This window comes from Pseudomonadota bacterium (genome assembly GCA_039815145.1).
GTDB lineage: Bacteria > Pseudomonadota > Gammaproteobacteria > Steroidobacterales > JBCBZW01 > JBCBZW01.
The window spans coordinates 1-57,671 of sequence record JBCBZW010000015.1; the positions used below are offsets into that span (position 1 = coordinate 1).

The window sequence follows — 57,671 nt, forward strand, 5'->3', positions numbered from 1 at the left end:
AGACGGAACGCCCCTGCAGATCTACTCCGGCAACGACGTCTCCGTGCCCGTCGCACGCGGCTACAACAAGAATGGCTACGTGCGCCTACGCTTCGACGTGGATGCGCGGGGGATCCCCGAGGACGTCACCATCGTCGATCAACAACCGGCCTCGGGGCTCTACGGCAAGGCGTCCACCACGACGATCAGCAGCGCGCGCTACCTGGCCGCCTGTCAGGGCGGTGAGCCTTACGCGGTGAGTGGGTACGAGGAGCAGATGAACTGGGGGCTTGGTCGGGCAGGGCCGCCGCAGGTGTTGGTGTCGCCGTAGATGTAGGCGCCCTAGCCGGCGATGCGATCTGCCTCCAGCCGTAAGGCCCCGCCGATGCCCGGCTCCGAGTCGGAGTGACCATTGCCATCGACGAACCACAGGCGGCTCGAGACCCCTTGCGCCAACAGCGCCTTGTGCAGACGCCACGCAGCCGTCGGCAGACACACGTGGTCTGCTCGCCCGTGCACCATCGACACCTCGATGTCGCGCAGACTCGCCAGGTGCTCAGGGTCGAGCAGTTGCCCCTCCGACATGAAACCGCCTGCCAGCATGTAGGCCACCTCCAAGCTCGCGAAGGGAATCAGGGTGGCCGGCGTCGCAAGCGTACTGGTGATGCGCTCCTCATTGCGGATCGCCGACGATAGCGCCAGCTCGTAAGCGACAAACGCTGATGCGGCTGCATCACGAGTGTCCGGGTTGGCCAGTAGAAGGCGGTAGCCCTCGAGGAGGTCGTCGGGAGGTTCAGGCAGCTTCGGGTGCTTCAGGATGAAGTCGCGGTACGCCTCCCACACCTCCGGATAGTGCAAGGCCGTCGCGCCGTTGCGGAAGAGGTTATCCACCTCATCACGCAAGAAGGTGAAGATGCCGCGTAGGAGCAGGTGCTTCATCCGATCCGGGTGAGTCTGGGCGTAGGCCAGGGCAAGGGTGGAGCCCCAGGAGCCGCCGAGCACCAGGTGCCAGACGGACACGCCCAGGTGCTCGCGCAGCACCTCGAGATCGGCGACGAGATGGCCGGTCGTGTTGTCCGAGAGGGCGGCGTCGAAGTTCTCGGAGACGTTCGGGCGGCTCTTGCCGGCCCCGCGCTGGTCGAGGAGGACGATGCGGTAACGCGAGGGGTCGAAGAACTGGCGCACGCCGGGGCGGGTGCCGCCGCCTGGGCCGCCGTGGAGGAAGAGCGCGGGTAAGCCGTTCGGGTTACCTGAGACCTCGTAGTAGAGCTCGTGCTTGGCCGTGTCGCCGACGGTGAGGAAGCCCGTCTCGTGGGGATCGATCGGCGGGTGCAGGTCGGTGGTGGGGTGATCGGTTCGGGGGGCTTTCATCGTTTCTCCAGACGAAGTGCTCGCATCGCTTCGGATCATTGACGGCGCACAGTACCGCAAGCTGTTAGCTGCAGAAGCGCCTATTCCTTAAGTGGCGGCAGGCGATCCGCAAAGATCGAAGACTTCACGATCGACGTCGTCGTCTCGGCCCGATCGTGCATGGGCAACAGGATCTCGTCCAGCTCAGCGATATCTGCCACCACCAGTCGCGCCACGTAGCAGTCCTCGCCCGTGACCCGATCGCAAGACACGAACCTGCGCTCGCTGCTGATCATGCGTTCCACCGCCTGCAGTTGCCCACTACGTGGCTTTATCCTCACCAGGGCCTGCAGCGAATACCCGAGAGCCGCCAGGCTCACGCGCGCCGCATAGCCGTGCACCTGACCCGACTCGCGCATCCGGCGCAGCCGCTCGCCGACCGCAGGCCCCGTCAGCCCCACGGCCTTGCCGATGTCCGCCAGGCTGGCGCGCGCATCTCGCTCGAGAATCTCGATGATGGACCGGTCCATTCTGTCCAGCAGCTTCGCCATGAAAGCAAACTAGCATCGTCACCCACGATTCGAAAACCAGCCCGTGGATTTTCCATCGCATTGCATGGGACTTCGACAAGCGCGGCATCTAGGCTTTACGCCATACCCTGTATCGAGAGAGGAGAAACGCGATGGACGTGCAGAGAGTGGCCGCGTTCAGCCAAGGCACTGAGGGCGGCAATCCCGCCGGCGTGGTGCTCATGGAGCAGGCGGCAAGCGAGGCGGACATGGCGCGGGTGGCCGCAGACGTCGGCTACTCAGAGACCGCTTTCGCCTTCCCACTGGACGACGGCGGCAAGCGGTGGCGAGTGCGTTACTTCTCGCCGGAGTCGGAGGTGCCCTTCTGCGGGCATGCCACCATCGCCCTTGGCGCCGTGCTCGGCCGACGGGGAGGTGCCGGTGCGTACTCGCTGACGCTGAACAACGCGACGATCACCGTGGAGGCTGAGGGGTCGTCGGAGGAGATGTTCGCCACCCTGACCTCACCTCCTACCAGTAGCGGCGAAGCCACTTCGCAAGAGTTGCAGGCGGCACTAGGGCTGTTCTCGTTGACGACAGCCGATCTCGATCCACGCCTTGCGCCCGCGAGAATCCACGGCGGAGCGGATCACCTGCTACTGCCACTGAAGTCGCGCGATACCCTTGCGCGCATGCACTACGAGCTTGCTGAGGGTCGCGAGCTGATGCGCGCGCACGGGTGGGTGACGGTGATGCTCGTCTTCATCGAAGACGAGCGGTCGTTCGTGGCGCGCAACGCCTTTGCCTCGGGTGGTGTTCTTGAGGATCCCGCCACTGGGGCGGCGGCGGCCGCCTTCGCCGGCTATCTGCGGGACCAGGGCTGGCCCCACGGTGGGTCGTTCACGATTCGCCAGGGGGAGGACATGGGGAGCCCCTCGGTCATTCGAGTCACGCTAAGCGATGTGATAGGAAGCCCTGTAAGGGTCTCTGGTGGCGTGCGCAATATCGCCCGTCCCACCCGGTGATGCAGCGAGCAATCTTCTCAGAAGTCCGACCGCCGAGAGTATCGAGCGCAAGTAGGTAGGCATTGCGAGTTTCCCGCAAGCTGACCAGCGCGTCACTCGCAGGACCAGGAGAAAGTGGTGGGGCATCAGGGACTCGAACCCCGAACCTACTGATTAAGAGTCAGCAAGGCTCGTTCAATTTCCATCGCCCAATCAACAATTTGTATAGCAAGGCATGGGTGTGAGTTTACGAGATGCGGGAAAACGGAACAGCAACTTGCGGTTGTTGTGGGTGTGACTGCGGGGACCACCGCATGGGAGTCTCGCGCGCGCCGAGTCATTGCCGGGGCGGTCCGGAGGCAGAGTCGTCATAGGGCCGGCCGCGGGTGACCAGCTTTGCCAACTCGCATGCGAATGCTGCTGCGATGGAGCGCTTAGGAATCACTCATCACCCGCACCATCCCCCGACCGGAAACGGAAGGGTTTCGCGGGTTAGGCAGGCGACTGAGGCGCGCGTATCGTTCGCGAAGGCACTGTCACGCTGCTAGACGTTGCTCACGTCTGTGAGCGCCGCCCGATGAGAAGATTCGGTCGGTCGGGCGCGGTTCGAACTCACGACTCCCTCCCCCTCATTACGGATAAAATCCAGCCGTAATCCAATGATTTTACGGCATTATCCTTCTTGACATGTGAAAGAACCCGGTCACTCACCGCGACCACAGACCAATTACTTGCTGACTGGATATCGACCAGACTCGGGCCGGCGCACGTCGGTCAGCGGAGCGGCGTCAGGACGACTAGATTTACTACAGGGTGGTAATATCTAGTAACGGAGGGACAGCAATGCCGAAAACCACCAGTATCAATCTGGGCGATCACTTCACCGGGTTCGTTTCCGATCTGGTCGCCAAGGGCCGCTACGGCTCCGCCAGCGAGGTGGTCCGCGAAGGGCTGCGTCTCATCGAGGAGCAGGAACAGAAGCGCGAGGCGCTACGCCGCGCGCTCCTCGAAGGCGAGGAGAGCGGAACTAGCGAGCGTACGCCCAAGGAAGTCTTCCGCGGGGCACGCGAGCGGTTGAAAGCGGATGGCAAGATATAGGCTCAGTGCCCGGGCCGATGACGACCTAGATCGCCTCTACGTCTACGGCGCACTCAACTTCGGCGTAGACCAGGCTGGTCGCTACGCCGAGGGCATGATCGATGCGATCGCTCGTATCGCGGAACAGCCCTTGCTTTGGCCCGAAATCCGCGACCTTCCCGGCAACTACCGGCGCTCCGTCTTCCGAGCCCATGCGATCTACTACCGCATTGAGTCCAACGGCGACGTTCTGATCGTGCGCGTGCTAGGCAACGAGGACCTCGCCACCGCCTTTGATGAGTAGCGGCCCGGGTCACCGAAGACTGACAGGCGAAAGGCGTGCTGCTGCTAGGGCCACAGGTAGTGGTGCTCAATCGCTCCTCGGGATGTATCTCACTCCGCATCTTCGACAGATCCAGCTTTGGCGCCACTGTTCGTATTCGATACGGAAAGCCGTGCAGAGGTACCAGCCGTTCGCAATGAGGCGAACGACAACAACCAAAAGCAGGCCCCCGAGTAACCACAGCGCGATCCTAAAACGCAGGGCACGTAGAACGACCATCAGTTCCTCACCCTCGAGGATCGGCTGCGCAGCCGGATACAGCACGAAGAGCGAGACGAGCGCCAGAGCGAGCACCCACCAAGGGACAATTGGATTCGGCTCCGGCGGCGCGCACCGTCTCGACCATGCGCTGTAACTAACGCGATCTTCGATGACGCGCATGCCTTGCGCGTAGCCCACCGAGAGCTTCTGTGTGTCGTGCGACCCGCAGTTTGGACAGCTGCATGCAGTCACGGGCGTCGACCCTCAGGCAGTCGGTCGCAGGAGGTGGTTTCGAAGCTCTGGACGGCACGACGCGCATGACTCAACTCGGGCGAGCACAGAGTTCTTTGGAGCAACGCGTAGGCGACTACGTGGACGGGTACCGACTTCGGGTCCTCTGCTCGAGAGGTCGCAAGATAGTCATCAATCGTGGTGCGCAATGCGACTAGATCTAAGTCGACCGCCACATGAACCGGACCGTCGTAAACGAGGTAGGCGCAAATCTCGGCGCCACCGAAACGACTACGCCAGACCGTGCGGGCCACCGTAAGGGCTGTCAATTCGGCGACTAGGCGATCGAACTGCGCAACGTCGCGGGGATCGTCGCCAGTAGCGTTGACCTTGACGATCACACGGTTGCGGGATCGCCAAAGCAGTACTTCGTCGGGCCTTGCTCCCATGCGGCCGTAGTTGTAGACGCGGTTCGCACGACACAGCAGACGCGGATTGTCATCGATTCTGTGAGCCATCGTTGATCTCCAAGCTTGAGCACCTGGTCTCACGATGACACCGATCAGCGCCCCGACAAGTCGCTGACCTAAGCATAATCCTTGCTACTTCACCGACTCGGCCAAAATCAGCAAATGAGACCGCCTAAGTAAGTCATCGAGCGTACTTACACCGAGCGAGAACGCGTGCGAGCTTCGCCCAAGACCCGGGGTCGAGATCGATCTTGGCGAAGGGCGCATCGATGTCGCGGTTCCCGTTGCCGAGCCCGAGGTGAACTTCTCAGAGATCAACCGCGAGGAGGTTGAACAGATCACCGGTGGCTTGAGCTACGACTTGCGCTGGCAGGGAGTCGGTCAGCTCAACCTGGGGGTACAAGCCACCGACTACGAGCGCGTCCTGAACGACCCCGACGATGGTCCCGTCACCTCCGAAGCCGACCGGATGCTCTACAACGCCACCGGTGCCATCGAGCTACGCCCTTGGCTGGTGGCCTACGGAGGCGTGGTGACCGGCTTCGAGGAAAGCCCCACAGCGCCAGCGATCGCCCTCAAGCGCAACGAGGCACCGCCCGCGATCGAGACACGCCAGGCCGATGCGGGGCTGCGCGCCCGGATAGGTCCGCTTACCGCCGTGGCTGGCGTCTTCTCCACCGAAAAGCCGTTCTTCGGCCTGAGTACCGAGCGACTGTTCATCGAACGAGGCACCGTGACCAATCGAGGTGTGGAGCTGTCGCTCGCCGGTCTCGTGACGCCCGAACTGCAGATGGTCATCGGTACACTCCTGCTGGATGCCACGCTGACGGGCGATGCGGTGGACGAGGGGAAGCTCTCCTCCAACCCCATCGGCGTCGTGCGCCGCGTCACCACCGTTGATCTTGACTATCGACCCCGTTGGGCGACCGGATGGTCCTTCGACATGAACGTGTTCAGTCGCGGCCTCGAGGACGGCGACGAGCTAGACCAGCCGCGCATCCTCGAACGCACCTTCGTAAACCTTGGGTTTCGCCGGCAGTTCAACTTGGATGAACGCACGCTGGTGTTGCGCGGCCGCGTGAGTAACCTGTTCGATGTGTTCGGTTGGAGCGTCAGCGGGAACGGGGCGTTTGCCTTTGAGGGGCCGCGTGCTTTTTCACGCCTTCGCTGAGAGCAGACTTCTAGTAACCCACGCTTTCGTAAGCTCATCGGCGGCAGGACGGGGAAACGATGGGGCCGGGTAGGACCAACGCGGCTCTTGGCAAGTGCAGCGCATGCTGACCGCCAGAATACCGCGCGACTACCCAGTCCACGGCGAGCCTCTACAAGCCCGCCTGCGAGCAGCGCCGCGCCCGCCCCATCGCGTCTTGGGACGCCATCGGGCCCGCTCGGGTGCCGCGAAGTCCTCAGTCAGCCTTCGAGCGTGCGGCGGTAACGGGAATCGCAGGTTGGCTCGCCGACGGCGCCTGCGGTTCGCGCGCCTTGCTAGCGCGTCGCTCGCGCCGTTTAGGCCGTGTGCCAGGGAGCTTGATGGTGATTGCGAGAAAGAGCGCCCCGAGGAGTAAGAAGGTCAAGTCCGTAGCATCCGTCACCGCATGACCGCTGTTCAACACCCCCGTGATACCGCCAGCGGTCACCGCGTTGAGCAGCGGCAGGCCCATAAGCCCCGCAGCTCCGACACCCATCAGGTGGCGCGTGGAGGCGTAGGTGTTAGGGCGGGTAAACGCGTACCCGATCGCCAGGAACCAGACGGCGAAGTAGGTCCAGCCGGTCGCCGACAGTCGGGCCGCTTCTGACCCCGTGTAGAGTTTGTCGAGATAGAAGACAGACACCGTGGCGACGGTAAGTCCCATGGTCACGCCCACGGTCAGCTTGCTCAACACCCCGTAGTACGCCGCCGAGCGCTTACCCTCGCGCCCGTGCAGGCGCCGCTCGATCCACATGATGTTGCCGAGCGCCGTAATCACGCAGAGCGACAGCCCCATCGCCAGGTACAGGAACTTTAGCGAGATGCCACCGTAGGTGCCGTAGTGAAGGGGTGCCATCGCCGAGTAGGCGCGGAACGGGACGGAACGATCATCGGTCGCCACCGAGGGCACTCGCTCACCGGTCACCGCGCTCAGCAGCACGGGCTCGGTGATAAGCAGCTCCGTGTCCGCTGGGTATTGCAGCTGATAGGTGGCGTTGTCGTTGCCGTAATTCGCGACGATCACGGTTTCGGGACGCATCCCGTTCACCGGGTCGATGCGATCGAACATGTCATCTACCGGCAGCATCTCGGCCGCCACGCCGCTCGGTGGGGTTTGCCCGAGGCCCATCACCTCGATGAGCGTCTCCGTATCGCCCTTCACCACCATGAAGGCGATAATCGGCCCGACCAAGGTGACGATGCCGAGCATGGCGCCGGTAAAGGCTATGGTCGCGTAGAAGGGAAGCCCCCACAGGCCCGCTACTTTGTGCGTGTCCTGCCAGATCAATCGCACCTGACGCTGGAAGCGCATGGCGAAGAACTCTTGCAGGATCTTGCTGTGGGTGATGACGCCGCTCACGATCGACAGGAGCAGCATGATGCCCGCAAGCCCTACTAGAAAGCGGCCGATCTGTCGGCCACCGAGGGAGTCGGGCCACATCAAATCGCGGTGGAAGTCCAGCAGCCAGGTGGCCAAGCCCTCGCCCCGCTCGGGAAGTGCCTCGCCCGTCTCAGCATTCCAACGGCGTTCGACCTGCACCTGCTCCCCCTCGGCGTCCTGAGCCGTCAGGAAAGCGTGGTAGTAGGGCTCGTACTCGCTCGGATACCCGATGCTCGTGAATTGGACACGGCCCCCCTCCGGCGTGTTGGCCTCGAGGAACGCCTGGTACTGCTCACCGATGGCGATCGGGTCTGCCGGCACGTCCAGACGTTGGGCGGGGTCAGCCCAGGCGAGGATTTCATCTCGCGCGAAGAGGGCGACACAACCGGTGAACGACACAACGAACACGAATAGACCGAGCGTGATGCCGGTCCAGGAGTGTAGGTCAAAGACGCGAAGGTGACGGGCGCGATCCATGGAAGTCTCCGCAGGTCAGCTGGTTGAGGACTGGGCGCTCACGCAGGCGCGCCAGTGAGAACCACCACACCGGCGCTCACCACGCTCAAGCCGATCACGGCGAGCGTGGGACGCCAGCGGCTTCGATCCCAGTAGAGCCAGAACTGCAGGCCCACCCACAGCACAGGCATCGTTAAAGCGAAGGAAAAGACGCGGCCGCGGAACTCCCCAGGAAACACTTTCATTAGCGCAGCCGAGATCAGCATGGTGCCGACGAAGGTCCAGATCAACGCACTTGTCAGGCGAGGCGCTTTCCAGGTGGCGACGCCGAGCCCCAGGAGCACAGCCGCAAGGATGCCCAGTACTACTGGACTCATGAGGTGACTCCCGACGCGTCCAGCACCGACCAAGCCAGCAGGACGGCCACGATACCGGAGCTCGCAACGCCCGTGAGTATGTGTCGCCTGGGGGCCACGGCTGTCACGAGCAGACTGATGATGCCCGCGAGCGAAAGCAAGACTAGCCAGAGCGGGATCGCCCTCTCGAGCCCTGCGGTGGTGGACATCAGGGCGAGCGGGATGAGCAGCAACACTAAGCTCGCCCACCGCATCGCCTGCTGCAGCGGCACGTTGCTCTTCAGCGGTGCCAACTGGCTGCGCTTGGGATTGGCGTGGAAAAGTCCTACGCAGGCGAGGTAGAGCAGGCAGGCGCTCAGGGCAACAACCATCGTCGATCGTCTCAAGTTCTGGGGCCGGCACCTAGGCGACGGCAGGTGGAAATAGCGGGCTGAGCCTAGAGCAAACCCCTATGTGCAACAACATATCAACCGGGCCAGCTCGGACTGCCGATCTCTTCCTGGTGCGAAGACTTCGCTAGCGCGACACGGTACTTGCGCAACAGCCTGCCAGCGTCCAGAAACCCGCCCACGGCGCACCGCAATTGTGTCATGTCAGTGCTGCAATGCAAACACGAATGATTTACACTCGCGCGCCGCTAGGGGTGTTGGACGGCGTCTAGCTCCCCGCCCAACCGTCTATGTCTACACTTCAAGGAACACCAGATGCGGCACCCCGTTCTCCGCGCCCCCCTGGCCGCAACCCTACTGGCCTGTGCGACCTACAGCTACGGACAAAGCCCGGACCTCGAGGAGGTCATCGTCACGGGCACGAAATCGGATAAGACGCTGCAGGAGACGTCGATCTCCGTAGAGCTTTACGACGAAACCCGAATCGACCGCAACGTAGCATTCAGCCTCGAAGACCTCTACGCACGCACGCCGAACGTCTCCTCCTTCGCTGGCGGCAGCGCCGGGGACATTTCCATCCGCGGCGTCGGCCGCAACGGCGTTGGTGGCGCGGGCACGGGCGTCACCTCCAACATCTATGTCGACGGCTCGCCCCTCAGCTTCGTTGGCACGGCCGGCATCAACAGCCTCTGGGACATCGCGTCGGTGGAGATCCTGCGCGGCCCGCAATCCACGCTGCAGGGGCGCAACTCCCTCGCTGGCGCCGTCGTCGTGAACACCAAGGACCCGACCTACGACTGGGAGTACGCCGCCCGCCTGCGCTACGGCAACCTGAACGAGCGCCAGTTCTCCGGTGCCATCTCCGGCCCCCTGATCGACAACCAGCTGGCCTTCCGCCTGACCGCGGACTTCCAAGGCATCGACGGCGAGCCGGACAATTTCTTCACCGGCGAGCCGGCCCAGATTCGCGAGGGCCTAAGCTTGCGCGGCAAGCTGCTCATCGAGCCGAACGCGCTCTCCGGCCTGCGCGTCGAGCTGATCACCGACTACATCGAGACGGACAACGGCGACTTCGCCAACTTCGGCATCCCCTTCCCCGCCGACGATCCCCAGTTCGATGACTTCGACTTCGCGGACGAAGACAGCTTCACCGCCCCGGATGTCTCCACCCGGGAGGCCCTACGCTTCGTCGGTGACATCCGCTACGAGATCAACAACACCTTCGACATCGTGGCGATCACCACCTACGAGGACTCGACCAGCGAGGGGACCTTTGGCGATCCCGCGGCACCTGGTCAGTTCCCCAACGGCACCGATAGCTCGAACATGCAGTCCAACGAGATCTTCTCCCAGGAGCTGCGCCTGAACTTCAGCGCCGGCAAGTTCTCAGGTTGGGTCGGCGCCTACTACTACGACGATACGCTCGAGTCTGAAACGCTCTCGAGCCTGCTGGTCGCGAACGCAGCGTTCCCGGCTCCGGTCGATCCCCCGGATTCGATCGGCATTCTGACCCTGACCAACAACTCCGCGACAACCAACTTCGCCGCCTTTGCTCAGCTCGCCTACGACGCGAATGAGCGGTGGTCCTTCGAGGTCGGCGCGCGCTACGACGATGAGGACTTCGAGACCACGGGCTTCCTCGTGCGCGGCCGCGCCGAGCCCGAGACCTGCACCGTCTTCATCCCGGACCCGATTCCCTGCGTGGCCCTGCTGCCGCCGCCCAACCTCGATCCGCTCCAGGAGGCTAGCTTCAGCGCCTTCTTGCCGCGCGTGGGGGTGACGTACAACATCGACGATTTGCGCTCCCTGTCCTTTGGCGTGCAGCGCGGCTACCGCGCGGGCGGCGCCTTCCTGCGCGTCGCCCCTGACGAAACAGAGCTCGGCAGCTTCGACGCCGAGTTTCTCACCAACTACGAGCTCGCCCTGCGCGCCGAGTGGTTCAACCGGCGCCTGACCACCAACGTCAACCTGTTCTACGCCGACTGGGAAGACCAGCAGCTCACCATACCGGGCCCGTCTAACACCCCGCTGGACACGCTCACGGTGAACGCCGGGAGGTCTGAGATCTACGGCTTCGAGATCGCGGCCTTCGGCACGATCACCGACCGCATCGACGGGTTTGCCACCATCGGCTACCTGAACACCGAGTTCACAGACTTCCCCTTCGCCATCTCGCCCCCGGCCGCAGCGGGCAACCCCTTCGAGAACCTCGCCGGCAACGAATTCCCCCTCGCCCCGGACTGGCAGATCTCGGCAGGTTTGAGCGCGGACATCACCTCTCGCGTGTTCACGGACGTCAACGTCAACTACACCGCCGGCCAGTTCTCCGACCTCACCAATCTACCGCTCAACGAAGTGGACGGCACGGTGCTGATGAACGCGCGCCTCGGCTATCGGGCGGATCGCATCGAGGTGTTCGGCTACGTCGACAACCTGCTCGATCAGCGCCGCATCACCAGCAACAACAGCGCGAGCGTCGACACGGGCACGGGTAACGAGCAGCTGTTTTTCGTCGGCACATCGGTGGTGAACATCAATCGGCCGCGTCGCTTTGGCATCGCGGCCAGCTTCCGCTTCTAGCGCGGCTGGCATAGTTGGCGGGACCGTTGATGGTCCCGCCAGCACCGCGCAACTCACCACGATAGCGGAGCGTGCGCGCCCTGCGATAGGCTCGAAGTCCCCTTTCTCGAGGAACCATCATGACGTGCGCAAGCTTGCCTAAGGGATCGATAGTACTACTGGCCCTAGCCCTGGCACTCGGCGCATGCGTCGACGGAGGAGCCGGCGACGAGGCCTCGATCCCGCAGGTCGCCGCCAGCGACGTCACCCTCTCCACGCCCGACGTCGTCGTCCTCGACGTGCGCACGGCCGCCGAATTCGCCGAGGGCCACGTGCCCGGCGCCATCAACATCGACGTGCAGGGCAAGGGCTTCGACAGCCTGGTAGGCAAACTCGACCGCTCCAAGACCTACGTGGTGCACTGTGCCGCCAACGTCGAGAACGGCCGCAGCGCAAAGGCCCTCGCCACAATGGCCGACCTTGGCTTCGACCACCTGCAGAGTCTTCGGGGCGGGTTCGTTGCGTGGACCGAATCTGGGAGTCCTGTCAGCACCACACCCTAAGCCTGTGACTCAGCATGCCGGCGCGAGCCAACCGGCCGCAGGCGCTCCGGCGAATTCAGTTTCACGGCCTCATAACTGACCGTTGATGGTTACGAAGAGTGCTCTTGGCTGGGCGAACTGGAGCCCCCCGGAAGGTCCGGAAAACCCGAGGTCGGACAGATACCTCTCATCGCTCAAATTCAAGCCGTTCAAGGTGATCGACAGCTTGTTATTGAAGGGGTAGGAGACCGTCGCATCAAACAGCGTGTAGCTGTCGACGGGCACGGGGAAGCGCTCGTTGATCAACCGCTCCCCCTCGAAGCGGATCCCGCCGCCGATGGTCAGCCCTCGAGCTGGTCCCTCCTGAAACGCGTAGCTCGCGAAAAGGTAGGCATTGTGCCGCGGCACACGTCCGAGCCGCTGGCCGATTGGCAGTTCATTGTCTTCGGTCACCTCTGCGTCGACGTAGCCGTAATTGGCGGTTAGCGTGATCGCCGGCGTAGGCTTCGCCCGCGCACTGAGTTCGATGCCGCGGTTGCGCTGCTCGCCGACCGTCACCACGAAGAACTCGCCGGGGCCATTGTCAGGGTCCGCCGTAGCCACGTTTTGGCGGGTGATGCTGAACAGTGCAGCATCTATCGAGAGACGCCCACCGTAGAAGCTCGCCTTGGCCCCCACCTCGAAGTTCTCCGCCGTCTCCGGCGCCGCCGGGCCCTCACGGGTTTGGCTGAAGAGTTGCGGGATGAAGGACTGCGCATAGCTGAAGTACACGTTCGCGTCGTCGACGACCTCGTAGGAGACCCCACCGCGGAACGTTAGATCATCGTAATCCTGTTCGACCGCATTACCCTCCGCCAGCCCGTCCGCCGTGTCATACCGTAGACCTAAGGGTATCGTCAGTCTATCCGTCGGCCGCAAGATCGCCTCCGCGAACAGGGAGTAGATGTTGACGTCGAGATCATCCATCAGACTGAAGGTGATATCGCTAAGGTCAACTTCAGGATACTCGATTGCTTCGGGATCATTGATGTCGACCCGCACCGGGTAGGCGTAGTAGTCGTAAACGAAATCGTAAGCGGAAGTCTCATTGCGGAAGGCCGCGCCGATCACGAAATCGTGCTCACGCTGGAACAGGCGCATCGAGCCACTGAGCGTGGCCTCTGCACTGAGCACATCCTGGTCGACTTCGAGACCTATTGGGGCGTATACGTACGCGTATGGGTAAGCGAAGGGTATCCCGCCCGTGTATCCGAACTCGCTGTAGCCGCCGTAGTTGTAGCCGCCCGCGTAGCTGCGCTCCTCGGACTCGTTGCTGCCGAAACCACCGCGCATCGTGAGCGTCAGACCATCGAGGAACTCGTGCTGTAGCTGGGCATCCGCCTGCAGGATCCGATTCACGCCCTCCGCTTCAGACCCGAGGTAGGTGCTGGGAGTGAGGGAGTCGGGGAGCGTCCCATCTTCGAACAGGGGAAAACCGGCAAGTGGCACGCTGTCGGACTCGAGATAGCTCGCACTGGCGGTGATGTACGTGCGCCGACCGAGATCCGCTTCGATCACAGGACGCACCACAAAGAACGCTCGTTCGGCCTCGTCCTGCGGAGCGTTGGAGTTCTCGTACGCAAAGGTGAGACGTCCGCGCACGTCATCGTTGCCGAACAGTGCGCCCTCGTTCAGGTCCACTTCGCCGCGGAACGTATCGAAGCTGCCACCTCGAAGCTTGAAGGCTACGCGGTCCTCCGCCAGGGGCTGCTTCAACACCTGATTGATCACCCCGCCCGGCCGCACGGGGCCGAGTTCGATCGACGTCGCGCCCTTGAGCACTTCGATCCGCTCAATGACCGAGTCATCCACATAGATCCCCACGTCAGGATCCTGGGACGGCCGGTTGTTGATGAGCAGGGTCGCGGGAAACCCCCGGGTGAAGAAGTTGGCGACGAAGACGTTCGGACGCGAACGTGACTGGGTGACGTTGGCAAGGGTGGTCACCTGCTGAATCGGATCGATGAAGCCGGTTCGGCTCAGGTCTTCGCGATCGAGAACATCGAGGGTGAAGGGGTACTCCCGCGGATCGACGCGCAAGCGGCTGATCAACGACTGCTGAAAGCGCGTCCCCACCACGACGAGTTCCTCCACCTCGCGCGGCGGTGGAGATACGCGCGTCTGCTCGCGCAGAGTATCGGGAGAGTCGGGACGCGGCGGCGATGCTACGGTGCCTGCCTCAACAAGAATCGAGCCGTCGTTGAGCTCGCGGGCGCTCAGCCCGGTGTCCATGAGAAGCTGGCTCACCGCCTGCAGGGCGCTGAGCTGCGCCGTCACGGCCGGTGCCCGCAACCCCGCGACCAAGTCCTGTCGGGCCACCACGCTGATGTCGTAGACCTCCCCGATCTGCACCAGCGCCCGGTCGAGGGACTGCGCGGGTAGTGTCAGCGGCCTTTGCGCGCCATCCGCCATGGTCAAGTTGGCGGTCATGGCGATGGCTAGCGCCACGGCTGTGGCGATCGAATCGCGCCTGATGTTCGACGGTATCGTCACACTGGTACCCCATGCAGAGAAATCCATTCAGGGGTAGACGCGCGAGCGAGGAATACTGGAACCCTAAAGGGGCACTAATTCGATGTTCCCGGTCGGTCCGCGCCGGACCTCGAGGTCAAAGCTCTCGCTGAGCAGCTGCAGATTCTGCTCCATCTCAGCCAGTCTGAGCGACGCGGTGACCGGCCGATCGGCCTTGCTCGTATCCGCGAGCCGGATGCTTCGGCTGTCGTAGCGATCGAGGGCACGCACTACCTCGCGCAGGGGCGCGCCTTCGAAAGACAAGCGGCCCGAGCGCCACGGGGCAATGCGTTTGGAATCGATCGGCCTTGGCGCCCCTACGCCACCGGCGGTCGACACTCGCACCGCCTGCTGCGCGTCGACCACGCGAGCATCCGAACCTCCCGCGCGGCGCTTTGCGGCTCGTATCGCTACGGTGCCCGACGCCACCAGCACCGACGCACTCCCCTCACGTCGCTCGACCGCAAAGGCGGTGCCCAGCACTTCGATCTCTGCCGGCGCTGCGGCCACCACGAACGGCGTCTCGGGTATGTGGGCAACCTGGAAGAAGGCGTCCCCCTGCACCAAGAAGGCCTGCCGTCGACGCGCGGTCGCGGTGTACTTCAGCTGCGAGGCTCCCCCCAGGGTTACCTGTGATGTATCCGGCAAGGTCACGGTGCGTATCTCGCCAGGAGCAGTGGTGAAAGCAAAGGTTCGCTGAGGCGGCGCGAGGTCCTCGGGCGATCCGGTGAGGAAGATCACAAGGGTCAGCAGCACTGGGGCAGCAGCGGCTATGGCCAGCGAGACACGGCCCCATCGTCGTCCGAAGGGTGCGCCCTGGGCCGCCGCCGACTCGACCTCTTGCTCATCGGCGAGCAATCCCCAAACTGCCTCGGCCCGTTCGTAGGCACTGACGTGACGCGGGTCCTCGCCCAACCAAGCCTCGAACGCCGACCGCTCGCGCGAGGTCGGCGAGTCGTCCATCACCGCGCGCCACAGATGGGCCTGCGTGCGGATCTGCTCATCGTCGCGGTCTGGCTCCATAGCCCATCGTGACGCTCAAAGCGGGCAGTCGGCAAGCATCTTGTCGACCGCGGCAGTCGCTCGGGCCAGATGCTTGCGTACGGCAGCCCGGCTAATGCCCTCGCGGCGTGCGATCTCCGAAATGCTCAGATCCTCGAAGCGGCGCTGCCGGAAGATGCGTCGGGGCTTCGCCGGTAGCCCCTCTATCACCTGCATGGCTCGAGCGAGCAACTGACGACTGCTGACGAGCTGATCGGGTAGCGCCCCCGGTCGCTCGGGAGACTGCACCTGGTGCTGCTGACGTACTTGACCGGCGTGATGTGCCCGCACGCTGATCGCACGCAGCTCTGAGAGCGCCGCATTGGTCGCTGCTCGAAACAGGTAGGCCTTCGGGTCGCGGATCGAAGCGTAGTCGCCGCGCCTGATCAACTGGATGAACGCACGTTGCGCCATGTCCTCGGGCTCCGGCGGGCCGCTACCGAAGCGGGCACGCAGCTGCGCGATCAGCGTCTCCAGATAGCTGGCGTACAGGGCTTCGATACGCAGCGGAGCGAAGGCCGCGTGGCCACGTAGCGCCTCGCCGACGGGGTCATCTGTTCTACTCGCCACCGCGCACCCTAGCCTTCGGCCTGCCCTTCCGCCTCCCGTGCCGCAGCGATCAGCGGCGCTAAGTGCGCCTCGTAGTGCTGCCAGCGCGCCTTCGAGGAGGTGTAGATGGGCTGGCGCACCTGCCAGCGACTCGGCGTCTGCACGGCCCGCGAGCTCTCGTGGAAGGCGAGCACGCTCGGATCCCAAGGCAACCCCAAGAAGTCCAGCAGCTGGCGCGCCTGGCCCTCGGGGTCTTGCACCATCGTCTCGTAGGGCGCCTCGATGATCTGCAGCCGCGTAGCCGCCTCCCAATGCGCCATCAGTCGCCGATAGCCGCGCCAGTAGGTCGCGATATCCTCGAGATCCGTCGACCAGCGCTGGTGTACGTTGAAGTTCTGCGAGTAGATCGAAAAGCCGTTGTCGCGGATGTCCCGCGTGCAGTGGATGATCTTCGCGTGCGGCAAGGCGATCGCCACCAACCCGAGCTGCCAGAAGTTGAGGGGCTGCTTGTCGATGATGCGCACAGCGCCCGGCGGCGCCAAACGCGTCACCTGCGCGGCGTAGTCGTTGCCCAGGGCCCGGGCCTGCGCGTCGGAGAGGTTCGGCGCGTTCTCGGGCCAGGACGGCTCCGGGCGGCCGAGGCGATCTGGTGTGCCCGTCGCGAGGTCCGCAAGCACGCCCAGCTCGCCCGCGCCGAAGCAGGCGGGGTGAGCCCCCAGGATCTGCTCGGTGAGCGTGGTACCCGAGCGCGGCAGGCCGACGATGAACACGGGTGCGGTTGCCGCGTCGCCCCATCCCGCGCGCTCATGGAAGAAGTCGGCGGAGAAGATCTCCGTTAAGCGTTGTACGCGCGCCTCGAAGGCGTCCGGGACGAAGGGCCCCGCAAGGCTGCGGCGGGCCGCGTTCGCGGCGGCGAGAACGGTGAAGGCTTCGTCGTAGCGCTGCAGGCGGTCGAGCGCCTTGCCCAGCCCAAAACCGATAAGCGCTCGGTCGCGGTCCTCGGCAACCGCCATGCGCTGCTCAGCGAGGGCGATCTCATCACTGACATCTACGCTGCGCCCGAGGCCCAACAGATTCGCTAGCGCTTCTGCATGGTCCGGATAGCGTGACAAAACGTCGCGATAGGCGGCGGCGGCCGCCTCGGGATCCCCCTGATCTTCACACAGCTCCCCGAGTCCGAGCCGAGCCGACCGTGAGGAAGGATCGAGGGCCAGCGCCTGATCGTAAGCGCGTCGTGCATCCTCGACCATGCCGAGGCCCTGAAGCGCGCGCGCGAGCCTGGTAAGGGCCACAGCGCTCTGGGGTTCCGCGGCCACCCCCCGCTTGTAGCACTCGAGGCCATCGCGCGGCTGCTGGTTGGCGTCGAGCACTTCGCCGAGGCCGATCCAGGCCGCGGCGGCGTGGGGGTTGAGCTTCAGGGACTGACGAAACGCATCGAGCGCACCGGCGAGGTCACCCGCACGCTGCTTCTCCTTGCCCGCCTCGTACCACCCTCGGCCGGTGGTCGGTGCGGGCGCGGCGGACGCATCAGAATCGCTCAATAAGTCCACCGCACCTGCAACTGGGCGTTCAGGGGCTGGCCAAAGGTGAAGCCACCGCCAGCCCCGAAGCCAAAGCCAAACGCCTGCAGGTACTCGTTGTCCAGGGCGTTGAACACGTTCAGTTGTACATCCCAAGAATCGTTGAATCGGTAGCCTAGCATCAGATCGGCGATGGCATAGCCGTCGACGAAGCCGAGATCGCGGTCCGGATCGAACACCGTCGGCGAGCGCAGGGGCACATCGCCCGTGAAGCGCACGCCGATGGAGCCGCGAAAGCCTGTGCTGAGCGAGTTGTAGTTGATGTACGCGCTGCCGTTGTACTCGGGGATCAGCGACACCTGACCGATGTTGCCGAAGATCTCCTCGGTGATCTCCACGTCGTTGTAGCCGAAGTTCACGCTGAGCGAGATCGTGTCGGTCACGTTGCCGCTGGCGCTGACCTCAAAGCCCGTGCTCTGCTGCTCGCCGGCGGCGACGAAGAAGCCCTCGCCCGGCTCGTTGGTGGGATCGAAGACGGCCAGGTCCTCGCGCGTGATCTCGAACACGGAGGCATCGACAGACAGGCCGCGCGGGCCGCGGTACTTCACGCCTACCTCGTGCGCCCGACCGCGCTCGGGGTTGAGGAAACCCGTGCGCGAGAGTTGAGCCTGGGGCACGAAGGACTCAGCGTAGCTGTAGAAGACGCGCACGGAGTCGGTGATGCTGGCGTTGATGCCCGTTTTGATTGTGGTGTCGCTCTCCGTGCGTACCTCCGGTGTGGCGAGGCGAGAAGTGGCACGCGACTCCTCCACCTCATCCCAACGGAAGCCGAAGGGTACGGTGATGCGCTCGTGGGGCCTCAAGTACACCTCGGCGTAGACGGAGGTCAGCTCGTCCTGATTGTTGAACCCATCGGCGTCTTCGGGCAGCTCGAGGGTGATCGCCGGGCCGATGAAGGTGGAGGGGTCGGTGAGGTCGACGATGCCCAGATCTTCCGTGAGGAAGTTGGTGTTGAAGGATTCACGGTCCGAATAGGTGAAGCCGAGGAGCGCATCGTGCTTCTGGCCAAACAGATCGAAGGAGCCGGCAAGCTGCACGTCCAGGTACACCTGCTCCTCCTCGTTGGCGCGGACGAACCCGTAGCGATTGCCGGTGCGATCGTCGAAGGGGATGCCGTTGAACTGGTAGTCCGGGTTGTAATCGTCGTAGTAGCTATAGCGGTAGAAACCGTTGCCGTAGGCCTGATCGCCCTGGGTATCGAGGTAGCTACCGCGCACCGTGAGCTTGAGGTTGTCGAGGAAGTCGTGCACCACCTGCGCCTCGGCGTACACGTACTCGTTGTTGAGGGTGTTAGTCGCCGAGCCGATGAAGGTGCCGGTGGTGATCTCTTCGGGAACGGTAAGATCGACGTTGAGGGGGAAGTACGGCTCGAAGCCTCCCTCGAGGTCCCGGTAGTACACGGCGGCCTGAACGCTCGTGGCGCTGCCAATGTCCGCCTCGATCACCGGACGGATCGTCCAGGCCTCGCGGCTCACATCGCCGGAGGGGTGGTCCTCGTCCGAGTACGCCGCAGTCAAACGCCCGCGCAACCAGTCCTGGCCAAACAGCGCACCTTCGTTCAAGTCCAGCTCTACGCGGAAGGAGCCGAAGGTGTTGCCGATCATGTCGACCGAGTAGTCATCCTCCAGCTTCGGCGTCTTCAGGACCTGGTTGACGATACCCCCGGGCCCTACGGGGCCGAACACGATGGACGTGGGGCCCTTCAGGACCTCGATCGTCTCCACCGCCGAGCGGTCCAGGCCCGAGCCGCGGAAGATCTGCACCGGGCGGTTGTTGATCAGGTAGTCGGCGAAGAAGCCGCGCACGTTGATGAAGAAGTTGCCGCCGGCGAAGTTGGTGCCGTTGGTCACCACGTTCGGCAGGGTGAGGAAGGTCTCTTCCAAGCGCAGGAAGTTGAGATCCTCGAGGGTCTGCTCGTTCAGCTCATCGAGCGTGGACGCCAGCTCCTCCTCGGGCACGTCCAGGCGGGTGACGAGGGAGTTCTGGAAGCGGGTGCCGATCACCGTAAGCTCTTCGGTAGGTTCCTGTGGGGCCTGGGCGGTGGCCATTTGGGCGGCTAGGGCCGTGGCCACGGCCAGGGACAGGGCGGTTTTGCCCGCCGCTGGACTCGGCGCACTGCGCGGGCTATCAGAGCTGGGCATCGTTCGCCTCAATGCTAAACTCGAATCGAAGTCATTATCATTTACAACTTTTCGACTGGTTGCAAATTGGCGAATGGGAAGCGCCCCCAGCGCGGTGCCTGTGCTGAGCAGTCCCCACAAATGCGAGGGAATCCTCATGACGTCAGGGGGTTGGCTGCAGCTCCTAAGGGCAGGCCAAAGCGTATCTCCTGCGCAAACGCGAATCATTTGCGACCGAGGGCGATTGCCACCAAGATGACGGCAGTGCAGTGCGGTAATGCCGATGGCAAGTAGCGTGAACAGCGAAACGGACACAGAGCGAGAGGGACTTCGCGCCGCCGTGGCGATGGCCACCCGGGTGGTCCTGATCGTCGCGGGCGGCTATGCCCTGACCGGCGGCCTCTCAGCCCTCGGTGGGATCGCCATGCACGCCCTAGGCACGCCCCTGGACGATGCCATGCTGCTCGCATCCATGGTCGGCTTCCTCGTGTACGTCGGCATCGTGATCTGGGGCTTCAGCGCCCCACCGCACTGGCGCCCGTCCCTCGTCATCCTGACCCTCGCAGTGATCACCATGGTCGCTGCCTCAACGCTAGCCCCAAGCGAGGTACTCCCACCGTGAGCAAGCGCCAGCCCGGCTTTCGAGACTCCATGGAGTGGCTCCACACCTGGACCGGTGTGGTGGTCGGCGCCCTGCTGTTCACGATCTTCTGGATGGGCACGCTCTCCGTGTTCGACAAGGAAATCGACCGCTGGATGATGCCACAGATGCGCGGCTCAGCCGCGCCTGTGCCCGCGCCGAGCGCCATCGATGTGGACGGTGCCCTCGAGGCCCTGGCCGCCGTGCCCTCGGAGTTGCCGATCGAGGGCATTTACCTCGCCCTGCCCACAGCACGCACGCCAGTGATGACCGGATACGTCAGCTACGCTGCGGTTCAGGAGGGCGCGGCCGCACAGAGCGACGAGGAAAGCGAGGACGAGGAGCAGTACATCGCCCGCATCATCGAACCGAGCACCGGTGAGTTCCTCGGCGAGCCAGACTCCCACGCGGGCACCGGCTTCTTCTTCCCCTTCCACTTCCGCCTGCACATCCCCGGCAATCTGGGCTATTGGCTGGTCGGCTTCGCCGCCCTCAGCATGCTGACCATGCTGATCTCCGGCGTCATCATCCATCGCAAGATCTTCGTCGACTTCTTCACCTTCCGCCCGCGCAAGCACGTGCGTCGCTCAACGCTCGACCTGCACAACGTCACGGGCGTGCTCCTGCTGCCGTTCACCTTCATGTTCGCCCTCTCAGGACTGATCATCTTCGCCGGCTGGTACGCCTCCTTGCCGTGGCAGTTCGCACGTGACCTTGCCGGCGACGACACGGTCGCCCTGTACGATCACGCCGACCACTACGCCCACTACGAGCAGAAGGCGCTCGGCGAGCCGGGGGAGCTCACCGCGATTGCGCCGCTGATCGCCCAGGCCGAGGCGATTTGGACCGAGCGGTACGGGACATCCGCCCGCGCCGACGGCCTCAACATTCAACACGCGGGCGATGCCAACGCCCTAGTGGCCGTGCGTCGCACCTTCCCCGAAAGGCGTGTGGAGATGGGGCAGGACATCGTCTACTTTCAAGGCGTCACCGGCGAGCAGCTCGCCGACTTCACCCCATCACCTGTCTTCCACGCCAGGCAATGGCTCGAGGGTCTGCACTTCGTGCAATTCCGCCACGTCGCCCTGCGCTGGTTTTACTTCGCCGCCGGGCTCGGCGCCTGCGTGATGATCGGCACCGGCTTTCTGTTCTGGTCGGCATCGCGGCGGGCAACACGCGCCGGCAAGGCCGACCCGGTCAAGGTGCGCGTGGTAGATTCGCTGAGCGTGGGCACCGTAGCCGGGATCATCCTGGCGAGCGCTGCCTATCTGGTCTTCAACCGGCTGCTCGCGATCTTCGGGGGCCCCGAAGGCCACGCCCGCGCCGATTTGGAAGCCCTCGTCTTCTTCATCGTGTGGATAGGCACCTTCGTGCACGCCGCCGTTCGCGGCCGCCCCGCGTGGGGCGAGCAGGCGTGGGTGATCGGCGCCCTCGCCGTTGCTGCGCCCGTGCTGAACTGGCTGACCACCGCAGACAATCCGGTGTCCGCCGCGTTGACCGGCCACTGGGCGATCCTCGCCATGGATCTCGTGCTCATCGCCTTCGGGGCCACCGCCATCGCCACCGCGCGACGCCTCACGCGCCCAGCGGTCTCGACAGGCTCCTCGCGACAGGCACCCGACGCCATACCGGTGCCCGGGGACTCGCCCGGGCTCGCGGCCAAGTAGCGAGACACGCGGTGGAAACCTTGCTGCTAGCGTTAGCCAGCGGGAGCTGCCTGCTGTCGGCGTCCCTGCTCGCCCTCAGTCAGCAGCGCAACTGGCGTGCGGTGACCGCGGCGCCGTACCCGAGCGCGATTCGCTCCACCGCCCGGCCCCTGGCGTATGGGCTGATGGGGCTCGCCCTGATGCTGTGCGTGGCTCGCGACGGCGGCAGTTTCGCCGCCCTGCTGTGGCCCCTACTGCTCGGCGCTGCCGGCCTCGCCGTCACACTGGTCATCGCCTATCGTCCACGTTGGCTGCGTCCGCTGACGTGCCCTTTCGCGCAGCGCTGACATCCCGCGCACGACACCCGTGGCGCACTCACCGCGAGGGCGTATCACTCGCCTCGCGGCGCGGCGCCAGCTCCGCGCCCTCGTAGGCTGCCTCGAAACGGCGATACCTGATCCAGTCGCTCACTAACGGCAGGTATCCAGGCGCATACCCGATCGTTTGGCGCTCACCCTCCTCGTCCTCGGTGAACTCGACGATCCCGTGGTCCGTGTCAGGAAAGAAGGCGACGTCGATCGGGCGGCCCTCGCCCTGCAGCTCCGTGAGGATCACGCGCGTTTGCGCGGACGGTGCCGACCGGTCTTTCCCTGCCAACACCCAGAGCATGGGGGCATCAATCGAGCGCAGCGCGGGCACGGGCTCGTACTCCCAGCTCGTGTCCTTGCTGAGAAAGAAGTAGCCGATGCGAAACTGCCACAGAGGTCGGATCACCATATCCCATGAGACCCCACCCTCGATGTAGGCAAACCAGTCCTCGTCCTCGTAGGCGTTGCGCACGCGCACGAGATCCTCCTTGCCATCCTGGAAGTCCGAGGCCAGGAGGCGACCGGTGATGTCCGTCACCTCTCGCGCCTTCGCCAGCGCCTCTTCACCGTAACCCGCCTCACGCAGGCGAAGCTGCACTTCGTCTCGGTCCTCCGCCAGGGGTCCTTCCGCCATGCCGTAGCTGGCGATCACGAAATCCCCCTCACTCAGCGTGGCCGCCAGCGGCGCCACCCAACCGCCCTGGCTTCCACCGAAGTAGCCGCTCGACGCCACCCGATCACCTGCCATTTCAAGAGCCGTGCGGTGCGCGGCGGCGGCATCGCCGGCAAGGAGATAAAAGTCCTGGGTGTACTCACCGGTGGATCCCCCGGTGCCACGCTTGTCGTAGACGAACACACCGATGCCCTGGGCGGGCAGCATGCGCTGGTGGAAGTAGTAGTCGAGGGCACTGTAGTCCTCGGAGCCGTGCACCAGGACGACCACAGGTACGCGTCCATCACCTTTCGGAAGTACTAGGCGGCCGGCAAGCTCTTCGCCAGCGCCCTGGAAGCGGATGTCCACGGCGTCGACCGCCACTCGCTCACCCTGACCATCGATTCCGGAGATGCCCTCGACACGGATCAGCGCGTCGCTGCACTCACCGAGGTGGATGCGGGCCGGGTGAGGCTGCGTCGTCCATCCTGCCGTGCCCGTCCACACGCCCGCCTCGTCCGCCAAGGCAACGCGACCGACACGGCCGTCGAGGGTGCGCCAACGCAGGTGATCGGCGCTGGACAGACCGATATCGATGAGCGCACCGGACGCCATTCGATACGTGCCCAACTGACAGCGAAGATTCTCGCTGATCGGCTCAGGCTGATCAGCGCAGGCAGCGAGTAAGAGGAAGCTGAGTAGTACGGCGGGTGAGCGCACGGCGGGTCCTTTGCACAGTGTTGCGACTGGATTCTCTCACCCAGCGCTCGAACGTTCGACAACAAGCCTGCTCTGCGCCGCGCAGCACGCAAGGGCCGGTGGCGCCGTTTCTTCCCGCAACTCGGCAATCCACGCGTTACATAGCACTCCTCGGGGGTCGGGGTCACGCTCAACGTAACGGACGCGCCCGTCTGCAGCTCGATGCGGTCGGTGAGCACCTGGATGTTGACCACCAGACGTACGCGGGCCGAGCACGAATCCGCTGGGTAACCACTACGGTCGATCTTGCACGCCGCCCAACTCCCGTTGGAAGAACCGCACCATCGAGGCAATCGCGTAGGCGTAGCGGTCGCCGCGCCCCTCGTGCGCATGGTTGGTGCCCGGGAACAACACCAGATCGTAGGGCTTCCCCTGCTCGGCTAGCGCATCCAGCAATCGAAGCGTATTGCTGATCGGCACATTGACATCACTCGTACCGGCGATGAGCTGCAGTGACGACTGCCACCCGTCCATGCGCTCGCTGAGTTCCCCCCGCGCGTAGGCTTGCGGGTTCTCCGCTGGCGCTCCGAGCACAAACTCGATGAAGGCAGTGTGGTCCGTGAAGCTTGTCTGCGGCACGCTGGCCGAGACGGCGTGATAGGCGTTCGGCGCCTCGATGCCGGCGAGCAGCGCCGAGAAGCCACCCCAGGAGTTGCCAGCGATGCCGAGGCGTGACAGGTCCATCCACGGGCGCTCCACCGCCAGTGCTTGCAAGGTCGATAGGTGCTCCGGCACCTGCCCCTCGGGCCAGCGCCCGTAGGTGGCTTGGCGGATCGCCCTGCCTCGCCCAGGCGTGCCGGCGCCGTCGATGGTCACCACGACGAAGCCTGCGCGCACGAGCATGCCGATGACGCTCGTGTAGTCAGACCCACTCCCGTGTTCGCCGAATCCGTAGTAGCCGAGCGGCGTCGCCAGCAGGGAAGGCGCGCCGTAGACACGCTCGATCACCGGGTAGCGACGCTCGGGATCGAAGTCCGGGGGGCGGAAGATCATCCCGGTCACGCTGTGCGGCCCCAGTGAGCCGGCGATGGTGAACGGCTCCGGTGAGGGCCAAGTACTGCGTGCCGCGGGGACGGCCGCCTTGAAGGGAGTGCTCAGCACCGCCCCGTCCCGCAAGCGTCGTAGGCGCAGGGTGGGCGGTTCGTCGAAGGCAGAATGCAGATCGAGGAAGCGATCCTGGTCGATCTCCACTTTGATGGAATGCACGCCATGTCGGCTCGTGAGGAAGCGTTGCTCATGCGCCCCCTCGGCTCGCTGCGTCACTCGCAGCAGCTGTCGATCGAGGGGCCGTGCCGCCGTGCCGGCGGTGAAGTAGAAGCGATCCGTCGCTTCATCGTGGGCGATGAAATCACCCACGTCGAACGCTCCCGTCGTCAGCCGTGTGGGCGCTCCACCCTCGCGGTCGATCAGGTAGTAGTGGAAGTAACCCGTGTGATCAGAGCGCCAAAGCACCTCATCGCCGCCGTTGAGGTAGCGCGTCGTTCGCGGGCCACCGGGCCACTTCACGGCGCGCGCGCTGCGCTGTATGTGCAGGATGGACACGCCGCCGTCGGCCACCGTGATCTCACTGAGCACGTACTCGCGCAGATCGCGTGCCACATCGACGACGAGGAAGCGCTCGCCGTCGGCGGCCCACTCGATAAAAAAGCGGTAGCGATCGCCTGGCGGTGGCGGCACCGTGAGCGCTACATCGGCCTTGTCGGCGTCCACCACCACGAGCGTGGTGCGTGGCAGGGGTTGATCGACGCGCCCCCAGTAGCGGAACTCGGTGAGCTCGTGCGCGAAGGGATCCAGCGCGCGCATCGGGACTATCCCGGTGCTGTCGTGGCGACGGCCGACGAAGTAACGGCCCGTAGGCGAGAAGATGCTCGCGGAAGCCTCCCAGATGTCGCTGCCCAAGAAATAAGGGGCAGGCGAAGTGCCGTCGTCGGTGATAGCGGTAGCGTTGGCGTCCCCCACCTTGCGCAGGGCGAGGTCCGGGCCGAGCAGCGAGGCGAAGTAGCGACCGTTCGGCGCCAGTCGCTCTCGACGATCCCACCCCCACATGGGGAACATCTTGCGCACCGTCCTGGGCGACGCAGGCCGCGTCGACGCCAGCTCGACGAGGGTGCCGTCGCGCACTCGCCACTGACGCCCACCGGGCTTCGCGCCGTAGAACTCGCAGGGACGATCCCCCGCCACGAGGGCTTGCGGATCTGCGTGCGTCGATGGCGCGCCGTCCTCACTGCGAAAGACACGGAACCCGACGCACACGCGGGTGCCGTCTGCACTGAATCCCCAGCCTGGCGCGGGGACGGCGAGGCCCTCGTGGAGGGCCTCGATTTGCTCACGCACGTCGACGAGATCGTAGGCACGCTCGGCTGCCGCCGCCAATCCGTGCAGAGCGATCCCCGTGATCGCCGTGACGATCATTTTCGCTCGGTTACACAACATCGCACCCTGGGCACAGGAGCACCGCACCGCACCCGTGACCTGCGACCTTGCCTAGCGCCCGCCGAAGGTCATGTTGAGGGTACCGAGCACCACCAGCGGCTCGCCGAAGTTGAAGCCGCCGTTGGGCCGGCCGCTGTTGCCCACGGACTCGAGGTACGACTCGTCCAGCAGGTTGTTCACGTTCACCTGCAGCCGGTAACGCTCGTTGAAGCGATAGGAGGCGAAGAAGTCGACCAAGGTGTAGCCGTCGTAGGTCAGGCCGCTGCCGGTGGAGCCCGGGCGATCATCCAGGAAGCGCACGCCGCCGCCGATCTGCAGTCCGCTGAGGTTCGGCTGCTGGAACCGGTACGACGTATACGCGCTGAAGGTGTTGTCCGGCGCCACGCTGGGGCGAAGGCCCTCCAGCCCGTCGAGATTCTCGGTGAACTCCGCATCCAGGTAGCCGTAGCTCAGATCGATGTCCCAGCCGGGCGCGATCTGGCCATTCAGCGCGAGTTCGAAGCCCCGATGACGCTGCTCGCCCACGGCCACCACGAAGAAATCGCCGACGCCGTTGTTCGGATCGCTGTTGGCGACGTCCTGGCGCACGGTGTTGAAGGCGGCGGCGCGCAGGCGCAGACGCCCGTTCAGGAAGCTCGTCTTGGTGCCGACCTCGTAGCTGACGGCCGTCTCCGGCCCTACCGGGTTACCCGAGCGCAAGACCCCGCTCTGGGGGATGAAGGACTGGGCGAAGCTCGCGTAGACGTTGGCGTTCTCCGTCACCGAGTAGGTGGCGCCGATGCGGAACGAGACGTCGTCGTCTTCCTCGACCGTCTCTTGGACGAAGTCGTCCTCAGCCAGATCGTCGCCGCCGGACGTCGGGTCGCGCAGGGTGTTCTCGAGGTCGTCGAAGCGCACGCCTACAGGGATCGTCAGGCGTGGCGTGGGACGGAAGATCACTTCCGCGTACAAGGACGCCAGCTCCGTGGTGAAGTCGAAGAACGGCGTCGGCTCTACCGTGTTCACCGGCACGGGCACGGTGTCGAAGTCGGGGTCGGTGATGTCGACGACGGCGTTGAAGCCGTCAAAGCCGAAGGTGGAGAGTCCGTTGGTCTCCTGCAGCGTGCCGCCGAACACGAAGTCGATCTCGGCGCTGCCGATCGATGTGGACCAGGCGAGCTGTGCATCGAAGTAGGTGACTTCCTCATCGAAGGAGCCGGTCGAGGAGTAGAAGTTGCCAACCGGGTTGCTCGGGGCTATGCCGGGCAGCCCTTCGTCGAAGTTGTAGTTGTAGAGGCCCTGGGAGTTCTGATAATCGGGATTCGTGTCCTGGTAACTACCGCGCACGGTGAGCTTCAAGTTGTCCAGGAACTCGTGCTGCACCTCACCGTCGACCAGGATGTCTTCGCCCTGCCCGCCCACGTTGTCCGGCGGACCGAAGAACACGTCGTTCTCGAAGGCCTCGGGTATCGAGCCGTCCTGGAAGATGGGGAAGTCCAGATCCGGCACCGTGTCCAGATCGCGGTAGGCCACGCTGAAGTTGGAGCGCGTGCGCGGCGAGAAGTCGATCTCCACCACCGGGCGCACGGCGAAGGTCTCACGGGCGGCGTTGTCGGCGGCGAACTGCGCATCTTCGTAGGCCATGGTGAGGCGCCCACGCACGGCGTCCGAGCCGAACAGCGCGCCCCCGTTCGCATCGATCATCCCGCGGATCGTGCCGAAGCTGCCGCCGCGCAGCTCGACGTCGACGAAAGGATCGAGTTCGGGCAGCTTGGTCACCGTGTTGATGATGCCGCCGGGCAGCACCGGTCCGAGGCTGATCGACGCGGGCCCCTTCAACACTTCGTAGCGCTCGACGAAGGCGTTGTCGCGGCGACCGAAGCCACGGCTGCTCGTCTCAGGACGGTTGTTCACGAGGATCGAGGCATCGAAGCCGCGGACCAGGAAGTTCAGGCCACCCGAGCTGAACTGGTCGCCGCTGATCACCACGTTGGGGATCGTCTGCAGGGCCTCCAGAGGACGCACGAAGCCTCGCTCGTCGAGGAAGCTGCGATCGATCACGTCCAGCGAATACGGCAGCTCCTCGATGGTGATCGGCAAGCGGTTGACCAGGGAGTTCTGGAAGCGCCCGGTGACGATGATCTCCTCATCGACCGAGCCGTCCTCGCTTTCCTGAGCGACCACCATCAGGGTGGAACTGGCGTACGCGGCAATCGCAAGGGCCGTGCATCGGCCGAGGGAGTAGCGCGCTTGCGGGCGGCGTCTGGTCGTGGCAGCGGATTCGGAGGGGCGCGCGGAGGTCGTCAGGTCCATCAAGGTCACTCTCAGTGCGATTACGAATGCGAATGATGTGCATTCGCAAAACTTCTGTTGAATATGGCCAAAGCGCCTTCCGAGATATCTCAGTGGCTTAGCGGCACGCGCTTACCTCGGAGTGGATGCCCAGGCCGCGGCCGCTAAGCCCATGTCCCTATCGCGCGTGCCATCACCGAACCGCCCAAACCCATTCCCGCTGACCGCAGTCGGTCGCTCGGCACCCGCGGCCAGCACCATTGATAATGCGTCGCATTTACATTACCGTCGCGACCTACTGCGAACGCGATTACCCGAGTGGCGGCGCGTTCTTCGATCCCCTGAACCCTAGCGGTGCCTCTGACCTATGAAAGAATTCGACCCCCTCTGGCGCAAAACCACCCTTGCCCTGGCCGTTTCCGCTGCCCTGCAGGCAAACGCCCAAGAGGGCGCTGCGGCGCCAGCGCCAGCATCCGCTACGGAAGACGCTGAACTGGAGGAGGTAGTCGTCGTTGGTGAGTTCCAGCAGTCGCTGGTCAACCGCATTCCGATCGCGCCGAGCGAGCTTCCCTTCACCTTGAACATCGTCGATCGCGAATTCCTCGATGCGCGCAACTTGACCCGCCCCATCGAAGCGCTCACCACCCTGCCCAACATCACGCGCACGGAGGATCGCCTCGGCACAGGCACCGCCAACTTCCTCTCCCGCGGCTTCGAGGCACCTATCCTGGTGGATAACCGGGTACAGAATAACTTCCGCGGCTCCGGCGCTCGCGACGACGCCTTCGTCGAGCGCTACGAAGTGCTGAAGGGCCCTGCGTCTATCTCCTTCGGGCCGATCGGCGCGGGCGGCGTGATCAACACGGTCACCAAATCGCCGGAGCAGGAGCGCTTCTACGACATGGAGCTGCGCGCCGATCACTTCGGCAGCGTCGGTGTCGAGTTCGATGCGAACTTCGGCCAGACCTTCAGCGAGAGCCTCATGGTGCGTGTGAGCGGCGCCTACCGTGACTTCGAGTTCGACGCCAACGAGACCGAGCGTGAGACCCTCGCGATACGCCCGGTGGTCATCGTGAACCTGGGAGAGGCCACCTCCGCCAAAGCGAGTGTGTCCTACACCGAGAGCACGGTGAACCCGAACTTCGGCTTCCCCCTGCTCTCCACTGGCGAGATCCCAGCGCAGATCGACACGGACACCTTCACCAGCTTTGCCAACGGCGAAGGCGTGGCGCGCGATGTCTACTACGACGCCGAATTTACCCACGCGTTTCTCGACCGCGTGAAGCTCACGCTGCGCGGCTCGCGCCAGGAGACGGACTTCGACTACAGCAACACGCTCGGCCTGTACAACTACAACTACGCCGACGGCGGGCCCGGCATCGGCCTCGACGATCCTTACGTCTACTCCTACACCGGCGGCGGCATCACCGATTCCGATGCCACCTTCGCCGACGCCCAGCTCGCGTACCGCGCGCAGCTCTGGGGCCAGAGCCAAGACTTCGTCATCGGCTTTGCCTACGACGAGCGCTCCTTCCAGCGCTTCTTCAGCGGCTTCCCCGGCGTCGGGCCCTTCCGCCTGGACGAACTGGACGTCCCTCGCTTCGGCCCTGACGACATCGGGCCCCTCTCGCCCTTCACACTCTTCGATCAGGAGCTGCACTCGGTATTTGCCGAGGCGGCCATCCGGCCCAACGGCTACCTGACGTTCATCGGCGGTGTGCGCTACGACGACCTGGACCAGATGACCGTGAACTTCCGCCGCGGCGCAGCCATCGAATCGCCCTTCGATGACAGCGAGATCACAGCGCGCCTGGGCGCCACCGCGGGCGTCACCGACAACCTCAACCTCTACGCGAGCTTCGCCCAAGCCTTCGAGCCGCAGTTCGGCGTGCGGCGCGACTCGGGCACCGTTGGCCCCGAACTCTCGAACGGTTTCGAGGTGGGCGCGAAGGGCGCGCTCTTCGACCGGCGCTTCACCTTTGACGCGGGGCTGTTCTACACGCTGCGCGAAGACGTAGCGGTCACCGACCCGAACAACGATGTGGGTGAGTTCTTCGTCGTCACCGTGGGCGAGCTGCGGGTACAAGGGATGGAATTCACGGGCAACGTGAGCCTCGCCCGGGGCTTGAGTCTGAATCTCAACTTCGGCTACACGGACATCGACATCACCGAGCCGGGCGCCGATGAGGTGCAGGCGGCCGTGTTCCCCGAAGTGACCGGGAGCGCCTATCTGCGCTACGAGGTGCCAACGGGCGCCCTGGCAGGCCTGGCATTCGGCGGCGGCCTTCGCTACGTCGGGGAGCGTGAGGGCCCGGTGGTCGACTTCGAGAGTTACACGGTGACGGACGTGAACCTCTCCTATGCGATAGGTGAGAACCTCATCCTCGCCTTCGATGTGCTCAACGTGACCGACGAACGCTACCTTGAGAACACCGCGAGCTTCGCCCAGAACCTGACGGCGGGCTCGGTACTCGGCCCGCCGCGCACGGCGGTACTGACCCTTCGTTCGTCGTTCTAGACGGTTGGCGTGGCGGCTGCATCTGGACGATCACGCAACCGACGCTAAGGAAACGCGACACAACACCATGAGAGCCTCACCGCCAGCGCCATTTTCCCTCGAAGCCGCCGTTCGCTTCGGCTCGCATCCGGACGATCCGCAGCTGTTGTACGCCTATTTGAGCCTGTGCGACGAAATTGGCGCGTGGCAGGTGTACCTGCGCGCCCACCGGATCATGCTCGCCATCATCGTGGATCCCAAGGTGCCTCGACACTGGCGCTGGCTCTGCCTTGACCACGCCTACCGCCCCCTCTCCGGCCTGTACCGCCTGGCCCGCAGCGAAGAAGAACGCGAAACCCTGCGTCAGTGCAATCACGAACTCAGCCTGTCCAGCCACCTCGGTCTGGCCGCGGATCCCGCACACTCGAGGAACCAACCATGACCCGCACCACCCGTACCGTCAGCGATAGCATGGGCGAACTGCAAATCGATGCCGAGGCGCTCTACGGCGCCCAAACCCAGCGCGCCATCGATAACTTCCCCATCAGCCGGCAGCGCATGCCGCGAGGCTTCATCGAGGCCCTGCTGCTGGTCAACGAGGTCGCCGCAAAGACCAACGGCTCGCTCGGCTGTATCGATGCTGACATGGCGCAGACGATCGCTGAGGTGAGCGCCTCCTCACGCACCCGCGAGGACCTCATGACCCACTTCCCCGTCGATGTGTTCCAGACGGGGTCGGGCACGAGTTCGAACATGAACGCCAACGAGGTGCTCGCCACCCTCGCCACCCAAGCCCTTGGCCGACCGGTTGATGCGAACGACCATGTTAACTTCGGCCAAAGCAGCAATGATGTGGTGCCGACCTCCATCCACGTCAGCGCGGCACTCGCGGTGGAGAGGGATTTGCGCCCGGCCGTCACACATCTGATCGCCGCGATCGAGACCAAAGCTGCCCACGTACAGCACCACTACAAAACCGGCCGCACGCACCTGATGGATGCGATGCCGGTGAGCCTGGGGCAGAGTCTCTCGAGCTGGGCCGCTCAGCTGCGCAACGGCATGGCCTTGCTCGATGGCGTACTGCCCGGCATCCACAGGCTCGCCCTCGGCGGTACCGCGGTGGGCACGGGCATCAACACGCACCCCGACTTCTCCGCAGCGTTTGCCCATGGCCTGGCGGAACAAACGGGGATCCCCTTTCGCCGTGCGGACAGTTTCTTCGCGCTGATCGGCTCTCAGGATGCCGCCGTTGCCCTGTCCGGCCAGCTCAAGGCAATCGCCGTCTCGGTGATGAAGGTCGCCAACGATCTGCGTTGGATGAACTCGGGCCCCCTGGCCGGTCTCGGCGAGATCAGCCTCCAGGCCCTGCAACCGGGCTCCTCCATCATGCCGGGCAAGGTCAACCCGGTCATCCCCGAGGCCGCCGCCATGGTGGCTGCCCAGGTCATCGGTAACGATGCGGCTATCACCGTCGGCGGCCAATCCGGGAACTTCGAACTCAACGTGATGCTGCCGATGATCGCGAACAACCTGCTCTCGAGCGTCGGTATCCTGAGCACGACAACGCGGCTGTTGGCGGATAAGGCGATCGCCAGCTTCGAGGTCAATGAAGAGAAGATCGCCGGCCCGCTGCACCGAAACCCGATCCTCGTGACGTCGCTCAATCCGGTGATCGGTTACGCGGCCGCCGCAGAGATCGCCAAGACCGCCTATCGTGAAGGTCGTCCGGTGCTGGAGGTGGCCGTGGAGAAGACCGATCTCTCGCGCGAGGAACTGACCAAGCTTCTTGACCCTGTAGCGCTCACCAAGGGCGGCCTTTTCTAGGCAGCGGGGACCGCTTCGACTAGACGGTACCACCAGCGCCGACGACGGCGCTTAGGTGGTTATCCCACCGCAGTGCCCGATGGGCTGCGCCGGCACGACGCGCCTGCACAGGCCGCACCTCGCCCTCCCCGGTGCTCACGATCATGCGATCGTGGCTGGCGGCGACGCCGCATACGTCCGTCAGCGCAGTGGCATCGAGCAGGCGCCCGGTCGCGGCGTCGTAGGTGTGCGCGTGGTTCCCGCGGGGGCTGGTCACCGTCACGATTGGGCGTCCGCGGTGCGCGGCGACGGACCCCACGTAGCCCGCGAGTGCGCGGGTCTGCTCCGAGTTGCCGATCACCTGGAGCCCTGTATCTTCCCGCACGTGCCGGAGCACCAATGGCGCATCGACGCCGGCGCCTTCGTCCTGTCCCCCGATCCATAGGCTCCCGTCACTCGCTTGGGCCAAGTGCCGAAGCGACACCTGGTGCCATCGCGCAGGCAGCGACACCTGCTCGAGTAGCGCGCCGTCAGCCGCACGGAGGTACGCCAGGGAGGGACGCATCTCGGCCAAGTTCAGCTTGTGCCGCGGATAGTCGGGGTGGGTCTCGATACCGCCGTTGGCGACGGCGATCGTGGCACCGTCGGCGAGGAGAACGGCCTCGTGGGCGCCGATGCCGGCGGTGCTCATCTCGCCGAGGCGCCGAAACCCAGCGCTGACATCGTAGACGCCGAGCACGCTGTCAGGCCCCTCGAAGTCGTTCTCCGTGGCGTAGAACAGCTCGCCGTCAGGACTGAAAAATCCGTGTCCGAAGAGGTGCCGCTGAGCTGGGGTCTCAACGCTCAGCAGCGGTTGCAGGCGCTGCAGATCGATCACCGTCGCCGTCCGGCTCGGGCGCCGACCCAACACCACCGCCAGCTGCCCGTGCGGTGCCACCGCGATACCGTGCCCCCGCGCGGGCAAGGGAATCGTCGCTATCGGTTGCCACGTCCCATCGAGCACCACCGCGGCGAAGCCGCCCGCACGCAGCGCGCAGCAGCCGATCAGGCTCGGGGAGCGGTCTGGCCCAGCGCGACGGCACGCGCTCGGGACGGCGCTGAGCGAGAGGAGTGCTCCCAGTCCCATCAGCGACTGGCGCCGCTGCCTATTAATCGCCATCGGTGGAATTGAAGCCCGCGCTGAGGCCGAGGGCGCCGGTGAGGCCCGTGCTGAGCCCGTTGTGTGCACTCAGCAGGGGCTGGCGCAGGTACTGCAAGCGCTTGCGATGCTGCTCATCGCGCACCACGGTCTCCCAGCTGCCCGCCTCGGCCAGCACGCCCAGGTGGAATTGGATGTCCTCCAGCTCGCGCAGCAATCCCGCGCCCGCGTAGCGGCTGTCCTCGGGCAGTAGCCGTTGGAATTCCCCGTCGAACAACTGGCGCAGGCCACCAACCATGGCGTCGATCGACGGCGCCGTGAGGCTCGAGCGCGAGAACGGTGCGAGGGCGGGACGTGCCGCCGCCGCCTGCGTCCCCATGGCTTGGCCGATCTTGCCGTCGGCGGCGAGGGTGAGCGCGCTGGCGGCCTCCTGCATGGTCTTCGCCAAGGCGCGATCTTCGCTCAGCGGTTCCCCGGTGCGGGTCAAGGCGTTGGTGAGCGCCCCCTTAGAACGCCATTCCTCCGCCAGCGAGGCCGTCACCTCGCTCATGAGCTCGGCGATCGGGCGGGCCGCCACGCACTGGGCGCTCTGCGCATGGATCCCCGACGGCTCCGTGTAGAGCACGTACTCGAGCGCAGGCAAGCCCTGCAGCGCGACGCTCTTTTCCGCCAGGCTCTCACGGTCGAGATCGCCCGGCGCGAGTTCGGCGATGAACGCCGCTAGCTGCCGTCGGCCGCGAAGGCCGCGATCGGGCCAGTAGAACAGCCGTTCGTAGCGATGCTCGGTGGCGACCGGGCCGAGACGCAGCCATTCCACCCGGGACCAGGCCGCCACCAGCGCTTCGAAGGCCACGTGCGCCTCATCCAGCGCGCTGGCCTGATCAGCGCCGGGTTGGCATAGCTGGTCAACGGCATCTCGTTGTCCTCGAGCGCGCTCGGCCAAGGCCTCGTAGTCGGCTGCGACATGTTCGAAAGCCTGGCCGAGAAACGCGGCGTATGGGGTCTCCTCATGCCGTCGTTCAGCGCCGCAGGCCGCCAGCAGCGCGAGCACTACGAGGCAGGCCATGCGCCTTACGCAGCCGGCGTCGAAGGGTCTACCGATCATAGGGATCTCAAGAAGGTGAGCAGCGCGCCGCGCTGATCCGGTGTCATGGCAATCACTTTATCGCGCGCCGCGCGCGCCTCACCGCCGTGCCAGAGGATGGCCTCGAGCAGCCCGCGGGCGCGTCCGTCGTGGAGGAGTTGCGTGTGGCCGCTGACCGCTTCGGTCAGGCCGATACCCCACAGGGGCGGCGTCCGCCACTCTTGACCCGAGGCCTGACCCACCGGAGTGACGCTGCTGAGCCCTTCGCCCAGGTCGTGAAGCAAGAGGTCGGTGTAGGGCCAGATCATCTGGAACTGGTGCGCGGGCTGCGCGGCATCGCGCCGAGTGACGTAGTTAGGCCGATGGCAGCCTGCGCAGCCGACCTCGTGAAACAGGCCCTTGCCGGCCAGCACCTGTGAATCGTCCACGTCGCGCCGGGCCGGCACCGCGAGATTGGCGGAGTAGAACACCACGAGATCGAGCATCTCGTCGGTGGCCTCGAAGGGCCCCTGCGCTTCCTGTACGCCCGTCGGCGCAGCGAGGCAAGCCGCCTGCTGCGCGGTGCACTCGCCGGCCGCGCGCGGCTGCACGGCGGAGGAGATGCCCATGTCGTTCAAGAAGGCACCGCCGGTTTGGGCCCGCAGCGAAGGCGCAGCGGCCTTCCATCCAAAGCGGCCTACGCGCCATTCGCCGCTCTCGGGATCGCGCACCCGCTGGGCGCGACCGGAGACGCCGTCGCCATCGGCATCGTCCGGATCCTCCTGGGCGAGCAAATCGCCTTCGTGGATCGCCTCCAACAAGCCCAGGCCGATCATCGGCTGCGCCACCCGCGCGGAGAGCACGGCGCTCGGATGCAGAGGTCCGTAGGCGGGGTTGGCCAGGGTGAAGCGCGGCTTGCGCAGGCGCACGCGCTCCCCGCCGTTCAGCACCACCTCGTGTTCGTCGTAGGTAAGCCCAACTCTGCCCTCTGCGCGCACCCCGGCCACGGCCACGTCTTGGATCTGGCCGCCGTACGCAGGATCGGGCATGCTCAGCCGCTCGCCGTCCTGGCGCGCGCGCACGTCCTCGGCGGTCTCTTCGGTGAGCGCCACGCGCAACAGGAGCGAGGTGCGATCGTCCTGATCGTCCACCGGCGGATGTCCCCGGCCATCCTTCAGATGGCAGCGCTGGCAGGAGCGCGCGTTGTAGATCGGCCCGAGGCCGTCGGAGGCCTGGGTCGAGGACGGTGAGGACACCCAGAGCTTGCGGAAGATCGCGTTGCCCAGCGCGAACTGCTGCAGGCCCTCGAGTGACAGGTTGCTCGAGGGGTTGGAGAAGGCGTTGCGCGACACGCTGCCCGTGAAGGTGGCCGCCCCGGCGCTGTTGACCTCGAAGGCTTGTGCGCTGGCGGGCACGTCGGGCAAGACCGTGAGCGAGTGCACGCGCTCACGCTCTTGCGGCGTCAGATCCAACCGCCACGGGAGCGGACCCGCTGCCGCCGTCTCCGGTGCGGGTGCGGATCCAGGTCGCAGGGCGACCAACGCCAGCGCGGCCGCGACGCCGATCGCACCGGCGATCAGGAAGCGGCCGTTCACGCTCACTGGAAGACGGCGGCGGGGTCGTCCAGGGCAGCGGAGCCTTCGATGTACACGCTGCCGAGGCCGAGCGCCGTGACCAGCTGCTCGTGGGGACGGGTCTGGGCGATCAGGGCGTCGACGCCCTGCTCTATCGCTTGCTGCCCCGCTGCGTTCCCTTCGGCGATCATCTGATCGAAGGCTTCGATCTCATCGCCCCGTGCCTTCAAGGCGCTGAGCGCCTGGGTGGCGGCAAGCACCGCGCTCTCCAACCGCGATGCCAGGGCCGGGTCCGTCTCCCTCGCCAAGTCAGCCATCGACGGCCCGCTCACCACGCTGCCGTCGACCCGCTCGTAGCGGCCCCGATAAACGTTCTCGATGCCGATCTGGTTGTAGTAGTGCGAGTTGTGGGTGTTGTCCGAGAAGCAGTCGTGCTCCTCTTCCGGGTCGTGCAGCACCAGACCCAGGCGCATGCGCTCGCCGGCTAACTCGCCGTAGGACAGCGAGCCCATGCCGCTGATCATCGCGTTAACGCCCGTCACGGGGTCGTCGGTGAGGTTGCTGCGGGCGGCGCCGCCGTCCTCCCACAGGGCCACCATGGTCTCCAAATCGTCGATGAGCAGCTGCGCCGCCGTGCGCAGGTAGGCGACGCGGCGGTCGCAGTGGCCGCCCGTGCAGTCGCCCTCTGCCTGAGCGAAATCGCTCGCAGGACGTTGGCCGGCGCCCGGGCCCGTGCCATTCAGGTCCTGTCCCCAGAGCAGAAACTCGATCGCGTGGTACCCAGTGGCCACATTAGCTTCCACGGCACCCGCCTCGTGAAGTACGTCGCGCAACAGTTCGCCGGTGATGGCGCTCGCATCCACCGGCTGGCCGTTCACTGAGGGTTGGGCGTTGGCGATGACGTTTACCGCGTAGGCGGGATTCGCATCGGACTGCTGACCGTAGCTCGCGTCGACGTAGTCGATGAGCCCTTCGTCGAGGGGCCAGGCGTTGACCCGACCCTCCCAGTCGTCCACCAGGGGGTTGCCGAAGCGGAAGGTCTCCGTTTGTTGGTAAGGCACGCGGGCGGCTAGCCAGGCGGCGCGCGCGGCGTCGAGGCTGGCCTGCGTCGGCGCCGCGATCAGCGCCTCGATCGCCTTGTTGAGCGCCTGCGCCGTGAGCAAACTGTCTTCGTAGGTAGCGTGGGCAAGGTCAGCGTAGGTGTTCACGACGGGGGCGGCGCGCTCCGCACTCAGGCTGAGCACTTCGGGTGCTGGGGTTGGCGCCGGCGGCGCCGACGCATCCTCCCCGGCGCAACCGGCGAGGAGCACGGCCGTGGCGGCCGCGAGGCTTAAGGTGCGCACGGGGCTATTTCCAGCCGGCGCGATCGAAGGCCATGATGGCTTGCGCTTGATGCTCTCCGAGTAATGCAGCATTGAGTTCATCCTCTTTAAAGGTCCCCAGAGACTCCACGGTGGAGGACGCATCCAGCCCGGCCACGGCTGGATACTCGTTGTTGCCGTTGGCGAAGTACTGCTGCGCCTCGGGCGATGTCAGGTATTCCAGAAATTGAATGGCGTGGTCGCGGTTCGGGGCGCCCTTCACGACACCCGCGCCGCTGATGTTGATGTGCGCGCCATGACCCGCTTGCTCGGGGAACACCACGGCAACGGAGTCGGCGATCGCGCGATCGGCGGGATCGTCGGAGGCGGCCAGGCGCGCGAGGTAGTAGGTGTTGACCACAGCGATGGCACACTCGCCTGTTGCCACCGCGCGGATCTGACCGGTGTCGTTGCTCTGGGGCGGTCGCGCGAAATTGGCCACGACGCCGCGCCCCCAGGCCTCGGCGCCGTCGACGCCCTGGCGAGCGACGATGCTCGCCATCAGCGAGACGTTGTAGATACTGGACGAGGAACGTATGCACACCTTCCCGCGATGGGCGGGGTCGGCGAGGTCCGCGTAGGTGGCCAGCGGCTCGGGCTTACCGCCTTCGCGGCGGTAAATGATGACCCGTGCGCGCTTAGAGAGGCCGAACCACAGGCCGTCAGGATGGCGCAGGTTGCTCGGCAGGCGCTCGTTCAGCACGGCTGACTCCACCGGCTGCAGGATGCCCGCCTGCTCGGCCCGCCACAGACGCCCCGCATCCACAGTGACCAGCAGATCGGCGCGGGTGAACTCCCCCTCCGCCCGAATCCGTTCGATCAGCTGGTCCGCGTCCGCCTCGATCAGGTTGACGCGAATGCCGGTCTTTGCAGTGAACCCGTCGTAGAGCGCCAAGTCCGTGTCGTAATGGCGCGAAGAGTAGAGATTGACCTCACCCTGCGTCGCCGGAGCTGAACGCGCCGCGGTGGCGTCGGGCGCGCCTGAGTCGGCACAGCCGAGAAGAGATGAAAGGGCGCAGAGCAGAAGACCGACGGAAAGGACGCGCATTCGGGGACGAGCCTCGCGAGAGCATGACGGGCGCTGATGGTAGAGCCCTGGACACGTCAGTTCAATTCGTCGGGGCAGGGGTGGACAGGGGCTTGGGGGCGGCGAACACGCAGCGGTCGATGGGGGTGACGGACACGCAATCCCCCGGCGCCAGCGGCCGCGCATCGCGCATCCGTAACACTTCGATGCGGTCCGCGGCGTTAGGCGCTTCCAAGTGCACGACCAGGGCGTCGTCGGAGCGCCGAATCTCCACCACCACCGGTCCGGTCTGCGCAGCGGACAGGCGCAAATCCTGTGCGCGCACGACGACGTCCATCGGCCCCTCCTGGAGCCCCTCGTCGACCAGGCACTCGCGTGGCCAGCGACCGAACGGCGTGCTTAGCGCATCGTCCTGCATCGTGCCTCGCAGGCGCTGAGCCCTACCGAACATGGCGGCCACCTGCAGCGTCGCCGGACGGTCGTAGAGTTCCCCCGGCGCGCCCTGCTGACTGACGCGCCCACCCTCGAGCACCACCACCTTGTCCGCTATCGCCATCACCTCCTCCGGGTCGTGGGTGACGAACAGGCCGACGGTGTCGCGCTCGCGTATCGCACGCCGCGCATCGTCGCGCAGGCGGCGGCGAAGGGCGACATCCAGGTTGGCGTAAGGCTCATCGAACAGGAGTGCCCGCGGCGTGCGGGCGAGGGCACGTGCCAGCCCCACCCGCTGGCGCTGCCCGCCCGACAGGGCGTGGGGCAGGCGATCCCCGAGGTCGTCGAGGTGAACCTGAGCGAGCAGCGCGGACACTGCCTCGCCCCGATCCGCTCGAGGGAGCCCGAAGCCAACGTTTTGGGCCACGTTCAGATGGGGAAACAGCGCGCCCTCCTGGAACACCAGGCCGATCGGCCGTCGCTCCGGCGGCAGTTCGGCCGGCAGCGCTTGCCCGTCCAAGGCGATCGAGCCCGCCTGTAGGCGCAGCAGGCCCGCCGTGATCCGCAGCAGGGTAGTCTTACCGCACCCGGACGTCCCGACCAGGCACGTGACTTCACCCGCCGCGGCGCTGAAGCTGACGTCGCTCAGGGCCGCGACGTCATCGAAGTGATGAGAGACTTGATCGAAGGTGAGCACAGCCGCCGCTAGCGTCCTGTCAGGTTAGTTCGTTGAAGAATACGCACGAGGCTGTTGTGTCGCGAGTGCGGCGCGAGGACGGGCGTGGCAGCACCCACGGGAGGAGGAGCAACGTGCTCAGGGGCAAAAAGCCACCGCGTGTTGTTCAACGAACTAACGTGACAGGACACTAGGGAACCTCGAGGGAACGAATGACGATCCAGCCTACACGCAGCCCCAAGCGCGGATCCAGCGCTCTCTGGAGCATACCGCCGCTGTTCGCCGCCCTGGCGATTGCCGTGCCGCTGCTGATCGTGCTCAGCGTGCTCGCGGTGCCCGCGGGCGAGGCCTGGCGACACCTGCGCGAGACTCTGCTCCTCGAGTATCTGGGACGCTCGCTGCAGCTCATGCTACTAACCGGATCGTTCGCTCTCGCCTTCGCCGTGCCCTGCGCCTGGTTCACAGGCGCGTGCCGCTTCCCGGGCAGCAGCACCCTGGGATGGTTGCTCGTGTTACCGCTCGCCGCGCCCGCCTACGTGGTGGCCTACGCGTACACGGACTTGCTGGACGTTTCCGGGCCGATACAAACGGCCCTGCGCCAAGCGCTGCAGCTGTCGCCCCAAGCCTTCGTGCTACCGCCCGTGCGCAGCCTGCCGGGGGCCGCGCTGCTGCTCGCGCTCGTGCTCTATCCATACATCTACGTCTTGGCACGCAACAGCTTCGCGGCCCGCTCGGGGCTGCACTTCGAGGCGGCCCGCGTACTCGGCGTGGGAACGGTGCAGGCATTTTGGCGCGTGGCCCTGCCCGCGGCACGCCCGGCCATTGCGGGGGGCCTGGCCCTTGTGCTCATGGAAACCCTGGCGGACTTTGGCGTCGTCGAGTACTTCTCGGTGCCCACGCTGAGCACGGGCATCTACCGCACCTGGATCGGTCTCGGCGAGAAGACCGCGGCGCTCAAGCTCGCCGCGCTCATGCTGCTGTTCGTGCTGGTACTGGTGGGTTTGGAAGCGGCTGGACGACGCGGGCGCGCAGACCGCAGCGACCACTCCCGAGCGGCACCTCTGGAATTACACGGCTGGCAGCGGTGGGTCGCGTTCACCTGGTGCGCGGTGCCCGTGGTGCTCGGCTTCGCGGTGCCGGTGGCGCTGCTCGCGGTCTACGCGAGCGGCACGGGCGATGCCATCCTGGGCCGCGGCTTCACCCGCTACCTGTGGAACAGCGTCTCGATGGCGGGCGGCGGCGCCGTGCTGGCCACCGCCCTCGCCTTACTCCTCGCCTATACGATGCGCCTCGAGGGCCATCGCACCAACCGCGTCCTGATTCGCATCTCGACGCTTGGCTACGCGCTCCCTGGCGTGCTGCTCGCCGTCGCCCTACTGGGCCCCGTGAGCACCGTCGATCGCTGGCTGATCAGCTGGTGGCCGTGGGGCGGTAGCGGCACCGTCCTGAGTGGCAGCGTCGTGGTGCTCCTCTACGCGTACGTTTGCCGCTTTCTCACGGTCGCCTATCAATCGGTGGATGCCGGTTTAGCGGCTGTGTCCTCGGAACTCGACGCCGCCGCCCGCACCCTGGGCGCGAGCCCCGGCGGCGTACTCAGGCGGGTCCACCTGCCGCTGCTCGCCCGCCCGCTCGCCGCGGGCGTCCTGCTGGTGTTCGTCGACGTGATGCGCGAACTCCCGGCCACGCTCCTGCTGCGCCCCTTCAACTTCGAGACCCTGGCCACCCGCGTCTACCGGCTCGCCAGTGACGAGCGTCTCGCCGAGGCGTCAACCGCAGCGCTGTGCATCGTCCTCATCGGTATCGTGCCGGTGCTGCTCATCAATCGGGCTTCCCGCAGCGGCCCGTGAGCGTAGAGGGGCGCCGACGCCCAGGTCCGCGAGGCTTGCATAGGCGCTACCCCACGACTATATTTGCGAATGGTTCTCATTTCGCCGAGGCGAGGGGCGCGTGCCCCCGTCGTCCTCAGCAGCTCACCAGATCGAGGTAACGCCTGATGTCACAGGGATCTGCCCACCTGCTGTCCGCCCACCAGCGGCTAGGCGCCGCATTGCTCTCGCTCGCCCTTTGCACGATGGTCACCCCGAGCGCCTTCGGCCACGGCGATTCAGTGCCACGCTTCGTCGCCCCGCAAGGCCTCGACGCAGGTGATTGCGCAGACGCTGCCGCCCCGTGTCGCTCGATCATGTACGCGATCGAGCATGCACAGAAAGGCGACAACGTGCTGCTGGCCAAGGGTAGCTACGCCTTCGACCCCAAGGAGGCCGTGCTGCTGGTGAGCGATGTGATCCCCGTGACCGGCGGCTACAGCACGCTGGACGGGTATCTCAACCGCGACGCAAGCGACTCCCAGACCTTCGTGATCGGCTTGCCCGCCCAGTATCGCGAACGCTTGGCCAAGCGCGGACTGACGCTCATTCAGGATCGCAAGGGCTTAGCGATCGGCCATGACCGCTATGCGGCGCAGATCAACGCGGTCGCCACGGCGCCGGCGACCATCTTCTGTGTGGGCGGCCTGGTGGGACCCTACCCCTGCGAGAACGTCAATCTGCTCGGCCTCCGCCCCCTCGCTACCTTCAGCACCTTGCCGAGCGCCGCCAATGATATCTGGGGCTTCGTTGATTTGAACAACGGTCGCGAGTACGCGCTACTCGGACTCAACAACGCCACCGCCGTCGTCGACCTCGCCCGCCCCCGCCGGTCGCGCGAAGTCGGCAGCATCCCTGGAGAGAGCACGGTCTGGCGCGACATCAAGGTGCTACAGTTCTTCGACCGGGACGAAGGCCGCTGGAAGGGCTACGCCTACGTGGTCTCCGATTCGACCAACGACGGCCTGCAAATCATCGATCTGACTAACCTGCCCTTTAGCGTCTCCCTAGCGAACACCTACACGGAGTTCGCAAGCGCCCACAACATCTACATCAGCAACGTGGACTACGCGACCGGTCGCGCGATCCCGGGCCGTACGCCCTACGCCTACATTCTCGGCTCCAATCGCGAGGGCGGCGCATTTCGCATCCTCGACTTGAGCGACCCCCTGAACCCGGTAGAAGTCACGGCACCGCCGACGGACGCGCAGTATGTGCATGACGCGTCGAGCATTACCCTCGAGGGTGCCGAGGCGGAGCGCTGCGGCGAGAAGCGTACGCTCTGTGAGGTGTTCATCGACTACAACGAAACCACCGTCGACCTGTGGGACACCACCGATAAGGACAACCCGGTGTTGATGAGCGAGACGCCCTACGAACTCAGTGCCTACACGCACTCCGGGTGGTGGTCCGAAGATGGCAACTACGTATTCATCCAGGATGAGATCGACGAATTGGTCTCGGGCATCAACACCACGGTGCGCGTGTTGGACATCACCGATCCCTTCGCGCCGACGCTCGCCGCCGAGTGGGTGGGGCCCACGCCCGCGATCGACCACAACGGCTTCGTCAAGGGCGATCGCTACTACATGTCCAACTACCGCCGGGGCCTGACGATCCTCGACATCAGCAAGCCTACCGAGCCCACGCAGATCGGCTTCTTCGATACCTATCCGGACAGCGACAGCGCCACCTTCAGCGGCGCATGGGGCGTTTATCCGTTCTTCCCGAGCGGGCGTATCGTCGTGAGTGACATCGAGACGGGCCTGTTTATCCTCCAGGAGGCGAACCAGCAGCAGACCGAGTAAGGCTGAATCGCCTGTGGTTCTCATTTGCGACATCGCCATGGGAGCCTCCGCTGACGGAGCCCGCGGATGAGCGAATCACAACTGACCGAACTCGAAGCCGTCCAGCGACTCATCGGCAGCCCGGCCGGCGCACGTGACCTGAAGGTGCTGGACCACCTCGACTCGCACGCCCGCCGCTGGCTGGGGTTCTCCACAGTGGCGTTCATGGCCTTCAGCCACCATGGCAGGCCAGCGATCACCGCCGCCGGCGGCGCGCCCGGTTTTCTCGCCGACGAGGGAGATCAGGCGCTGAGCGTCCCCTTGGATATGCTCGACTATCGGCAATTTGCTCAGGTCGGCAGTCCCTTCGGTGCACTTTGCCTCGTCCCTGGCATGGGCGAGACCCTGCGCGTAAACGGTCGCATCCACGCAATCGAGAACAATCGCCTCCTCCTCCAGGTAGACGAGTGCTTCCTGCATTGCGCGAAGGCACTGCTGCGCGCCGAGTACTGGCAGTTTCACAGCGAGGAGACCCCGCCGCTCGCCAAGCCCGCCCCCTTGGCCGTCGATCGGTGTCGACTACTCGCCCTGGCCACGAGCAGCGCCGACGGACAGATGGACATCAGCCCGAAGGGCGATCCAGCCGGCGCCTTACTGACCTTCGATGGTGAGGGGGATCTGTCCTACCCGGACCGACCGGGCAATCGCCGCATCGATAGTCTTCGCAACATCCTCGAGCAACCCGAAGTGGCGCTGCTCGCCTTGGCACCCGGCACCACTTCCCTAATAGGCGTCATTGGTCAGGCTCGCATCACCCACCACGAGGCTCTGCAGAGGGCCTTCGCCGTGCAGGGCAAGGTACCCAAGCTCATCACCAGGGTGCGGGTGACGAAGATGGAGCACCGGGAGAGCCCTGCGCTGGCGCGGGCGCGGCCGTGGGTGACACGAGAAGCCCCGCCGGAGCTCGATGCCGCTGAGATCTTCAGAGATCACGTCAGGCGCAGCCGGGAGCGTGGCCTAAGCGCCAGCCTGGGCCGCGCGATGGTGGGCGTGCCAGGGCTCATGCGACACGGCCTGGCGTCTGACTACAAAAAGAACATGTACTAGCCGGGCTCGCTCGAAAGCCGACCCTGCTCCGAACTGTCAGGAAGAGACACGTCGAACGCCACCCAGGCGCCAACATCTGGTGTCGCAGCGATCTTTCGCTCCCACGCCCCCTGTCGCGAGCGCTGCGCGAAGCTATCAATTACGAAAGGTAGCACGGCCGCCTCGAAGGGGTCGTCCATCTGATCAAAGAGGTTGAAGTGCAGGTGAGGGGCCGTGGTGTTGCCAGACAAGCCGACACGACCAACCGGTGCGCCGAGCGCCACCCGATCCCCGGGCACGACACACGGGCTTCCCTCGCGCAAGTGGGCGAGGAAGGCGATCACGCCATCGTGGCCCCGAATCATCACGTAGTTGCCCGCATTCGGCCGGATATCGATGAAGCCCTCGGTCCGCACGGGCTTGAAGCGAAAGGTCGCCTCGTACCAACGCTGGACAGTGGCCCAAGCGCTCGTCCCAGCGTGATCTGGCCAGTCGCCTGCACTGTGCAGCACTTCGCCGGCGAACGGCGCGAACACGGGCTGGTCCCAGCAGTGGTAGCGCGCGGCATCTATCGAGCGAAGCCCTGGCACCCCACGCACGGGATCGTGCATTCGGCCCCGGTGATCCGTGCGCACGAAGTCCATGGCGAACGGATGGTGGCCCGGCGGTCGCAACACGTGCCACTCCCCCGCGAGCGGCGCACTGATCTGCACCGGTGCCGAACTCGGCGAGCTACCCACGCTGGCGCTGGCTTCGCATCCTCGCCACGTCCGAGGATGCGCCCTCGACGCCCCCCAAGGCATCGAGCGGCGAGGCGCCCACTACGCGGCCGCGCGCTGCAGCTTGCGTGCCTCGATGAAGGAGCACACGCACAGCACGAGGAACACGATCAGGCTCACGCCCATGACCAACTGCACGACGGTCGCCAAGCGCAGCGGGTCACTCAGGTCCAGCCCTGGGAGGGCGCGTCCCAGCGACCCGAACGCACCGAGCAGCGCGATGGCCGCCGCCGAGTGCATGGCGTGCTTACGCCAGCCTTCGCGCAACGCCAACATGCCGGCCACGCCGAGCGGCAGGCCGAAGAACGCCGGGATCATCGCCGTGATACTGCTCTGACCTGCAGCGAACCAGGCGCCCACGCCAAGAACGACGAGGGCAACGGAAAAGGCCAGCGTGATCTGCGGCATGCGGACGTCTCCAACGGGTGAGTGATGGCGCTGATGATGACGATGAGCACGTGGCTCATCAAGGCACCTGCGCGACCGATGCCTCGCAGGCGCGGGTCAGTCACCGAAGCGACAGCGCAAGCGGTCCCGCAAGTCGAGGGCGCTACGTTCGGCAGGGCGGACACGCACGCGGCTGCCGCTGTCATCGAGGTCGGTGGCGAGATTGTTCACGCCCGCCTCCGCGTCGAAGTACGCCTCGCCAACGCGGCCGTCATCTACGCGGTTCTGCGTGGTGCGGAACGGGAACGCCACGTCTTCATGGCTGCTGAAGCCCAGCGGGAAGCCAAACTCGCCGGCGCCCGGCACGTCGGCGGACAAATCCCAGTCGTCGACGTGGATGTGAGGGGTGGAATCGTCCTTGGGCCGGGACCAGAAAGCCAACCCGATCTGGCTGCCGGGTTCGCTGCGAAGATCCGGATTGCCGACCCCCATCATGAACCCGTTGAACGCGCGGCGGCCATTGTCGTCCACGTCCCATGTCCCGTCCTGCAGCAGTTGCTTGGTCAGGGTATCGAAGGCGAAGTTCACGGTGGGATATAGCACCGGATCCTGATTGTCCTCGTAGGTGCGTAACAAGACGCCCTGGGGATCGTAGAACGACACATCCAGCGCAATCAGGTCCTGTTCGCGGACGATGCCGTTGGCGGGCGTCGTCGACGCGTCGTAGCTGAAGCGTCCGGTCACCGTGAAACCGGCGATCTGGCCGCGCCAGGCGAACTCGTAGGCCTCCACCGCGCAAGCTGGATTCTCCGCAAGCGCAGGCGATGCCGCAGCCGCCAGCGCGAGGGCGGCGAGCGGAAGGGAACGTGGGGTCAGGAGGGACATAGCGGACTACCTCGATTTGCTGGCAAGCTGGGCTATAGTGAATCGAAACACGAATCGTTCGCATTACGTTATAGTACGTCCGCCCAAGGGGTCAACAACTTGAAGGAGTCACACCGATGGCAGCAGAACCGATGAAAATCCTATGCGTTCTCTACGACGACCCGGTCAGCGGGTTCCCCAAGACCTACAGCCGACCGGACGTTCCCAAGCTCGGGGCCTACCCAGACGGCACCACCCTTCCCACGCCTCAGGGCATCGACTTCACGCCCGGTGAACTGCTCGGCAGTGTCTCCGGCGAGCTCGGCCTGCGCCCCTTCCTCGAGCGCCACGGTCACACCCTGGTGGTGACCTCGGACAAGGACGGTCCAGACTCCGCGTTTGAACGCGAGCTGGTCGACGCGGACATCGTCATCTCCCAGCCCTTCTGGCCTGCCTACCTCACCGCCGAGCGCATCGAGAAGGCCAAGCGCCTCAAGATGGCGGTCACCGCCGGCATCGGCTCGGACCACGTGGATCTGCAGGCCGCTGCCAAGCGCAACATCACCGTGGCCGAGGTCACCTACTGCAACAGCATCAGCGTGGCCGAACACGTAGTGATGCAGATCCTCGCCCTCGTGAGGAACTTCGTCCCGTCCTACCAGTGGGTGGTCGACGGGGGCTGGAACATCGCGGACTGCGTGTCCCGCGCCTACGACGTGGAAGGCATGCACGTGGGGTCGATCGGCGGCAGTGGTCGCATCGGCCGTGCGGTGCTGGAGCGAATGAAACCCTTCGGTGTGCACCTCCACTACCAGGATCGTCACCGCATGGCTCCGGAGAAGGAAGCCGCCCTCGGTGCGACTTATCACGAAAGCGTGAAGGAGATGGTCAAGGCCTGCGACGTCGTGAGCATCAACTGCCCGCTCCACCCGGAGACGGAGCACCTGTTCGACGACGAGATGTTCTCGATCATGAAGCCTGGGGCTTACCTCGTGAACACCGCCCGCGGAAAGATCTGCGATCGCGACGCCGTCAAGCGCGCCATCGACACCGGCAAGCTCGCCGGTTACGCGGGTGATGTGTGGTTCCCGCAGCCGCCGCCGAAGGATCATCCGTGGCGCGCCGTGGACCACCACGCCATGACCCCGCACACCTCGGGCACGACGCTTTCCGCCCAGGCGCGCTACGCTGCCGGCACCCGTGAGATCCTCGAATGCTTCTTCGACGGCAAGCCGATCCGCGATGACTACCTCATCGTGCAGGGTGGGCAGCTCGCGGGCACGGGGGCGCACTCCTACAGCCAGGGCAACGCCACCAGCGGTTCCGAAGAAGCAGCCGCCTTCTCGAAGTAGCCGATAGGATGCCGGCGCGGAGCACACTTCGCGCCGGCCTTCGCCTCGCCCTACAGATCCGCAACAGGGACCTCTTGCCCAGACCACTCGATCGTTCGGAGGAACTCCATGCCACTCGTCCTGAAACTGCTCGGCGGTATCGTCGCGTGCGCCGCTATCGGTGCGGTGCTCTTGCGTTGGCAAGTCAACGGCTGGGGGTCTCTCGTCTGGCTACTCTGCGCGGTGCTAGTCACCGTCGTTCGACAGCCCTACGCCAAGCGCACCGCGGACAACACGATCACCGAGACGCGCGCCGCCTCCACCGAGAAGGTGTTGCTGGGCCTGGTCATGATCGGAGGCACGTTCCTGCCCCTCCTCCACCTCGCCACCGGCGTGCTCAGCGGTGCCAACTACACGCTACCCGCTTGGGCGCCGCTCATCGGTGTTGCAGCGCTGGTGCCAGGGCTGTGGCTGTTCTGGCGCAGCCATGATGATCTCGGACGCAATTGGAGCGTCACCACGCAGATCCGAGAAGACCACAGCCTCACGAGCCAGGGCGTGTACGAGCGCGTACGCCATCCCATGTACACGGCCATCTGGATCCTCTGCGCGGCGCAGCCGCTGTTCGTGCACAACTGGGTCGCCGGCTTCAGTGGCCTCGCGGCCTTCGGACTCCTTTACTTCGTGCGCGTGCCCTATGAAGAGGCGATGATGCGAGAGCGTTTCGGCTCCGCCTACGAGGCGTACTGTGCGCGCACGGGACGTCTGTTTCCAAAGCTGTAGGGCCAGTAGCTGCTGCCCCGGGGCGTACGCACGCGACGGGCGCGAAGCGCGCGGGACGTCCTCATTTGCATTCTTTGGATGATCAAGCGGCCCGGGGGCGAGTTTGATGAGTATCCTCCCCCCAAAACTGCGCCAGCATTGCCAATCAGGGCAGTAGGTGGCGACAACTCCCGACCGGCTGCTCCGAGGAGCTACTGCCCCGTCATCATCGGAAACACCACCGCCAGAGCCCAGGCGAACGCCATCGCGCTCGACATCGCCGCCACCAGGGGGTGTCCGGTCGCACGATTGATCCACGCGTTCATCAAGCCGTGGACCAGGAAGTAGAAGGCGACCAGCACGGCGATGATGATAAGAAAGAACAGCTCGTTCAGGGAGAGTGCGACGGCGATGGCGAGCGACAGGAGGAAGCTCAATCGAGTCACCAGGCGCATCCCCTTGGGCACAGCGTAGTGTCCGCATAGCCACTCGTCTGCGAAGAAGTAGCTGGCCGTCGCGATCACCATGGCCGCCAATAGCGCCATGCGGGGCGCGGTGGGTATGAACGCCGTAAACCAGCTATCGAGCGCCCAGGCGAAGGCACCGGTGGTCCAGAGAATGGTGGCCCCAACGGCGACCACCGTGCGGCCCGGCAAGAGTTTACCGAGCGCCCGCTTCGGCGCCGGTGGCCAACGGTGCATGCACGCCCAGGTGATCAGCCCGTACACCGCGAAATGCAACACGAGATAGCCGCCCACCAGCACGCCTAAGAAATTTGCTGGCACCCAGAACAGCAGCAGCGGTGTAGCGATGGCGGGGATCCACACGCTGGGGGCGACAGCCCGCCACCGCCCTCGTGGCCGTGGACCCGCAGGGTCGGGGCCTACCACGCGCGGCAGGCACGCCGCGAGGGGCCAGGTGAGCAAGATCATGCCTAAGAACAAGCGCCCGATGGCGCCGCCCCGCGGGGCAACCGTCTTACCAACATCACCCGCGGACGCCGGGGCTCCCGCCCAACGCTCGCGGAACCAGTCGACCGCGGCCCGGTGGGCGTACGCGCTGTAGAGGACGCTGATGTGCTCCACCCCGGGCGCCACCTCGAGTCGTCGCGCGTCGCCCGCGCGCAGGCTGCCGTAGGTCACGCCCGCCTCGGGCGCCTGCGGATCGCTCATCAAGCCGAGCACCCGTTCGCCCTCCTGCACCAGAAAGGACTCCCACTCGCCGTCGATGATGAGCAGATTGCCGGGCGATGCCGCCGTCACAGCGGGTGAGAACATGGAGACGGCCACGGTAGCATCGACGGCGGAATCTTGCTGCGCGTAGCGCACTACTACGTCACTGGCCATGGAGTGACCGAGCAGGCCAAGGCGAACGTCGGCGTCATCGAGCCCGTCGGCGTCGGGCGGCAACGTTCGCGCGAATGCCGCGAGCGTGGCCATTTGCGACAGCAGCTGTTGGGTGGAGCCCTCGACCTTGGTCACATCGCCGCCGAGGGGCCTCGGGTGCTGCCCGTGACCGAGGAAGTCGAAGGTCACGGCCAGATAGCCTTGGCGCGCGAGGCTAAGGGCGAAGGGCTCCATGAGCTGCTGTGAACCGGCGAACCCGTGAGCGATCAGCACCCGGGGTGGCGTAGACTCGGCGCTCGCCAGAGGGTCCTCTCGGAACACCCGCGCGGGCGTGTCGCCGACGGTCATTCGGGTGATCGACAGGCCGGCCCTCCCCTGGGTCAACGACACCAGCGACGAGAGAATCAGCGCGAGTGCGATGAGCGCCGCAACCAGCCTCCACGCAAGACCGTGTCCCGTCATCTCTCGGGTCAGCGGCGGTCTTCCCCTACAGCAGGTTCCGCGCCTCCATGTCGCGCATCAGCTTCTTGAGCAACCCCTTCGCTGGCAGCGCCGATGGATCTGATGCGATCGCCGCCAGGTACTTCTCAACGATGGCCGCCGGGTCGTCGGGCTTGCCGACCACCACCATGCCGCCCATCCGGGTGCTCCAGTGGGGCGTGCACTTGTAGACGACCACGCCCTCCTTGTCGAAAGTCACCGCCACCTCGCTGCCCATATCGCTGAGCACCTTCTCCTGGCCCTCCGGCACCATCGCATCGAGGGTCTCGATGTTGTGCGCGGCCATGTTGGTCCACTGCACCGTGTCGCCCGGTTCGATGTACACGAACATCGGCTCGAACTTGACGCCCTGAGCCATCACCGTGTGCACCGTACCGCCGCCGCTCGCATCGCTCGCTGCCGGCGCTTGCGCGGCTGGCTCAGGGGCCTCGGCGACCTGGAGCGGAGCCTCCTGCTCCTCCTTCGGTGCGGGTGCCGCGGCGTCGCTCGACGCTTCCGCGTCCGCGTCTCCCCCAGCCGCGTTCAGCGTGTCCGCCTCCCCCTCGACGTCACCGGTCGGTGCCGAGGCCGGAGAGACCGCCGGTTGCGAACAACCGCCGGCGGTGAGTGCGAAGACAGCGAGGAGTGCGAGTAGGGAATGGCCACTACGAAATCTCGACGAACGCACGGAAGTCTCCTCGGGCGTTAGCGGGTTGGGTCAACGCCAGGTGAAGGGAGCTCAACTGGCGAATGCGAATAATTCCGATTTATACTGTAGGGATTCCAAGGAATCGCCGCAAGCGCGCCTCCTGCCAACGGTAAAGCGGGGCGAATCTGCACGTCCGTCCCTCGCGCCATGGCGTCCGCCGCGGTGACTCGAAGACCCTGTCCATCAAGGAGTGATGCTACCCATGGCGACCCCCCGTTTGTCCACGGCAACTCCCCTGCTCGCGGCGTTCGTCGACCTCACGATGACCGCATGTGGAGGCGGCGGAGGCGGTGCAGGCGCACCGCCCGCGCCACCGGCAGGCAACACGGGCCCCACCATCGCCGGCCAACCGCCGACCCAGACCGAGGAGGCCGTGTTCTTCAGCTTTACCCCCACCGCCACCGATGCCGACGGTGATGCGCTGACGTTTACCGTCGAGAACGCGCCGCCTTGGGCCCAGTTCGACACCAGCGACGGCACGCTTTCGGGCGCCCCATCGCTCGACGATCAGGGCACCTACGCCTCGATCACGATCAGCGTGAGCGACGGCGAAGACGACGCCACCCTGCCCGCCTTCACGGTGCAGGTGATCGATACGCTGGTCGTCACGCTCGCGGGCGTGGCCACCGATGATCCCCTCGCGGGCGCCACCGTCACCGCCACGGTCGGCAACGCGACGTTCACCGCCACCAGCGACGCCAGTGGCGCCTACTCACTCCCCATTCGTGCGCCGGCTGAAGGGCCCACCGCCCTGATCCCCATCACCCTGACGGCGCGCGGGGCCGGGGCGCAGTCTCAGGTGGAACTCATCGCGCAGCTCGCCAGCGTGGCGCAGCTGAAGCTGCTCGCCGACGCGAGTGAAGGCTCGGTCACGCTCTCCCAAGCGCCTCGGTTGGCCGTGTCTCACCTGAGCACCGCGCGCTTCCTGCTCGCCGAGGACGCCCTGGCGGATGGCGATGCGAGCGACTTTGACAACATCGAAGCGGCCGAGCAGAGCATCCCCACCCAACGATTGCTCGAGGTGGCCGGACTCATTCAACTCATCAACGACGAAGGCCTCCTACCCATCGCAGGAGACCAAACGTCCCTCTCGCTCCTGCGATCGACCGACGTCGCCACGGAGCGCAACGGGGCCCGCCTGTATCGTCTCCTGCAGGAGAATGCCCTCGCGGATGCCGACGGTGAGTTGATCGACGACCTGCGCACCCGAGTGGACGCGGCGATCACCAGTACGCTTGCCGACCCGCTCCTCGCGATCTCCGTCGCGGCAGATGAGTGGGTGGGCGAGAGCCTCTGGGTGAACGCGACGCGCGTGAGCAGCGTCGGCGCTCGCGGCGAGCACTACGAGCTGGCGCAGGACGGCACGGGCCGCTGGCACGAGGACCTGGACTCCCTGTTCGCCGTGCTTCCCGAAGGTGATCTCGCGCCCTTGCGCCAACGCCGACTGACCTGGCGTGTTGAAGCAAATGGGTCGCTGCGCACCGAGTATCCGGACGCGGATCTCGAAGTAGCGTTCTCCGAGGACATCGGCAACGTCGCCGAATTCGGCTTCCCGCAAGACGTCGTCGAGTTCCTCTCCGGCGACTTCGACCCGCCGCTGCCGACACGCATCACCTTCTTCGCGCGTATCAACGCTGAGACCGTGGAGGTCGTGTCGCGCACGGGCAATCGCCTCGCGGTGAGGCGTACGCAGGAGTTCAGCTACGAGATCGATGAGTTCCTCACGGAGATCGGCTTCCCGGGCCCCTTACCCCGCGCGCCCATCACGGTGGTCGAAACGCTCCAAGTGCTGCTGCCAGGCGCTGCGACCATCGAACCCTTTCCCGCCCTTGCTGGCGAGAGCTGGGTGCTGCCGCTGATCTATACCCCAGTCGTGCCCAGGCTCAATCAGGCCGACCCGGCCCTGGCGGTGGATCTGATCGCCCTGGAAGAGGATGGCACTACCGCCGTGGGGCTGTACGGCGCCCCTAGCCATAGTTGGCAGGTGAACGCGGCGGGCGCCCTGGAGCTGAGCCTGGACGAACGTACCTATCAATACCGCTTGGTGAAGCGCGGCCGCTACTTCGACCTCGTGGTGCTGAGCATCTTCGACGGCGCCGAGCTCAGCCGTCGCGTGGTGGTCAGGGCAGCCCGTGCCGAGTCGATCCGCACATGGCCACCGGAAGAGCTGGTGGCGACCCAGCCAGCCTATTGGCAGGACGGCCTGCAGCTGCTGAACGCCGACCAGTACGGTCTGGACGGCCTGCTTTTGGCCGATCAGGTGGACGGGTTCCTGCTTGGCTCGGCTGCCGCCGGTCGCTTTGGCCTCGTCGCCAGTGCTGTCCCCGAGTGCTTCGAGTTCGCCTTCCCCTGCTTCACCCTCGACGACGGCTGGCTTTACGGCGTGGCGGAGGGCCGCCTGGCTTTCGTCGATACCACCGCGTTCAGCATTCGAGAGAACGCCTGGGAACTGGTGCGCTACGACGCGCAAAACGATGTGGCCACGGTGATCGAGTACGCGGTGACCGACTTCGATGGCGAGGGACCGGTGGAGTTCAGCAGCTACCCCCGCCTGAACACGCTGGAGCGTGGTGATTTGTCCACCTTCGCTGAGGCCTACGATCGCACCATCGCCCTCGGCGGGCTGAACTTCGACGGCGGCTGACAGAGCCCGGTCTGGTAGGTCGGCAGGTACACGAATCTGTCTCTACATGCGATCGCGTCGCATTTAGATTTGTGTTTCTGACACGCTTACTGTCTACTACTCGCATCCGGGGCGGCTTTTCTTAATCAGCCGCACACCGGCGGCGTTGTGTGACGGTCCGCACACAACGCCGAGACCGCGCTCGCTGCCGCTTTACGGGAGCGCCCGTCAGCTATTGGAAAGCCCCGCGTGGGCTGCTGGGAACTACATAAGGGAGTTCAGAGATCATGAAGAATCTATCCGCCGCTATTGCCGCCACCCTGCTGGTGGTCTCCGTGCCCGCACTCGCGGACTTCCGCAACGGCCCCAACCCCTACGAAGACGGCTTCGGGTTCGACGAGCCTGATGAGGCGGGCGCTGCTACCTGGGGCGGCTGGAGCCGCGGCGATGCCGGCACGATCCACGTGGAGTTCGACAGCTTCGCGGAAACCGAATTCGGCAGCCGCACATCCAACCCCGACGTGGCGGAGTCCGGCGCAGATGCATCCATCTCCTGGAACCAGAACACCTTCGTGACCGGTTCCCAGAACCTGTACTCATTCAGTGTCGCACCGGATTTCGACCTCACCCTGACGCCGGACATGGCCCTCACCGATCCCGTCAGCGTGGCCCTGCAGATCGAGACCTGGGGCGTCCAGCTCGACCCCAACAGCGTGGTGCTGAACGGGATAGCCCCTGAGCTGAGCGCCGTGACCTACCAGGATCCCGCGTACGACAGCCCCTTCGGCATAGTGTTGCTGGAGCATCTGCTGTTCACCTGGACCTTCGATTCGCTGAGCGACATCGTCTTCGACTTCACCGCTATCGGCAGCAGCCTGTCCCTAACGCAGGTCGCCATCGACATCGGTCCTGGCTCCCCCGCCGTGGTGCCTGTGCCGGCGGCCGCCTGGCTCCTCGGCTCCGGCTTGCTTGGCCTCGGCGCAGTTCGCCGTCGCCGCCGCGCAGCCGCCTAAGCCACCCCTCGACGGGCGCGTCCGCAACGGGCGCGTCCGCCGTTCCGCTCTGCCTATCGCCCGCTCCCACCGAGTGAATGTTTGCTGTGGCCAATCGACGACATCCGCTCCTTCGCTACCTAGCCATCTCGTTCGCCTGCGCGAGCGCGGTGAGCGTGCAGCGCGCCGACGCGATCTCAATCGTCTTCGACTACGCCTACGATACGCGCGGCTTCTTCACCGACGAGGTGTCCGGCGAGCCGATCGAAGAACGCCGTGCCGTGCTCGACCAGGCCGCCAGCTTCTACGCCGGATTCCTGGATCAGCTCGCACTCATCGCGCCCCAGAGCGGCGACAGCTGGTCCGTCTCCTTCGGTCACCCCAGCCTCGACGGCGGCTCCATCACCATCACCGATGAGACCATCGCCGCGGATTCCCTCCGCGTCTTCGTGGGCGGCTCGCCGTCCGCACCAGGCGTGCTGGGCTTTGCGGATAATGGCTTCAACCTGATGGCGACGGGCTCTGATGACTTCGTCTCGAGCGTGGAGAATCGCGGCCAGGACCCGGTTGTCGACTTCGCGCCCTGGGGCGGTCGGATCTGGTTCAACGCCTCCGCCAACTGGTACTTCGGCGCGGATGAGGCGGGACTGCAGGAAGGGCAGAACGACTTCCTGACCACGGCCATCCACGAGCTCGCGCACATCCTCGGCTTCGGCTCCGCGCCCACCTGGAACGACAACGTGGACGCGGACGGATTCTTCGTGGGCCTCGCCTCTCTCGACGCCTTCGGCGCACCGGTGCCTCTCGACCAGTTCGAGGCGCATTGGGCTGAGGGTGTGATGAGCGATGTGCGCGGCGTGCCGCAGGAAACCCTGATGGATCCGAGCACACCGGCCGGCACGCGCCAGCTCCTGACCACCCTCGACTACGCGGGACTCGCGGACATCGGCTGGCAACCCGCCGCCGTACCGCTTCCCTCACCCCTGATTCTCTTGGCAAGCGCCCTAGGTGTCGCGCTCACGACGCGTCGCCGCCACCCCCTGCCGATACCCCATGCTTCTGGAGTCTGAGATCATGACGTACCGCCACCTGCTGATCGGCTCACTGCTCACCACCCTCGCCCTCTCCACCGCCCACGGCGCGAGCGTCGCCCCCACCGCGTGGGATCGCGGCCAGGAGAATAGCGCGTACTTGTCGTGGGACGCCTTCGACGGCTCGCTCAACACCACGCCCAGCGAGGGTGCTACGAACGTCAATTCTGCGGCACTAACGGAACAGCTAGGCCAGGCCTTCGTGACCTCGAGCGGCAACCTCTACAGCTTCTCCTCGCCTCAGTCCTACACCCTGACGGTCACGACGACGTCCGAAGGCCCCTCGCCGATCGCCCAGGACCTGCAGGTTCAGTTGCAGATCGGTACCTGGAGCTTCCAGGCCGACCACGACAGCGTCACCTTGAACGGCCGTGGTGCGGATATGATCACCGAGCTCTCCGCGGGCCAGCAGACGCACCCAGTCTTCGGCACCTTCACCCAGTACGAGTACCTCTACACCTGGACCACCTCGGCCAGCAGCCTGTACGTGTTCGACTGGGACCTGCCCTCGACCAGCACATCCCTCGACCTGGTCGTGCTCGATATGTTCGCCGCCGGTGAACTGGACGGCCTGCTCGCCCTGCCGTTCCTGCCGATTCTTCCGAGCCTGCCCGGCAGCGACGTCTTCGACGGCTCCCAGCGCTACCCGGGTGACTTCCCCGCCGCCGTGCCCGTGCCGGCCGCCGTGTGGCTGTTCGGTGCCGCGCTCCTCTCGCTCGCTGGCGTGCGGCGTCGGTCCGTCGCGCTCGCCGCTTAATGCCCTTGCGAAGGAGGCGTGCGCGTGACCGATCGGCTGTATCGCCTGGGGCTCGGCCTGTTGGCGCTCGTGTGTGCCAACTGGGTGGCTCCCGCATCGGCGCAGGCGTCGGCTGAGGCTTCCCAAGCCTCCGGCGATGGTGCCCAGGGCGGCGTCGTCGAGGAAGTGCTGGTCACCGGCCAGCAACTCGCGGGCCCCCGCGTCGACCTCAAGAGCACCACCACCACCTTCGATCTGGAGGCCATTCGCGTCCTCCAACCAGGCTCCATCTACGACATCCTCGAGACGGTGCCTGGCGTCGAGCTCTCGGGCGGCCCACGCGCCAACGGCATCTCCGTCAACATCCGCGGTTTCTCGGACAACGAAGACGTGCTCACCATCGTCGACGGCGCCGTCAAGAACTTTGAGAAGTACCGCTTCGGCGCCGTCTCCCTCGAACCCGAGATGCTGCGCGAACTCACCGTCTCCCGCGGCCCGGCCAGCGCCATCCAGGGCAGCGGCGCGATCGGGGGTGTCATCGAGATGGAAACCAAGGACGCGCGCGACTTCCTCGACGACGGTCAGCGCATCGGCGGCTTCGCTAAGCTCGGCTACGC

General features: G+C 65.5%; 48 protein-coding genes (1 of these 48 running past the window's edge). 23 read left to right on the forward strand and 25 right to left on the reverse strand.

The features are described from left to right. On the forward strand, positions 1-310 hold a 310-nt coding region (locus AAF184_06350), incomplete at its 5' end, for an energy transducer TonB (protein ID MEO0421935.1). 11 nt (positions 311-321) lie between these two features. Here the strand turns inward: AAF184_06350 and pip are convergent. Next, positions 322-1,350, reverse strand: coding sequence for a prolyl aminopeptidase (gene pip, locus AAF184_06355; GenBank protein ID MEO0421936.1), 1,029 nt, complete (start codon positions 1,348-1,350; stop codon positions 322-324). An 80-nt stretch (positions 1,351-1,430) separates the two neighbouring features. Next, entirely contained in the window at positions 1,431-1,880 is a 450-nt protein-coding gene (locus AAF184_06360) for an Lrp/AsnC family transcriptional regulator (GenBank protein ID MEO0421937.1), read from the reverse strand. A gap of 131 nt (positions 1,881-2,011) precedes the next feature. Here AAF184_06360 and AAF184_06365 point away from each other — a divergent pair, with 131 nt between their 5' ends. From AAF184_06365 to AAF184_06375, 3 genes are all read left to right on the forward strand, one after another. Beyond that, on the forward strand, positions 2,012-2,863 hold the full coding sequence (locus AAF184_06365; GenBank protein ID MEO0421938.1) for a PhzF family phenazine biosynthesis protein: 852 nt from the start codon (positions 2,012-2,014) through the stop codon (positions 2,861-2,863). A gap of 822 nt (positions 2,864-3,685) precedes the next feature. Continuing rightward, entirely contained in the window at positions 3,686-3,940 is a 255-nt protein-coding gene (locus AAF184_06370; GenBank protein ID MEO0421939.1) for a type II toxin-antitoxin system ParD family antitoxin, read from the forward strand. Then, positions 3,927-4,223, forward strand: coding sequence for a type II toxin-antitoxin system RelE/ParE family toxin (locus AAF184_06375; GenBank protein MEO0421940.1), 297 nt, complete (start codon positions 3,927-3,929; stop codon positions 4,221-4,223). The genes AAF184_06370 and AAF184_06375 overlap by 14 nt, the downstream gene beginning before the upstream one ends. A gap of 488 nt (positions 4,224-4,711) precedes the next feature. On the opposite strand, the gene AAF184_06380 is transcribed toward AAF184_06375, so the two are convergent. Beyond that, positions 4,712-5,212, reverse strand: coding sequence for a hypothetical protein (locus AAF184_06380; GenBank protein ID MEO0421941.1), 501 nt, complete (start codon positions 5,210-5,212; stop codon positions 4,712-4,714). Positions 5,213-5,462: 250 nt separating this feature from the next. On the opposite strand from AAF184_06380, the gene AAF184_06385 reads away from it, so the two are divergent. Then, positions 5,463-6,335 carry a hypothetical protein gene (locus AAF184_06385; protein ID MEO0421942.1) on the forward strand — a complete coding sequence of 291 codons (873 nt, stop codon included), beginning with the start codon at positions 5,463-5,465 and terminating at the stop codon, positions 6,333-6,335. A gap of 235 nt (positions 6,336-6,570) precedes the next feature. Here the strand turns inward: AAF184_06385 and AAF184_06390 are convergent, their stop codons facing one another. Genes AAF184_06390 through AAF184_06400 form a run of 3 tightly spaced genes read right to left on the reverse strand, consistent with a single transcriptional unit; the run spans position 6,571 to position 8,917 of the window. Continuing rightward, positions 6,571-8,211 (reverse strand): PepSY-associated TM helix domain-containing protein, encoded by a 1,641-nt coding sequence (locus AAF184_06390; GenBank protein ID MEO0421943.1) that lies wholly within the window; start codon positions 8,209-8,211, stop codon positions 6,571-6,573. A 38-nt stretch (positions 8,212-8,249) separates the two neighbouring features. Next, positions 8,250-8,567 (reverse strand): hypothetical protein, encoded by a 318-nt coding sequence (locus AAF184_06395; GenBank protein MEO0421944.1) that lies wholly within the window; start codon positions 8,565-8,567, stop codon positions 8,250-8,252. Continuing rightward, positions 8,564-8,917, reverse strand: coding sequence for a hypothetical protein (locus tag AAF184_06400; protein ID MEO0421945.1), 354 nt, complete (start codon positions 8,915-8,917; stop codon positions 8,564-8,566). The genes AAF184_06395 and AAF184_06400 overlap by 4 nt, the downstream gene beginning before the upstream one ends. 333 nt (positions 8,918-9,250) lie before the next feature. Between AAF184_06400 and AAF184_06405 the strand changes: the two genes are divergently transcribed. Then, entirely contained in the window at positions 9,251-11,515 is a 2,265-nt protein-coding gene (locus AAF184_06405) for a TonB-dependent receptor (GenBank protein MEO0421946.1), read from the forward strand. Between the two features lie 119 nt (positions 11,516-11,634). Beyond that, entirely contained in the window at positions 11,635-12,057 is a 423-nt protein-coding gene (locus tag AAF184_06410; protein MEO0421947.1) for a rhodanese-like domain-containing protein, read from the forward strand. Positions 12,058-12,126: 69 nt separating this feature from the next. On the opposite strand, the gene AAF184_06415 is transcribed toward AAF184_06410, so the two are convergent. The 5 genes from AAF184_06415 to AAF184_06435 all read right to left on the reverse strand — a co-directional run bounded on the left by AAF184_06415 (position 12,127) and on the right by AAF184_06435 (position 19,897). Next, positions 12,127-14,523 carry a TonB-dependent receptor gene (locus AAF184_06415; protein ID MEO0421948.1) on the reverse strand — a complete coding sequence of 799 codons (2,397 nt, stop codon included), beginning with the start codon at positions 14,521-14,523 and terminating at the stop codon, positions 12,127-12,129. Positions 14,524-14,631: 108 nt separating this feature from the next. Beyond that, the gene (locus AAF184_06420) at positions 14,632-15,609 is read right to left on the reverse strand and encodes a FecR domain-containing protein (protein ID MEO0421949.1); all 978 of its coding nucleotides are present in this window, start codon (positions 15,607-15,609) and stop codon (positions 14,632-14,634) included. A gap of 15 nt (positions 15,610-15,624) precedes the next feature. After that, positions 15,625-16,197: a sigma-70 family RNA polymerase sigma factor gene (locus AAF184_06425; GenBank protein ID MEO0421950.1), complete on the reverse strand. Its 573-nt coding sequence runs from the start codon at positions 16,195-16,197 to the stop codon at positions 15,625-15,627. Between the two features lie 8 nt (positions 16,198-16,205). After that, positions 16,206-17,717: a sulfotransferase gene (locus AAF184_06430; protein MEO0421951.1), complete on the reverse strand. Its 1,512-nt coding sequence runs from the start codon at positions 17,715-17,717 to the stop codon at positions 16,206-16,208. Beyond that, positions 17,714-19,897, reverse strand: coding sequence for a TonB-dependent receptor (locus AAF184_06435; GenBank protein ID MEO0421952.1), 2,184 nt, complete (start codon positions 19,895-19,897; stop codon positions 17,714-17,716). The genes AAF184_06430 and AAF184_06435 overlap by 4 nt, the downstream gene beginning before the upstream one ends. 262 nt (positions 19,898-20,159) lie before the next feature. On the opposite strand from AAF184_06435, the gene AAF184_06440 reads away from it, so the two are divergent. Genes AAF184_06440 through AAF184_06450 form a run of 3 tightly spaced genes read left to right on the forward strand, consistent with a single transcriptional unit; the run spans position 20,160 to position 22,509 of the window. Then, positions 20,160-20,498, forward strand: coding sequence for a hypothetical protein (locus AAF184_06440; protein ID MEO0421953.1), 339 nt, complete (start codon positions 20,160-20,162; stop codon positions 20,496-20,498). Continuing rightward, positions 20,495-22,183, forward strand: coding sequence for a PepSY-associated TM helix domain-containing protein (locus AAF184_06445; protein MEO0421954.1), 1,689 nt, complete (start codon positions 20,495-20,497; stop codon positions 22,181-22,183). Before AAF184_06440 ends, AAF184_06445 begins: the two co-directional genes overlap by 4 nt. Before the next feature lie 11 nt (positions 22,184-22,194). Then, complete coding sequence (locus tag AAF184_06450; protein ID MEO0421955.1) at positions 22,195-22,509, forward strand: DUF3325 domain-containing protein; 315 nt, start codon at positions 22,195-22,197, stop codon at positions 22,507-22,509. A 28-nt stretch (positions 22,510-22,537) separates the two neighbouring features. Here AAF184_06450 and AAF184_06455 read toward each other — a convergent pair whose 3' ends face one another. The 3 genes from AAF184_06455 to AAF184_06465 all read right to left on the reverse strand — a co-directional run bounded on the left by AAF184_06455 (position 22,538) and on the right by AAF184_06465 (position 28,666). Continuing rightward, the gene (locus AAF184_06455) at positions 22,538-23,902 is read right to left on the reverse strand and encodes an alpha/beta hydrolase (GenBank protein MEO0421956.1); all 1,365 of its coding nucleotides are present in this window, start codon (positions 23,900-23,902) and stop codon (positions 22,538-22,540) included. A 273-nt stretch (positions 23,903-24,175) separates the two neighbouring features. Continuing rightward, complete coding sequence (locus AAF184_06460) at positions 24,176-26,353, reverse strand: prolyl oligopeptidase family serine peptidase (GenBank protein ID MEO0421957.1); 2,178 nt, start codon at positions 26,351-26,353, stop codon at positions 24,176-24,178. A 72-nt stretch (positions 26,354-26,425) separates the two neighbouring features. Then, a complete protein-coding gene (locus tag AAF184_06465) occupies positions 26,426-28,666 on the reverse strand; it encodes a TonB-dependent siderophore receptor (GenBank protein MEO0421958.1) in 2,241 nt (746 codons plus the stop codon). Between the two features lie 346 nt (positions 28,667-29,012). Between AAF184_06465 and AAF184_06470 the strand changes: the two genes are divergently transcribed. From AAF184_06470 to AAF184_06480, 3 genes are all read left to right on the forward strand, one after another. Then, positions 29,013-31,163, forward strand: coding sequence for a TonB-dependent receptor (locus AAF184_06470; protein MEO0421959.1), 2,151 nt, complete (start codon positions 29,013-29,015; stop codon positions 31,161-31,163). Between the two features lie 67 nt (positions 31,164-31,230). Then, the gene (locus AAF184_06475) at positions 31,231-31,584 is read left to right on the forward strand and encodes a hypothetical protein (GenBank protein MEO0421960.1); all 354 of its coding nucleotides are present in this window, start codon (positions 31,231-31,233) and stop codon (positions 31,582-31,584) included. Continuing rightward, positions 31,581-32,966, forward strand: a complete 1,386-nt coding sequence (locus tag AAF184_06480; GenBank protein ID MEO0421961.1) for a class II fumarate hydratase — start codon at positions 31,581-31,583, stop codon at positions 32,964-32,966. Before AAF184_06475 ends, AAF184_06480 begins: the two co-directional genes overlap by 4 nt. A 19-nt stretch (positions 32,967-32,985) precedes the next feature. Here the strand turns inward: AAF184_06480 and AAF184_06485 are convergent, their stop codons facing one another. From AAF184_06485 to AAF184_06510, 6 genes are all read right to left on the reverse strand, one after another. After that, entirely contained in the window at positions 32,986-34,071 is a 1,086-nt protein-coding gene (locus AAF184_06485; protein ID MEO0421962.1) for a DUF1513 domain-containing protein, read from the reverse strand. A gap of 22 nt (positions 34,072-34,093) precedes the next feature. Next, complete coding sequence (locus AAF184_06490; GenBank protein MEO0421963.1) at positions 34,094-35,188, reverse strand: imelysin family protein; 1,095 nt, start codon at positions 35,186-35,188, stop codon at positions 34,094-34,096. Continuing rightward, complete coding sequence (locus tag AAF184_06495) at positions 35,185-36,747, reverse strand: di-heme oxidoredictase family protein (GenBank protein ID MEO0421964.1); 1,563 nt, start codon at positions 36,745-36,747, stop codon at positions 35,185-35,187. The genes AAF184_06490 and AAF184_06495 overlap by 4 nt, the downstream gene beginning before the upstream one ends. Then, complete coding sequence (locus AAF184_06500; GenBank protein MEO0421965.1) at positions 36,744-37,964, reverse strand: imelysin family protein; 1,221 nt, start codon at positions 37,962-37,964, stop codon at positions 36,744-36,746. The genes AAF184_06495 and AAF184_06500 overlap by 4 nt, the downstream gene beginning before the upstream one ends. 103 nt (positions 37,965-38,067) lie before the next feature. Beyond that, positions 38,068-39,129: a Fe(3+) ABC transporter substrate-binding protein gene (locus AAF184_06505; protein MEO0421966.1), complete on the reverse strand. Its 1,062-nt coding sequence runs from the start codon at positions 39,127-39,129 to the stop codon at positions 38,068-38,070. Positions 39,130-39,190: 61 nt separating this feature from the next. Then, positions 39,191-40,237, reverse strand: a complete 1,047-nt coding sequence (locus AAF184_06510) for an ABC transporter ATP-binding protein (GenBank protein ID MEO0421967.1) — start codon at positions 40,235-40,237, stop codon at positions 39,191-39,193. A gap of 191 nt (positions 40,238-40,428) precedes the next feature. On the opposite strand from AAF184_06510, the gene AAF184_06515 reads away from it, so the two are divergent. From AAF184_06515 to AAF184_06525, 3 genes are all read left to right on the forward strand, one after another. Beyond that, entirely contained in the window at positions 40,429-42,063 is a 1,635-nt protein-coding gene (locus AAF184_06515) for an iron ABC transporter permease (protein MEO0421968.1), read from the forward strand. 146 nt (positions 42,064-42,209) lie between these two features. Next, a complete protein-coding gene (locus tag AAF184_06520; GenBank protein MEO0421969.1) occupies positions 42,210-43,889 on the forward strand; it encodes a choice-of-anchor B family protein in 1,680 nt (559 codons plus the stop codon). 66 nt (positions 43,890-43,955) lie between these two features. Continuing rightward, entirely contained in the window at positions 43,956-44,975 is a 1,020-nt protein-coding gene (locus AAF184_06525; GenBank protein MEO0421970.1) for a pyridoxamine 5'-phosphate oxidase family protein, read from the forward strand. On the opposite strand, the gene AAF184_06530 is transcribed toward AAF184_06525, so the two are convergent. From AAF184_06530 to AAF184_06540, 3 genes are all read right to left on the reverse strand, one after another. Beyond that, positions 44,972-45,631 (reverse strand): M23 family metallopeptidase, encoded by a 660-nt coding sequence (locus AAF184_06530; protein MEO0421971.1) that lies wholly within the window; start codon positions 45,629-45,631, stop codon positions 44,972-44,974. The genes AAF184_06525 and AAF184_06530 overlap by 4 nt on opposite strands. 144 nt (positions 45,632-45,775) lie before the next feature. Next, a complete protein-coding gene (locus AAF184_06535; protein ID MEO0421972.1) occupies positions 45,776-46,141 on the reverse strand; it encodes a hypothetical protein in 366 nt (121 codons plus the stop codon). Between the two features lie 96 nt (positions 46,142-46,237). Further along, a complete protein-coding gene (locus tag AAF184_06540; protein MEO0421973.1) occupies positions 46,238-46,912 on the reverse strand; it encodes a hypothetical protein in 675 nt (224 codons plus the stop codon). Positions 46,913-47,121: 209 nt separating this feature from the next. Between AAF184_06540 and AAF184_06545 the strand changes: the two genes are divergently transcribed. Continuing rightward, complete coding sequence (locus AAF184_06545) at positions 47,122-48,336, forward strand: NAD-dependent formate dehydrogenase (protein MEO0421974.1); 1,215 nt, start codon at positions 47,122-47,124, stop codon at positions 48,334-48,336. A 108-nt stretch (positions 48,337-48,444) separates the two neighbouring features. Further along, complete coding sequence (locus AAF184_06550) at positions 48,445-49,098, forward strand: protein-S-isoprenylcysteine O-methyltransferase (GenBank protein MEO0421975.1); 654 nt, start codon at positions 48,445-48,447, stop codon at positions 49,096-49,098. Between the two features lie 191 nt (positions 49,099-49,289). Here the strand turns inward: AAF184_06550 and AAF184_06555 are convergent, their stop codons facing one another. Together AAF184_06555 and AAF184_06560 are read right to left on the reverse strand one after the other, a co-directional pair. Continuing rightward, positions 49,290-50,771, reverse strand: a complete 1,482-nt coding sequence (locus AAF184_06555; GenBank protein ID MEO0421976.1) for an alpha/beta fold hydrolase — start codon at positions 50,769-50,771, stop codon at positions 49,290-49,292. Between the two features lie 139 nt (positions 50,772-50,910). Continuing rightward, positions 50,911-51,591 (reverse strand): plastocyanin/azurin family copper-binding protein, encoded by a 681-nt coding sequence (locus AAF184_06560; protein ID MEO0421977.1) that lies wholly within the window; start codon positions 51,589-51,591, stop codon positions 50,911-50,913. A 223-nt stretch (positions 51,592-51,814) separates the two neighbouring features. Here AAF184_06560 and AAF184_06565 point away from each other — a divergent pair, with 223 nt between their 5' ends. The 5 genes from AAF184_06565 to AAF184_06585 form a co-directional block, all read left to right on the forward strand. Beyond that, the gene (locus AAF184_06565; GenBank protein ID MEO0421978.1) at positions 51,815-54,256 is read left to right on the forward strand and encodes a putative Ig domain-containing protein; all 2,442 of its coding nucleotides are present in this window, start codon (positions 51,815-51,817) and stop codon (positions 54,254-54,256) included. A 266-nt stretch (positions 54,257-54,522) separates the two neighbouring features. After that, positions 54,523-55,248 (forward strand): VPLPA-CTERM sorting domain-containing protein, encoded by a 726-nt coding sequence (locus AAF184_06570; GenBank protein ID MEO0421979.1) that lies wholly within the window; start codon positions 54,523-54,525, stop codon positions 55,246-55,248. A gap of 86 nt (positions 55,249-55,334) precedes the next feature. Continuing rightward, the gene (locus AAF184_06575; GenBank protein ID MEO0421980.1) at positions 55,335-56,297 is read left to right on the forward strand and encodes a PEP-CTERM sorting domain-containing protein; all 963 of its coding nucleotides are present in this window, start codon (positions 55,335-55,337) and stop codon (positions 56,295-56,297) included. A 4-nt stretch (positions 56,298-56,301) separates the two neighbouring features. Then, a complete protein-coding gene (locus AAF184_06580) occupies positions 56,302-57,075 on the forward strand; it encodes a hypothetical protein (protein MEO0421981.1) in 774 nt (257 codons plus the stop codon). A 24-nt stretch (positions 57,076-57,099) separates the two neighbouring features. Continuing rightward, positions 57,100-57,671, forward strand: the 5' end (the start) of a protein-coding gene (locus tag AAF184_06585) for a TonB-dependent receptor plug domain-containing protein (GenBank protein ID MEO0421982.1). 2,095 nt of this gene lie beyond the right edge of the window; the window shows 572 of its 2,667 coding nt (coding positions 1-572); the start codon lies at positions 57,100-57,102; the stop codon falls past the right edge of the window.

Coding starts and splice junctions, on each gene's coding strand:
- pip (MEO0421936.1), bottom strand. CDS start 1,350: ATGAAAGCCCCCCGAACCGATCACCCCACCACCGACCTGCACCCGCCG.
- AAF184_06360 (MEO0421937.1), bottom strand. CDS start 1,880: ATGGCGAAGCTGCTGGACAGAATGGACCGGTCCATCATCGAGATTCTC.
- AAF184_06365 (MEO0421938.1), top strand. CDS start 2,012: ATGGACGTGCAGAGAGTGGCCGCGTTCAGCCAAGGCACTGAGGGCGGC.
- AAF184_06370 (MEO0421939.1), top strand. CDS start 3,686: ATGCCGAAAACCACCAGTATCAATCTGGGCGATCACTTCACCGGGTTC.
- AAF184_06375 (MEO0421940.1), top strand. CDS start 3,927: ATGGCAAGATATAGGCTCAGTGCCCGGGCCGATGACGACCTAGATCGC.
- AAF184_06380 (MEO0421941.1), bottom strand. CDS start 5,212: ATGGCTCACAGAATCGATGACAATCCGCGTCTGCTGTGTCGTGCGAAC.
- AAF184_06390 (MEO0421943.1), bottom strand. CDS start 8,211: ATGGATCGCGCCCGTCACCTTCGCGTCTTTGACCTACACTCCTGGACC.
- AAF184_06395 (MEO0421944.1), bottom strand. CDS start 8,567: ATGAGTCCAGTAGTACTGGGCATCCTTGCGGCTGTGCTCCTGGGGCTC.
- AAF184_06400 (MEO0421945.1), bottom strand. CDS start 8,917: ATGGTTGTTGCCCTGAGCGCCTGCCTGCTCTACCTCGCCTGCGTAGGA.
- AAF184_06405 (MEO0421946.1), top strand. CDS start 9,251: ATGCGGCACCCCGTTCTCCGCGCCCCCCTGGCCGCAACCCTACTGGCC.
- AAF184_06410 (MEO0421947.1), top strand. CDS start 11,635: ATGACGTGCGCAAGCTTGCCTAAGGGATCGATAGTACTACTGGCCCTA.
- AAF184_06420 (MEO0421949.1), bottom strand. CDS start 15,609: ATGGAGCCAGACCGCGACGATGAGCAGATCCGCACGCAGGCCCATCTG.
- AAF184_06435 (MEO0421952.1), bottom strand. CDS start 19,897: ATGCCCAGCTCTGATAGCCCGCGCAGTGCGCCGAGTCCAGCGGCGGGC.
- AAF184_06440 (MEO0421953.1), top strand. CDS start 20,160: ATGGCAAGTAGCGTGAACAGCGAAACGGACACAGAGCGAGAGGGACTT.
- AAF184_06460 (MEO0421957.1), bottom strand. CDS start 26,353: ATGATCGTCACGGCGATCACGGGGATCGCTCTGCACGGATTGGCGGCG.
- AAF184_06465 (MEO0421958.1), bottom strand. CDS start 28,666: ATGGACCTGACGACCTCCGCGCGCCCCTCCGAATCCGCTGCCACGACC.
- AAF184_06470 (MEO0421959.1), top strand. CDS start 29,013: ATGAAAGAATTCGACCCCCTCTGGCGCAAAACCACCCTTGCCCTGGCC.
- AAF184_06475 (MEO0421960.1), top strand. CDS start 31,231: ATGAGAGCCTCACCGCCAGCGCCATTTTCCCTCGAAGCCGCCGTTCGC.
- AAF184_06480 (MEO0421961.1), top strand. CDS start 31,581: ATGACCCGCACCACCCGTACCGTCAGCGATAGCATGGGCGAACTGCAA.
- AAF184_06485 (MEO0421962.1), bottom strand. CDS start 34,071: ATGGGACTGGGAGCACTCCTCTCGCTCAGCGCCGTCCCGAGCGCGTGC.
- AAF184_06490 (MEO0421963.1), bottom strand. CDS start 35,188: ATGATCGGTAGACCCTTCGACGCCGGCTGCGTAAGGCGCATGGCCTGC.
- AAF184_06505 (MEO0421966.1), bottom strand. CDS start 39,129: ATGCGCGTCCTTTCCGTCGGTCTTCTGCTCTGCGCCCTTTCATCTCTT.
- AAF184_06515 (MEO0421968.1), top strand. CDS start 40,429: ATGACGATCCAGCCTACACGCAGCCCCAAGCGCGGATCCAGCGCTCTC.
- AAF184_06520 (MEO0421969.1), top strand. CDS start 42,210: ATGTCACAGGGATCTGCCCACCTGCTGTCCGCCCACCAGCGGCTAGGC.
- AAF184_06525 (MEO0421970.1), top strand. CDS start 43,956: ATGAGCGAATCACAACTGACCGAACTCGAAGCCGTCCAGCGACTCATC.
- AAF184_06535 (MEO0421972.1), bottom strand. CDS start 46,141: ATGCCGCAGATCACGCTGGCCTTTTCCGTTGCCCTCGTCGTTCTTGGC.
- AAF184_06545 (MEO0421974.1), top strand. CDS start 47,122: ATGGCAGCAGAACCGATGAAAATCCTATGCGTTCTCTACGACGACCCG.
- AAF184_06550 (MEO0421975.1), top strand. CDS start 48,445: ATGCCACTCGTCCTGAAACTGCTCGGCGGTATCGTCGCGTGCGCCGCT.
- AAF184_06555 (MEO0421976.1), bottom strand. CDS start 50,771: ATGACCGTCGGCGACACGCCCGCGCGGGTGTTCCGAGAGGACCCTCTG.
- AAF184_06565 (MEO0421978.1), top strand. CDS start 51,815: ATGGCGACCCCCCGTTTGTCCACGGCAACTCCCCTGCTCGCGGCGTTC.
- AAF184_06570 (MEO0421979.1), top strand. CDS start 54,523: ATGAAGAATCTATCCGCCGCTATTGCCGCCACCCTGCTGGTGGTCTCC.
- AAF184_06580 (MEO0421981.1), top strand. CDS start 56,302: ATGACGTACCGCCACCTGCTGATCGGCTCACTGCTCACCACCCTCGCC.